Origin of the sequence: Nostoc sp. EspVER01 (assembly GCF_034530635.1) — a bacterium.
Classification (GTDB): Bacteria; Cyanobacteriota; Cyanobacteriia; order Cyanobacteriales; family Nostocaceae; genus Nostoc.
The window spans coordinates 1-57,671 of the sequence record NZ_JAVRCS010000033.1 but is presented as its reverse complement, the minus strand read 5'-3'; the positions used below and the strand labels follow the sequence as shown (position 1 = coordinate 57,671).

The 57,671-nt window shown below is 40.8% G+C and carries 47 protein-coding genes; 28 read left to right on the top strand and 19 right to left on the bottom strand.

Features of this window, described 5'->3' with window-relative positions; translation table 11 throughout:
* Positions 1-109: 109 nt before the first annotated feature.
* Complete coding sequence (thrS, locus tag RMX69_RS23055; protein ID WP_289800083.1) at positions 110-1,945, bottom strand: threonine--tRNA ligase; 1,836 nt, start codon at positions 1,943-1,945, stop codon at positions 110-112.
* 656 nt (positions 1,946-2,601) lie between these two features.
* Here thrS and RMX69_RS23050 point away from each other — a divergent pair.
* From RMX69_RS23050 to RMX69_RS23030, 5 genes are all read left to right on the top strand, one after another.
* Positions 2,602-2,919 (top strand): DUF2605 domain-containing protein, encoded by a 318-nt coding sequence (locus RMX69_RS23050; protein ID WP_289798602.1) that lies wholly within the window; start codon positions 2,602-2,604, stop codon positions 2,917-2,919.
* A gap of 297 nt (positions 2,920-3,216) precedes the next feature.
* Positions 3,217-3,546 carry a DUF2973 domain-containing protein gene (locus tag RMX69_RS23045; protein WP_289798603.1) on the top strand — a complete coding sequence of 110 codons (330 nt, stop codon included), beginning with the start codon at positions 3,217-3,219 and terminating at the stop codon, positions 3,544-3,546.
* 173 nt (positions 3,547-3,719) lie between these two features.
* A complete protein-coding gene (locus RMX69_RS23040) occupies positions 3,720-3,908 on the top strand; it encodes a hypothetical protein (RefSeq protein ID WP_289798604.1) in 189 nt (62 codons plus the stop codon).
* A 36-nt stretch (positions 3,909-3,944) separates the two neighbouring features.
* A complete protein-coding gene (locus tag RMX69_RS23035) occupies positions 3,945-4,358 on the top strand; it encodes a RusA family crossover junction endodeoxyribonuclease (protein WP_322638818.1) in 414 nt (137 codons plus the stop codon).
* On the top strand, positions 4,358-5,038 hold the full coding sequence (locus RMX69_RS23030) for a hypothetical protein (protein ID WP_289798606.1): 681 nt from the start codon (positions 4,358-4,360) through the stop codon (positions 5,036-5,038). Before RMX69_RS23035 ends, RMX69_RS23030 begins: the two co-directional genes overlap by 1 nt.
* A 71-nt stretch (positions 5,039-5,109) precedes the next feature.
* On the opposite strand, the gene RMX69_RS23025 is transcribed toward RMX69_RS23030, so the two are convergent.
* Positions 5,110-7,401 carry an amylo-alpha-1,6-glucosidase gene (locus tag RMX69_RS23025; protein WP_289798607.1) on the bottom strand — a complete coding sequence of 764 codons (2,292 nt, stop codon included), beginning with the start codon at positions 7,399-7,401 and terminating at the stop codon, positions 5,110-5,112.
* 811 nt (positions 7,402-8,212) lie between these two features.
* On the opposite strand from RMX69_RS23025, the gene RMX69_RS23020 reads away from it, so the two are divergent.
* The 3 genes from RMX69_RS23020 to trpE all read left to right on the top strand — a co-directional run bounded on the left by RMX69_RS23020 (position 8,213) and on the right by trpE (position 12,790).
* Positions 8,213-10,222: a DICT sensory domain-containing protein gene (locus RMX69_RS23020; RefSeq protein WP_289798608.1), complete on the top strand. Its 2,010-nt coding sequence runs from the start codon at positions 8,213-8,215 to the stop codon at positions 10,220-10,222.
* Between the two features lie 305 nt (positions 10,223-10,527).
* Positions 10,528-10,950: a photosystem I reaction center subunit II PsaD gene (locus tag RMX69_RS23015; protein WP_289798609.1), complete on the top strand. Its 423-nt coding sequence runs from the start codon at positions 10,528-10,530 to the stop codon at positions 10,948-10,950.
* A 286-nt stretch (positions 10,951-11,236) separates the two neighbouring features.
* On the top strand, positions 11,237-12,790 hold the full coding sequence (trpE, locus tag RMX69_RS23010; RefSeq protein WP_322638817.1) for an anthranilate synthase component I: 1,554 nt from the start codon (positions 11,237-11,239) through the stop codon (positions 12,788-12,790).
* Positions 12,791-13,266: 476 nt separating this feature from the next.
* On the opposite strand, the gene RMX69_RS23005 is transcribed toward trpE, so the two are convergent.
* The 3 genes from RMX69_RS23005 to RMX69_RS22995 all read right to left on the bottom strand — a co-directional run bounded on the left by RMX69_RS23005 (position 13,267) and on the right by RMX69_RS22995 (position 14,480).
* Positions 13,267-13,506 carry a hypothetical protein gene (locus RMX69_RS23005; protein ID WP_322638816.1) on the bottom strand — a complete coding sequence of 80 codons (240 nt, stop codon included), beginning with the start codon at positions 13,504-13,506 and terminating at the stop codon, positions 13,267-13,269.
* Between the two features lie 69 nt (positions 13,507-13,575).
* Positions 13,576-13,788, bottom strand: coding sequence for a chlorophyll a/b-binding protein (locus tag RMX69_RS23000; protein ID WP_289798611.1), 213 nt, complete (start codon positions 13,786-13,788; stop codon positions 13,576-13,578).
* A gap of 530 nt (positions 13,789-14,318) precedes the next feature.
* On the bottom strand, positions 14,319-14,480 hold the full coding sequence (locus RMX69_RS22995; RefSeq protein ID WP_322638815.1) for a hypothetical protein: 162 nt from the start codon (positions 14,478-14,480) through the stop codon (positions 14,319-14,321).
* Positions 14,481-14,563: 83 nt separating this feature from the next.
* On the opposite strand from RMX69_RS22995, the gene RMX69_RS22990 reads away from it, so the two are divergent.
* Both RMX69_RS22990 and RMX69_RS22985 read left to right on the top strand, forming a co-directional pair.
* Positions 14,564-15,526, top strand: coding sequence for an orange carotenoid protein N-terminal domain-containing protein (locus RMX69_RS22990; protein WP_289798613.1), 963 nt, complete (start codon positions 14,564-14,566; stop codon positions 15,524-15,526).
* A 351-nt stretch (positions 15,527-15,877) separates the two neighbouring features.
* A complete protein-coding gene (locus tag RMX69_RS22985) occupies positions 15,878-16,570 on the top strand; it encodes a hypothetical protein (protein WP_289798614.1) in 693 nt (230 codons plus the stop codon).
* Positions 16,571-16,987: 417 nt separating this feature from the next.
* Here RMX69_RS22985 and RMX69_RS22980 read toward each other — a convergent pair whose 3' ends face one another.
* From RMX69_RS22980 to RMX69_RS22970, 3 genes are all read right to left on the bottom strand, one after another.
* Complete coding sequence (locus RMX69_RS22980; RefSeq protein WP_322638814.1) at positions 16,988-17,443, bottom strand: nuclear transport factor 2 family protein; 456 nt, start codon at positions 17,441-17,443, stop codon at positions 16,988-16,990.
* A gap of 137 nt (positions 17,444-17,580) precedes the next feature.
* Entirely contained in the window at positions 17,581-19,794 is a 2,214-nt protein-coding gene (locus RMX69_RS22975) for a Piwi domain-containing protein (protein WP_322638813.1), read from the bottom strand.
* Positions 19,791-20,390, bottom strand: a complete 600-nt coding sequence (locus tag RMX69_RS22970) for a PD-(D/E)XK nuclease family protein (RefSeq protein WP_322638812.1) — start codon at positions 20,388-20,390, stop codon at positions 19,791-19,793. The genes RMX69_RS22975 and RMX69_RS22970 overlap by 4 nt, the downstream gene beginning before the upstream one ends.
* Before the next feature lie 138 nt (positions 20,391-20,528).
* On the opposite strand from RMX69_RS22970, the gene RMX69_RS22965 reads away from it, so the two are divergent.
* Positions 20,529-21,185 (top strand): ImmA/IrrE family metallo-endopeptidase, encoded by a 657-nt coding sequence (locus RMX69_RS22965; protein WP_289798619.1) that lies wholly within the window; start codon positions 20,529-20,531, stop codon positions 21,183-21,185.
* A gap of 112 nt (positions 21,186-21,297) precedes the next feature.
* Positions 21,298-21,885: a Uma2 family endonuclease gene (locus RMX69_RS22960; protein WP_322638811.1), complete on the top strand. Its 588-nt coding sequence runs from the start codon at positions 21,298-21,300 to the stop codon at positions 21,883-21,885.
* A gap of 2 nt (positions 21,886-21,887) precedes the next feature.
* On the opposite strand, the gene RMX69_RS22955 is transcribed toward RMX69_RS22960, so the two are convergent.
* The 3 genes from RMX69_RS22955 to RMX69_RS22945 form a co-directional block, all read right to left on the bottom strand.
* Complete coding sequence (locus tag RMX69_RS22955) at positions 21,888-23,822, bottom strand: hypothetical protein (RefSeq protein ID WP_322638810.1); 1,935 nt, start codon at positions 23,820-23,822, stop codon at positions 21,888-21,890.
* A gap of 475 nt (positions 23,823-24,297) precedes the next feature.
* A complete protein-coding gene (locus tag RMX69_RS22950) occupies positions 24,298-24,702 on the bottom strand; it encodes an ExbD/TolR family protein (RefSeq protein WP_289798622.1) in 405 nt (134 codons plus the stop codon).
* On the bottom strand, positions 24,686-25,339 hold the full coding sequence (locus RMX69_RS22945; RefSeq protein WP_289798623.1) for a MotA/TolQ/ExbB proton channel family protein: 654 nt from the start codon (positions 25,337-25,339) through the stop codon (positions 24,686-24,688). The genes RMX69_RS22950 and RMX69_RS22945 overlap by 17 nt, the downstream gene beginning before the upstream one ends.
* Positions 25,340-25,680: 341 nt before the next feature.
* Here RMX69_RS22945 and RMX69_RS22940 point away from each other — a divergent pair, with 341 nt between their 5' ends.
* Complete coding sequence (locus RMX69_RS22940; RefSeq protein WP_322638809.1) at positions 25,681-27,153, top strand: TonB family protein; 1,473 nt, start codon at positions 25,681-25,683, stop codon at positions 27,151-27,153.
* 190 nt (positions 27,154-27,343) lie between these two features.
* Here RMX69_RS22940 and RMX69_RS22935 read toward each other — a convergent pair whose 3' ends face one another.
* Positions 27,344-27,502: a hypothetical protein gene (locus tag RMX69_RS22935; RefSeq protein WP_322638808.1), complete on the bottom strand. Its 159-nt coding sequence runs from the start codon at positions 27,500-27,502 to the stop codon at positions 27,344-27,346.
* Between the two features lie 252 nt (positions 27,503-27,754).
* Here RMX69_RS22935 and RMX69_RS22930 point away from each other — a divergent pair, with 252 nt between their 5' ends.
* Positions 27,755-28,000 carry a hypothetical protein gene (locus RMX69_RS22930; RefSeq protein WP_099099597.1) on the top strand — a complete coding sequence of 82 codons (246 nt, stop codon included), beginning with the start codon at positions 27,755-27,757 and terminating at the stop codon, positions 27,998-28,000.
* Positions 28,001-28,010: 10 nt separating this feature from the next.
* A complete protein-coding gene (locus tag RMX69_RS22925; RefSeq protein ID WP_322638807.1) occupies positions 28,011-29,051 on the top strand; it encodes a hypothetical protein in 1,041 nt (346 codons plus the stop codon).
* 117 nt (positions 29,052-29,168) lie between these two features.
* Here RMX69_RS22925 and ilvA read toward each other — a convergent pair whose 3' ends face one another.
* Positions 29,169-30,680, bottom strand: a complete 1,512-nt coding sequence (gene ilvA, locus RMX69_RS22920) for a threonine ammonia-lyase, biosynthetic (RefSeq protein ID WP_322638806.1) — start codon at positions 30,678-30,680, stop codon at positions 29,169-29,171.
* Positions 30,681-31,084: 404 nt separating this feature from the next.
* Here ilvA and RMX69_RS22915 point away from each other — a divergent pair, with 404 nt between their 5' ends.
* The 5 genes from RMX69_RS22915 to RMX69_RS22895 all read left to right on the top strand — a co-directional run bounded on the left by RMX69_RS22915 (position 31,085) and on the right by RMX69_RS22895 (position 36,414).
* Positions 31,085-31,396, top strand: a complete 312-nt coding sequence (locus tag RMX69_RS22915; RefSeq protein WP_289798627.1) for an RNA recognition motif domain-containing protein — start codon at positions 31,085-31,087, stop codon at positions 31,394-31,396.
* A 360-nt stretch (positions 31,397-31,756) separates the two neighbouring features.
* Positions 31,757-32,281 carry a hypothetical protein gene (locus RMX69_RS22910; protein ID WP_322638805.1) on the top strand — a complete coding sequence of 175 codons (525 nt, stop codon included), beginning with the start codon at positions 31,757-31,759 and terminating at the stop codon, positions 32,279-32,281.
* An 89-nt stretch (positions 32,282-32,370) separates the two neighbouring features.
* The gene (locus tag RMX69_RS22905) at positions 32,371-33,378 is read left to right on the top strand and encodes an aldo/keto reductase (protein ID WP_322638804.1); all 1,008 of its coding nucleotides are present in this window, start codon (positions 32,371-32,373) and stop codon (positions 33,376-33,378) included.
* A 130-nt stretch (positions 33,379-33,508) separates the two neighbouring features.
* The gene (locus tag RMX69_RS22900; RefSeq protein ID WP_289798630.1) at positions 33,509-34,369 is read left to right on the top strand and encodes an alpha/beta fold hydrolase; all 861 of its coding nucleotides are present in this window, start codon (positions 33,509-33,511) and stop codon (positions 34,367-34,369) included.
* Between the two features lie 599 nt (positions 34,370-34,968).
* On the top strand, positions 34,969-36,414 hold the full coding sequence (locus tag RMX69_RS22895) for an MFS transporter (protein ID WP_322638803.1): 1,446 nt from the start codon (positions 34,969-34,971) through the stop codon (positions 36,412-36,414).
* A gap of 92 nt (positions 36,415-36,506) precedes the next feature.
* Here the strand turns inward: RMX69_RS22895 and RMX69_RS22890 are convergent, their stop codons facing one another.
* The 4 genes from RMX69_RS22890 to RMX69_RS22875 form a co-directional block, all read right to left on the bottom strand.
* Positions 36,507-37,547 (bottom strand): D-alanine--D-alanine ligase family protein, encoded by a 1,041-nt coding sequence (locus tag RMX69_RS22890; protein ID WP_289798631.1) that lies wholly within the window; start codon positions 37,545-37,547, stop codon positions 36,507-36,509.
* Between the two features lie 308 nt (positions 37,548-37,855).
* The gene (locus RMX69_RS22885) at positions 37,856-39,253 is read right to left on the bottom strand and encodes an ATP-grasp domain-containing protein (RefSeq protein WP_289798632.1); all 1,398 of its coding nucleotides are present in this window, start codon (positions 39,251-39,253) and stop codon (positions 37,856-37,858) included.
* Positions 39,254-39,312: 59 nt separating this feature from the next.
* Positions 39,313-40,146: an O-methyltransferase gene (locus tag RMX69_RS22880; protein WP_322638802.1), complete on the bottom strand. Its 834-nt coding sequence runs from the start codon at positions 40,144-40,146 to the stop codon at positions 39,313-39,315.
* A gap of 4 nt (positions 40,147-40,150) precedes the next feature.
* Entirely contained in the window at positions 40,151-41,380 is a 1,230-nt protein-coding gene (locus RMX69_RS22875) for a sedoheptulose 7-phosphate cyclase (protein ID WP_322638801.1), read from the bottom strand.
* A gap of 1,493 nt (positions 41,381-42,873) precedes the next feature.
* Here RMX69_RS22875 and RMX69_RS22870 point away from each other — a divergent pair.
* Positions 42,874-43,002, top strand: a complete 129-nt coding sequence (locus RMX69_RS22870; RefSeq protein ID WP_289798635.1) for a hypothetical protein — start codon at positions 42,874-42,876, stop codon at positions 43,000-43,002.
* A 230-nt stretch (positions 43,003-43,232) separates the two neighbouring features.
* On the opposite strand, the gene RMX69_RS22865 is transcribed toward RMX69_RS22870, so the two are convergent.
* The gene (locus tag RMX69_RS22865) at positions 43,233-43,883 is read right to left on the bottom strand and encodes a hypothetical protein (protein ID WP_322638800.1); all 651 of its coding nucleotides are present in this window, start codon (positions 43,881-43,883) and stop codon (positions 43,233-43,235) included.
* A gap of 421 nt (positions 43,884-44,304) precedes the next feature.
* Between RMX69_RS22865 and RMX69_RS22860 the strand changes: the two genes are divergently transcribed.
* The 3 genes from RMX69_RS22860 to RMX69_RS22850 all read left to right on the top strand — a co-directional run bounded on the left by RMX69_RS22860 (position 44,305) and on the right by RMX69_RS22850 (position 48,038).
* On the top strand, positions 44,305-44,688 hold the full coding sequence (locus RMX69_RS22860; RefSeq protein WP_322638799.1) for a pentapeptide repeat-containing protein: 384 nt from the start codon (positions 44,305-44,307) through the stop codon (positions 44,686-44,688).
* Positions 44,689-45,032: 344 nt separating this feature from the next.
* Positions 45,033-45,524, top strand: coding sequence for a hypothetical protein (locus RMX69_RS22855; protein WP_322638798.1), 492 nt, complete (start codon positions 45,033-45,035; stop codon positions 45,522-45,524).
* Positions 45,525-46,931: 1,407 nt separating this feature from the next.
* Positions 46,932-48,038 carry a response regulator gene (locus RMX69_RS22850; protein WP_289798639.1) on the top strand — a complete coding sequence of 369 codons (1,107 nt, stop codon included), beginning with the start codon at positions 46,932-46,934 and terminating at the stop codon, positions 48,036-48,038.
* Positions 48,039-48,747: 709 nt separating this feature from the next.
* Here the strand turns inward: RMX69_RS22850 and RMX69_RS22845 are convergent.
* The gene (locus tag RMX69_RS22845; protein WP_322638797.1) at positions 48,748-51,333 is read right to left on the bottom strand and encodes a GAF domain-containing protein; all 2,586 of its coding nucleotides are present in this window, start codon (positions 51,331-51,333) and stop codon (positions 48,748-48,750) included.
* 672 nt (positions 51,334-52,005) lie between these two features.
* On the opposite strand from RMX69_RS22845, the gene RMX69_RS22840 reads away from it, so the two are divergent.
* From RMX69_RS22840 to RMX69_RS22825, 4 genes are all read left to right on the top strand, one after another.
* Entirely contained in the window at positions 52,006-52,899 is an 894-nt protein-coding gene (locus RMX69_RS22840; RefSeq protein WP_322638796.1) for a hypothetical protein, read from the top strand.
* A gap of 12 nt (positions 52,900-52,911) precedes the next feature.
* Entirely contained in the window at positions 52,912-53,886 is a 975-nt protein-coding gene (locus RMX69_RS22835; protein ID WP_289798642.1) for an SDR family NAD(P)-dependent oxidoreductase, read from the top strand.
* Positions 53,887-53,989: 103 nt separating this feature from the next.
* Positions 53,990-56,329 carry a cation:proton antiporter gene (locus RMX69_RS22830; RefSeq protein WP_322638795.1) on the top strand — a complete coding sequence of 780 codons (2,340 nt, stop codon included), beginning with the start codon at positions 53,990-53,992 and terminating at the stop codon, positions 56,327-56,329.
* 896 nt (positions 56,330-57,225) lie between these two features.
* On the top strand, positions 57,226-57,636 hold the full coding sequence (locus RMX69_RS22825) for a GAF domain-containing protein (RefSeq protein WP_322638794.1): 411 nt from the start codon (positions 57,226-57,228) through the stop codon (positions 57,634-57,636).
* Positions 57,637-57,671: the final 35 nt, after the last annotated feature.

Below are 57,671 nucleotides of genomic sequence, written 5' to 3'. Positions count from 1 at the left end.
ATAGGTTACGATCGCACCTTCCCAAAACCTACCAGCTAGACAAAACGCACACCAATATATGATTAGTGTGCGTATGCGGTTAGATTTTAGAAATTCTCCCGGTTAGATTTTAGAAATTCTCGAACTTAGCGATCGCATCCTTCATTTTATCTACCACCTCATCTACAGCTATAACTCCCAATTCTCCAGAGGCGCGGGTACGGATACTCAAAGTGTTAGTTTCCACTTCCTTAGCTCCTACCACCGCCATTACGGGTATTTTTTCTTTCTCTGCATTGCGAATTTGTTTACCCAAGCGATCGCCACTGGTATCAACTTCTGCACGGATGCCTAACGCTCTCATTTTCGTTACCACATCTTTAGCAAAGTCTAGCTGTGTATCACCCACGGGTAGTAATCTAGCTTGCACTGGCGCTAACCACAAAGGGAAATCCCCTGCATATTCTTCAATTAAGATCCCAATCAACCTTTCCAGCGAACCAAAAGGCGCACGGTGAATCATCACTGGACGTTTGCGAACACCATCTTCGGCGACGTACTCCAAATCAAAGCGTTCTGGCAAATTGTAATCTACCTGCACAGTTCCTAATTGCCACTCCCTTTCTAGGGCATCACTGACAATAAAATCTAGTTTAGGCCCGTAGAAAGCTGCTTCCCCAATTCCCTCAAAATGTTCCATCCCCAAGGTTTCAACAGCCCGGCGAATTGCATTTTCAGCCTGGTTCCAAGCTTCATCGGAACCAATATACTTATCACTAGCTGGATCGCGGAAACTCAGTCGTGCTTTGAAATTCCCCAATTGCAAAGTCTTAATCACTGACAAGATCAAATCCACTACCTTGAGGAATTCGCTGTCTAACTGTTCTGGAGTGACAAATATATGGGCATCATCTTGAGTGAAACCCCGCACCCGTGTTAAACCGCCCAGTTCTCCTGATTGTTCGTAGCGGTAAACAGTACCAAATTCTGCTAACCGCATCGGTAGTTCCCGATAGGAACGCAACTCGCTCTTATATATTTGGATGTGAAAAGGGCAATTCATGGCTTTGAGAACAAAGCCTTGTTCCTGTGCAGCAGCTTCCTCATTTTCTGCCATCATTGGGAACAGATCGTCTTTATATTTCTGCCAGTGTCCAGAGGTTTTAAATAAATCCACTCTGCCAATGTGAGGGGTGACAACCTGCTGGTAGCCACGTTTGATCTGTTCTTGTTTGAGGAAGTCTTCTAAAGTACTCCTTAACAAAGTGCCTTTGGGTGTCCATAAAGGTAAACCCGGCCCCACTTGGTCAGAAAATATAAATAATCCCAGTTCCTTACCCAGTTTCCGGTGATCTCGCCGCAGTGCTTCTTCTTTACGTCGCTTATATTCAGTGAGTTGTTCTGGACTTTCCCAAGCGGTGGCGTAGATGCGTTGTAATTGGGCTTTGGTTTCATCCCCACGCCAATAAGCGCCAGCAACACTTTCTAGTTCAATTGCTTTCGGGTTTAATTCACTGAGATTTTCCAGATGAGGCCCCGCGCACAAATCCCACCATTCATTCCCCAGGTGGTAAATCGTGATTGGTTCGTTTTTGATATCTGCCAGAATTTCTAGCTTGTAAGGTTCCTTAATTTCCTGAATCCGGCGTTCGGCTTCTTCGCGGCTGACTTCTTCCCGAATTACTGCCAGTTTGCGATTGATAATCTTCGCCATCTCTTTCTTGATGGCTTTGAGATCGTTTTCACTAAATGGTTCTGGACTGTCGAAGTCGTAGTAAAAACCGTTTTCAATCCAAGGGCCGATTGTAACTTGTGCCTTGGGAAACAGCTTTTGTACTGCCATTGCCATTACATGGGAAGCAGTGTGGCGAATCTTTTTTAAGTTCTCCGATTCGCTGGTACGCGGTAAATAAATTTTTTCAACTTGTTCTGACTGTTGTGACTGATTTGATGAATTTGGCGACATTGGCTGCTGAACCGTTGGCGAGGTGATTACAAAAGGTGATTTATCTGAATCTGTAGGCTTATTCAACTATAACGACTTTGGTTTTTGTTTTTTTCAGCTATCAAGAAAGAATTCAGGAGTCAGAATTCAGAATTCAGAATGAATTGGAATCCGATGGTTACTGAGTTTGTCGAAGTACTGGCGTAATGAATAAAGGGGTTTAAGACTCTGCTAAATATGTTTTCTTTAATGGTGTTTCTAGGTGGCGGGTTTGAATCCCCCACTATTTTGATTCTCAGTCCTGAATTTTGACTCCTGAATTCTTCTTCAATCCAAAGATAAAGATAAATTTTTGATTTCTTACCTGAGTGTCAAATTCAGGATTGGCCGCGTAGGCGTAGCCCGCACTTCTCTACGAGACGCTGCGCGAACGGCTGCGCTCAGTGACCATCGTAGACATCGCTAAATTATCTGATGAATTGCAACTCGGTGTCATATATACCTATAGTTACCTCTCCAACAGCACTGTACAAACCAGATATCAAGACTATATAATAAATTCTGTGCCCTTTGTTACAAATTTTTACATCAACCAATTATGAGAGAAACCAAAAAAGTATTAAGAAACGTAAATAACGTTAATATTAGTAAGCAAGTTTGAAATATCTCTCTCATTTATGTCAGACTCAAATTTACCAGGGCCAGAGTTGCTGAAAACGGTTTTAGATCCGCTGCTGGAAGATTTTCAGCATTGGTTTACGCGATCGCGCCATTTACTCGAAACTGAGGAACTATCATTTATGAGTCACCAAGAGCAATCTGACTTGCTCTTGCGGGTTAAGCAAGCGCAGGATGAACTAAATACGGCGAAGATGCTATTTAATGCAACTGATAAACAAGTTGGAATTGATATGGCAACGTTAATGCCTTGGCATGAATTAGTAACAGAATGCTGGAATGTCGCAATGCGCTTTCGTCAAGGACGTGAAGTCTAAGCGCTAAATTTCGGCTGACAACTTAGCGATGTCTCAAGACTAGCCAAGGAAGCGTCTACGCATCAGTCGTTAAAAAGATAGTAAAAAACTCTTAATAATTTCTTAACATTATTTGGATTAACAAAATAATGTATCCTATGCTACCGTAAGTGGAATAACGGTTGACAAATAGCTCCATATAAATGTAAGCGCATGAAGAGTGCGTAGAATAATCGTCTTAACTGTGAGTCACAGTATCGGCGAAACAAAGCGTTACAAAATAAAGTTTAAAAAATTCCTGTTCTGGAGGAAAATCCAATGTTACACCTGCTTTACATTCTTGCTTTTACAATCCTTGCATTTATAGCTGTTGGCAACTTAATTCGTAACCTGATTATGTTCAGTTTTGATCGGGAGCGAACTTACCCGACAAATTCCTCGCCAATGAATAATCAAGGCAACTATGGTTATTATTCATCAAAGAGACAATTTGTACCCCATCCAGAGTTATTAGATAGCGCTGGAAACTTAATTAAAGAGCCACTTTTGATAATGCGTTCAATTAACGTTGAAGATGCACGTCAACATCTTGATGCACTTTACGAAGCATCCCCAGGAAATAAAAGAGATAATTCCGAAGAAGCATAAAAGCAGAGACGCGATTAATCGCGTCTGTTAGCAATTTGGGTGTAAATGATTGTTGTTTTTACATCCTTAATTTTTTAGTAGAAATTTATTACCATCTTTGAATTTGGGGCGATCGCGTCAGTAGGCTGGTAAGTTAACATTGTGTTGTCCACTGGGCGCAGGTTTAAGTTGCTATGAGTGACAAAGAAGCCGTTATTGAGTTGGTAAAACATTTACCCCAGGATGTAACCCTAAGAGAAATTGTTCAGAAAATTGAGTTTACTGCAGCTATACGGGAAGGGTTTGACCAGATTGACCAAAGGCAGGGGATTCCAATTGAGCAGGTTGAGCGGGAGTTATCTGCTTGTGTTCTAGGTTACTAGCATAGAATAACCTACAATCTATTATTTAAAAGTGCATTGACCAGATTTGAGTTCATAGTAGATGGGCCACCAGTATCACAACAGGCTCGTACTCGCGGTAAGGGCAATCGGCTTCAAGATTGGAAAAAGACAGTGCGACAAGAGGCTGAGAAATACTGGTCTTCGGAACAAAAAACAGCTACTGGGTTGGTTATGCTCCAAATAACCTATTTCTATGATTATGATCAAATAGATGTAGACAATATAGTGAAGCCTATTCAAGATGCAATTAAAGGATTAGCCTACGTCGATGATAATCAAGTAAGCGATCTCCTAGTTAGAAAGAGGAATTTGTCAGGTAACTTTACAATAGAAAACATGACCCCGACATTGGCGGAAGGCTTTGCTCGTGGCAATGAGTTCTTACATATTGTCGTAACTAATGCTCCTAATCAGGAGGTAATTATTTGATGGAAACTCCAACTGCAAACTTAGAAAGAGAGCGATTGCTGAAACTAGCAGAGGAGTATCGCCAGAAGGGTTACGAAGTTTTTTTTCATCCAAATCCAGAAGACTTGCCTGACTTCCTTAATCACTATCGCCCTGACATGATAGTACGTAGGGGAGAAGAAAATGTAGTTATTGAAGTCAAGTCACGCTCCTCACTGAACTCTTCTTCTAATCAATATTTAGGTAATTTAGCTCAAGCGGTAGAAAAACATCCTGGTTGGAGATTTGAATTAGTAATGACCAACCCGGAGGATACAACGTATTCTCTGAAAGCAGAGGCTTCTCTTCAAGAGCATGAAATAGAATTACAGTTGCAAGCAGCAAGGCAACTTACAACGCAACATCCAGAATTAGCTCTCCTATATTCCTGGTCTTTACTAGAAGCAACTATAAGACTTATTGTCCAAAAGGAAAAGCTAAGTTTACAAAGATTTGATCCACGCTACTTAGTCAAGCAATTAGCAACTGAAGGTGTAATTTCAAAATCTGAGTATGAATTACTAATGAATGCACTTCCATTACGTAATTCTATTGCTCATGGCTTCAAAACTACACAAATTACGCAAAATTATGTATCTGAATTAATCGAGCTTACAGAGCAGCTTTTAAGAACTCTACACACTGACAATGAAGCAGGCTAACACTGGATTTTTGGAGTGGATCGCACTAACCATAAAATAGGGAGTGGTAAATTTCCTACTCCCTACTCTCTCTAAGCTTCAATAACTACCCGTAAATTACCCCGTTTTTTCGCAACGCGACAAGCAGTCGTAGTCCCAGAACGCTCAAATTCTAAATCGAGGATGGTAGGGCCGACTCGCAAATTATGAAATGATAGGCGATTAATCGATTCTGGCAAAGCGGGGTCGATTATTCGCAAGCAGTTATTTTGAGCATCAGGCACCAAGTTGACCATCATTTGCAGTAGTTGGAAAACACTACCCGTAGCCCAAGCTTGAGGAGTGCAAGCAACCGGATACTGCACAGGAGCATTATCACCGTTCCGTTCGTAGCCGCAAAAAAGTTCTGGAGGACGTTGATAGGGTTGTTGCTCAGTCATGTCAAATAAACCTTGGAATATTTCTAAGGCTTGATCGATAAGACCGAGCGATCGCAATCCCATTGCAATTAGAGCGTTATCATGGGGCCAAACCGAACCAATGTGATAACCCATCGGATTATAAGCAGGTGACAAACTACTTAGAGTCCGAATGCCCCAACCATTAAACATGTCTGGTGCCCGTAAGCGTTCTGCTACACTATGAGCTTTTTCGTCTGTGAAGAGTCCCAATTGCAGACAATGGCCAGGATTTGAGGTAATGCTGTCTACTGGCTTGCCTTCTCCATCCAAAGCCAGAGCGCAGAAATCTTGGTCTTCCACCCAAAAATCTTGATTAAAACGAACCTTAAGATTTCTCGCCTCTTCTTGCCAACGATCTGCCAAATCAAGCCGCTTCTTCATTCTAGCTATTTCTGATAAGCGTATTTTTGCAGCATAGACGTAAGCTTGTACCTCACAAAGAGCAATTGGCCCGTTGGCTAATTCTCCCTTGCGGTCTACAATACAGTCGCCAGAGTCTTTCCAACCTTGGTTAGCAAGACCGCGTTTCGATGTACGGAAGTAGCTGAGATAACTGGTTTGTTTGATATTGCGATCGATCCAATCCATTGCCGCTAGAGCATTGGGCCAAAGTTGCTCTAGGAGTTCTCCATCGTGAGTCCAAGCATAATGTTCGGCATAGAGCATCAGCCACAAAGGAGTGGCATCAACAGTACCGTAGTAAGGTGTATGGGGAATTTCTTGACAACGAGCCATTTCTCCTAAACGTAACTCGTGCAAAATCTTACCCGGTTCTTCTTCGCGCCATTCGTCATCGATTTTACCTTGGTATGTCGCCAGTAATATCAGAGTTTCTTTGGCGATTTGCGAGTTTAACATCAGGGTTTGGGAAGCTGTAATCAACGAATCTCGCCCAAATAATGTCGAAAACCAAGGCACTCCGGCGGAAACAGTCTTATGCTTACCAAAAGATTGGCGCAACAAATACATATCTTGTTCAGCCTGCTCAATCACTCGATTGAAGCTACTCTTATCTGAGCTAATGCGGGTAATTTGTTGTACCCAGTTTTGCTCCTCCATCAATTCAGCAGCTTTTGCCTGTCCTAATGTCGTGGCGGCGCTCACAGTAGAACTAGACTGGTTGTTTCTCAACATATTCACTCGGTAGCCCAACTTTTGAGTTTCGTGAGAAGCCAACTCAAGCTGCCAAACCGCAGTGTAACCCTTGAAAGAGTCTGGTTGCCGATGCTGGAATAGAATCCGGGATTCCATCACTGAGCCATCCAGACCTTGATAGGCGAGGGTTAAGGATTCTTCTCTAGAGGCAGATGGCTCTTTAGGTACTGGTGCAACGCCATCGACGTGAGAAAATGTTCCTTCCTCAGTCGTCGGTTCTACTAGACGTAAAAGCCGACCTCGTTTTTCTCTGTCATAGCCCCGGACTTCAAATAAATCTACAAAATCCGCATCAAAGCTGATACTTAGTTCAAAATTGACAGTGGTTGTGCTGTAGTTAGATACTTCTATTTCTTCAAATAGTGCCCCATTCAGCACGATTTCTCGGCGAATTCCGATAGTCTCGGCTTTCAGGCGATCGTCGATTCTGGGGGTAGTACACAAAACTGAGAGTGAAAAACCTTTCTCAGCAGTACTACTTAGAAGTACAGGCGATCGCCCTTCAATTTGTAACTCCAAGCGATTCAGAAATCTCGTATCACAACAAAACAGTCCCATACTGGGATTGCCATCATTGAGGGAACAGCCAGAAATATTCCCGATAGTATCTGTCACGAAAAATAAATCATCATCTTTAACCGTTAGTGTCGGTTGCGATCTTTCAGCCACAACACAAGGCCACTCCGGGATCGGTAATTGTTCGGCAGGAATAAAAGTTTTTCCATCCAGAAAAATTTTTTCTGGGGTCATTAGCGTATCCGGTGTCATTAGACAAAATTCCGTGTACAGGTCTATATTTTTGTCGTCTTTTGAGTAGAAGTCTGTTGCCCAAGAGACAGAGGGAAAGAATAAATACCCTTTTGCTTTGAGACAGAGCAACTAAATTTATTTAGGTCGTATAAGTGTGAGGTCAAGACTGAAAACTGACGATTTTGAGATAATTTATTAGTCGTTGAACTTTCAAATACACAAGATATATACTATACTCAGCAAACACGTGGAACTTACAGTTTTTGTTGGGCATAGAGAACATTTATTTAGTATACGATTTTGTTTTAAATAATCTTTGATATTTGATTAGACTAAATTTATGATAATTAATTGATTAAGTTTAATCACTAATCATTGATTAAGTTATGTGAATATCGCAGTTCACGATTTTTGGCTAAGAAAATTTATTTAGCGAGCAAAAATCAACGTCGGCAAAGTAGGCGATGTCTACAACAAGCTATTTTGCCGACACATGGACTGTAAATCTATCATCCGTGGTTATTAGCGAACACAGTAGTTAAAACCATACAATAATTAATGTTTTAGTACTTATTCCTGAAAGATTTTACCTGTACAAGCAAAAGCATCAGTTGTAGAGAATGTATATTGGGCGTAATAGGTTGTCAATCAACAAATCAAGTTCCACACCCCTTAGTTGGTAACGAAGTGTTGCGACTGCTTTGGCGAAAAGCGCTTTTTAGCGTTCTTTACATATTGCAGCTGTCTATTTAACTTGAGAGTCCCTTGAAATTTGTACAATGCAGCTGTGACGTGGATCTGATCGAGGTTGAGCGTTTAACAATAATTCATGAGCATTTCGACTTCTGTGCTGAGTGATCTGCTAAAGTCCCTACCCCACTTGCGGCCCCAGCTATATTTTAAGGCTTCATTAACGGCGCTCTCCCACGCGATGGAAGATCAAGTTTTGGCTGCGACTTTAGCTAAACCCCTTGTAATTGCTAGTTTCCAGCGAGAGCGATTCTACCGCCAAGAAGCTCATCGCTACCAGCGACTTGCTTTGCGAAGTAATCAAATATACGTATTATCTGCTCCAGAAACGGATTTCATCAACAGTTCGGAACACTACGAAAAAGTGGCTTTTGAGCCAACGGATGGCTTAAGTCAGGAGTGGCATTTGGTAGTGATTGCTGACAATTATGCTACTTGTCTGGTTTGCCGAGAAAACCTTGGTTCTCTTGCCAAAAACAAGCAACTACCGGAACTAAGCCCGAATCTAGATATAGACACAGCCCGAAGATTTGAGGGAATTTGGACATCGGAAAGGGGAGTTAGCCTGAAAGCCGCCGAATTGCTGTTAGATAGGATTTTGGTTTACAGACCAGAACTGACAAGTAAAATTCAACAGGCACGTCAAAGGTTTGGCATCGGGGAGCCGCGAAACCAGTCTGGGACAGAACAGGTAAATGAGTATGCCTGTGACATCGATACAGATCCCTTTGTGCAGCGCTTAGTAACTTATTTGCAAGCTAGTCAGTACAAATTGCACAAAGCCTACCGTTCTATTGCTGCCCAAGCACGAAAAGAACGATTAGTCAACTCAATTAGTACTGCTATTCGGCGATCGCTCGATCCTCACGAAGTTCTCCAGGTGGCAGCACAAGAATTAGGGCAACACCTAGAAGCTTGTCGCTGTTTAATTTACCGCGCTCAAGCTACAGATAGCCAAGCCATAATTGAACACGAGTTTTTGAATCCCGGTGTTTTATCTGTTTGTGGGCAAACCTGGGAGTTAGAGAAAAATTCCCTATTTCGGGACATCGTAGAACAAGGCGAAGGTGTTTGTGTAAGCGATACGCTGAGTGACCCCCGCGTTACCAAATCGCCAGGACTTTCCACGATCGCTAAAAAGTTTGCCATTCGTTCTTGGCTGATGGAACCAGTTTTCTATCAAGGGCGATTATTAGGCATTGTGGAGTTACATTACTGCCGAATGCCACCGCACGAGTGCCAACCTGGGGAATTGGATTTGGTAGAAGCGATCGCTACCCAAGTAGGAGCAGCTCTCATCCAAGCGGAAGCTTACGCTAACCTAGAAGAACTTAACCAGCAGCTAGAAGCCCTAGACCGCACCCGCAGCAACCTCATAGCCATCACTGGACACGAACTGCGTACTCCCCTATCCACAATTCAAGTGTGCTTGGAAAGTCTTGCTACCGAACCAGATATGCCCTTGGAATTGCAGCAGGTGATGCTCAACACCGCTCTTTCCGACTCAGAGCGGATGCGAAAACTGGTACAAGATTTTCTTACACTTTCCAACTTGGAAAGCGGGCGGGTGGAATGGCATCCAGAATCCCTCACCTTACAAGAATGTGTCGATTTAGCACTCAGCCGAAATCGCACCCGTTCCTCAATGGAAAAGCAGCCCCAAATCAAGACTCAAATTGCCGAAAACCTACCTTTAGTCAGAGCAGATGGTGATTGGCTAGTCGAAGTGCTGGCAAAACTCATGGACAATGCTTTGAAATTTACGCCACCCCAAGGAGAAATCACGATTGAAGCTATTTACAACAGCCGTCAAATGGTCGAGGTGACTGTAGCTGATAGCGGACGCGGCATTGAACCAAATCGTTTAGAAGTAGTTTTTGACCGCTTCTATCAAGAAGAAGGAGCGCTGCGCCGCACCACTGGCGGGACTGGACTTGGTTTAGCAATTTGCCGTCAAATTGTTAATGGCTGGGGTGGGCAAATTTGGGCAGAGTCAATTGGCAAAGACCAGGGTAGTCAGTTTCACTTCACCATACCGATTGTTCGGAGTAGCCAAGAGGAAAAACGGACAAAAGTCAAGAGTAAATAGGTATTAGTACTTTGTCATTAGTCATTAATCATTAGACTTCTTGGCATTTGTCGGGGTAAAGGTGAAAGGGAAAAGGGTAAAGAAACTCAAACTTCTTTCCCTTTAACCTTTACCCTTTCCCCTCTTTTGCAAAAATATATTTTTGCAAGAGGTCTATTAGACATTGAGGATGGGGCATTGGTTTTTAACAAATGACAAAGAATAAAGGAAAAATGACTAAAAACTGTTACAGTCTATGACGCGATCGCAATATGATCGTGGTTGCGGTGTTAGGATTCCCTAAAAACGTTGAGAGAATCATCTTTATGGCAGAAACACTCTCTGGACAAACCCCGCTATTTGCTGGCAGCACTGGTGGCTTGCTAAACAAAGCAGTAGTTGAAGAAAAGTACGCTATCACTTGGACTAGCCCGAAAGAGCAAGTATTTGAATTGCCTACAGGTGGTGCTGCTGTTATGCGGAAAGGTGAAAACCTGCTGTATATAGCTCGTAAAGAATATGGCATCTTTTTGGGCGGTCAGCAACTTCGCAAACTCAAAATCACAGACTACAAAGTTTACCGGATTTTACCCAACGGAGAAACTACCTTACTTCACCCAGCTGATGGTGTCTTCCCCGAAAAAGTAAATGAAGGTCGTGAAAAAGTGCGTTATGTCCCACGCAGCATTGGGCAAAACCCCAATCCATCACAACTCAAGTTCAGTGGTAAAGCTACCCACGACGTATAGGGACTAGGCATTGGGGACGGAGAGCAGAGGAGCAGAGGAGCAGAGGAGCAGGGGGGGAAGTTACAGCAAATATTTCCCCTCTGCGCCCTATTACCTCTGCCCCTCTGCTTCTTGTACCCCATGCCCTTCAGGAGTGCTGAGTTAGGAGTTATTATTTCTCCTCTGCTCCTCGTTCACTGAGCGTAGTCGTTGGCGTTCGCGTTAGCGTCTCTGAAAGAGAAGCCTCTCGTAGAGAAGTGCTGCTCCTCTGCCCCTCTGCTTCTTATGCCCCATCCCTAAGCAATTTATGGTATTCCCCGATTTCTCCGAATTTTCTCAACTAGCTCTACAAGGCAACTTCGTCCCGGTATATCAAGAATGGGTGGCGGACTTAGATACGCCTGTATCCGCTTGGTATAAAGTTTGTGCGGGTCAGCCTTATAGCTTTTTGTTGGAATCGATAGAAGGTGGGGAAAAGCTGGGACGCTATAGTTTAGTGGGCTGCGATCCGGTGTGGGTTTTGGAAGCAAGAGGCGATCGCACGACTCAGAAAAACCGCGATGGTTCGCAGGTGGTTTTTGCTGGCGATCCTTTTACAGCTTTAGCCGAATGTTTAGCACCTTATCACCCAGTGAAATTACCACAGCTACCACCAGGAATTGGCGGTTTGTTTGGGTTTTGGGGCTATGAATTGATTCAGTGGATTGAGCCGCGTGTGCCAATTTATCCACCAGATGAGCGTAATATACCTGATGGATTGTGGATGCAGGTAGACCACTTATTGATTTTTGACCAGGTGAAGCGGAAAATTTGGGCGATCGCTTATGCTGATTTACGCGACCCGAATGTAGATTTAAAAGCAGCATATCAACAAGCTGGCGATCGCGTCACCCAAATGCTTGAAAAGCTATCTCTACCCCTATCGCCGGAAAAAACTCGATTGGAATGGAAGCCACCTGGAAGCAGAGGAGCAGAGGCGCAGGGGAGCAGCACTTCGACTACGCTCAGTGAACGAGGCGCAGAGGAGTATAAGAGTAATTTTACCCGCCCTGATTTTTGTGCCAGCGTTGAAAAGGCAAAAGATTACATTAAAGCGGGTGATATTTTTCAAGTAGTAATTTCTCAGCGACTATCAACAACATACACAGGCGACCCTTTTGCCCTTTACCGGTCGCTACGTCAGATAAATCCTTCGCCTTACATGGCTTACTTTAACTTCCAAGATTGGCAAATTATCGGTTCCAGTCCTGAAGTGATGGTGAAAGCTGAAACGGATTCAGATGGTGGAGTAGTAGCGACGGTACGCCCAATTGCTGGGACGCGTCCGCGAGGTAAAACCACTAAGGAAGATGCAGCCTTCGCTGAAGATTTACTCCAAGACCCCAAAGAAATTGCCGAACACGTAATGCTTGTGGATTTAGGGCGGAATGATTTGGGGCGTGTTTGTCAAAGTGGTAGCGTCAAAGTTGATGAGTTAATGGTGGTTGAGCGCTACTCCCATGTAATGCACATTGTTAGCAATGTTGTGGGTAAATTAGCAATTGGTAAAACAGCATGGGATTTACTGAAAGCTTCCTTCCCAGCAGGTACGGTAAGCGGCGCACCCAAGATTAGGGCGATGGAAATTATCCACGAGTTAGAGTCTAGCCGTCGGGGTGTTTATTCTGGTGTGTATGGATATTACGATTTTGAAGGGCAATTAAATACTGCGATCGCAATTCGCACAATGGTAGTGCATGATAATACCGTCAGCGTACAAGCCGGTGCAGGTTTGGTAGCTGATTCTGAGCCAGAAAAAGAATACGAAGAGACGCTGAATAAAGCTAGAGGTCTATTAGAGGCGATTCGTTGTTTGCGTTGAAGTAGTGAATAGCGCACAGGTTAGAGGCGACAGATATTTCCTGTAATCTGTCACCTCTCCTCTAACACCAATGCTTTTTTCTACCTGTTATAGTTCCTTTCGCATACAATTAATTGCACACTGATTTTTATTGCTTAATTGTAAAACCGGGCTTGATATAAGTACAGTAACAGTTCGATCTGCGGTATGAGCATCCAGACCAGACTTTAAAAGTTGATGTACCAATACCCTTCTATTTTGAATTACATAGGTTTTACTTTGAACAGCAAGATGTTTGGAAACGATTTGTGCTACTTCTAAACCCACGTATCCACAATATCGCGATAAATTGGGAAGCTTTATAAATCCAATCAACATCAAACTTTTTCCAAAGCTAAATAGAGTTTTTAAACTTATTGAAAATTTAAAAGAAGTCCTGGTATCCAAATCCAAGACCTCTGTTGAAGTTACTACACACTAGAAATGAACAAACTTACTTATCCTAATTGGCTGAAGTAAATAGCCCAAGTAATTCCAGTTACTCCAATTGCAATTAAAAGGTTAGTGAAAAATCTGCCGAACTCAATTTCTTGTCCCAGTCCTTTATCATCTTGACCGGCAGTAAAAAACAATGACCAGGCTTGATTTGCATTGATAGTCTCAAAGTTGTTGAAAGCAGGTCTAAAAACAACGGGTCCAATCAAATCCTTTTTGGGATAATCAAAATCGGTTTTCATAAGTAAGTTTGCCTCTAAATTGCTTTATTCGTCAAGTGAAGAAAATTAAGAAATCTCAAAGTGTCTTCTTTAAAGGCTGGTTAGCCATCCAATCAAACCGTGTCCGGTCATGACTTCTACAACTATGAGTGAAACAAAAGCAAGCATTGCCAAACGCCCATTGAGTTTTTCGGCATATTTGGTGAATCCTATCTGTGGGGTTTCATCAACATAAACTTTGGGTTCAATCGCAAATCTATTGATTTGACTGCGTTCGTTAATGGTAAAGCCTTTACTTGCCATTTTTGACTCTTTGTTTTGCTCTCTGTAAATAAATATTAACTATTGTAAATATTTTATGCAACTACTTGACATAGAAATAAAAGTAGTGAGAACCGTACTCAGTGAGTAGGGTATTTCGGATTTGTGCGAGAACTAGGCAATGTCTAGAAGTCGGCTCAATACAGTTCGGTTCAGGCAAGAGACGCGATGAATCGCCGTCAAGACGAAAGACTGATTATTGTAGAGTAGAGACGGCAATTTATCGCGTCTTTAGCGATCTGGAATTTTCATCAAAAAATTTTAACCGAACCATATTGACAGTAGGCTGTGACGCTTGTGATGTTTGATAGCGAATAGGTTCAGCTAAGGATTATGGAAATTTGATGCACACAAAAGTACCAATTGCATTAAATTAAACATCAGAAAAAATTATTATTTATATAATCAGAAGCTATCAATGTATAACTGAGAAGGTATTGCTAATTTGTAACGAACTTGTTATGTTTCTTTACATAAAGATATAAAAGCAACATCAATGCGTTAAACCACCGTTAATCAAGGCTTTCTAAATAACCATGCAGTTGAGGCTGCAATGTGCTTTGCCAAGTATCTAAACTCAACGGCAACAGCATCACTATGCCTTTATTAAAGCTATCGATGTCTACAACAGACTTTCTAGTGATGCCAAAACTACTGAGTGCCTTTATTAACAATTGAACGCATTTCTCCTCTGTCTTTGCACATTTAATTTTTCACATTTCGGTAGAACTGTAATTTTCTTTTTGGAATTTCTGCTATGTCTTTTACCATCCAGTCGGCTCAAAGTATTTTTCCCGGCACTCTAGTTGCTGACGTTGTTCCAACCGTCGTCGAATCATTCTCTAAGCTCAATGCTGAAGACCAACTAGCATTACTTTGGTTTGCTTATACAGAGATGGGTAGAAGTATTACAGTTGCGGCTCCTGGGGCAGCCAACATGATCCTTGCACAAGGCTTACTCGAACAAATTAAGCAGATGCCTTTTGAGGCTCAAACGCAAGTCATGTATGATTTGGCTAACCGTGCTGATACTCCTCTGTGCCGTTCTTATGCATCCTTCACCGTGAATATCAAGTTGGGCTTTTGGTATCAGTTAGGAGAATGGATGGCTCAGGGAATCGTTGCTCCAATCCCACCAGGTTACAAGCTTTCTTCTAAAGCTGCCGATGTGTTACAAGCCATCCGCAATGCAGATTCAGGTCAACAAATTACCATCCTACGCAATACCGTAATTAGCATGGGATTCGATCCGAATGCTCCTGGTAGTTACAAAAAAGTCTCAGAGCCAGTCGCTCCTCCCACTGCACCAGCATTTCGGACTAAAGTCACCATTGAGGGTATCAACAATCCTACGGTACTTGGCTATATCAACAACATGAATGCCAATGACTTTGATGCTGCGGTTTCTCTGTTTCGTTCCGAAGGTGCTTTGCAACCTCCCTTTGAAAGACCAATTGTTGGTCAAGACGCAATTCGCGCTTATATGCGTGAAGAATGCCAGGGATTGAAGATGCTCCCAGAGCGCGGCGTATCTGAGCCTGTGGAAGATGGCTATACCCAAGTTAAAGTTACAGGCAAAGTCCAAACCCCTTGGTTCGGAGCCAGCGTGGGCATGAATATTGCATGGCGCTTTTTGATAGATCCCCAAGGCAAAATCTTCTTTGTAGCGATTGACTTGTTGGCTTCTCCTAAAGAACTGCTGAACCTAGTACGTAAATAGAGGGCTAGATTAGTTGCTGCTTAAGCGTGGATGAGGCTTAGCCCGTCGTAGACATCGCCACGCTTAAGCAAAAGAAACTGATAGCAGCTTCTTTAGTATCTTAATGTTGCGATCGCTATTGAAAAAAACCGATTCATCAGCGATTTTTGAAAAAATTGTTAAATAGTTTTAAGGTGGATGCGGAGTTTTCTAACGTTGCAAAATATACTAATTTTCAACAAGTATACTGACTTCTAGAACCTTTCTTGCTTAAAAGTATCTCAACTATTTTTTACTTGTTTATATTTAAATAACAATATATCTTTGGATAGAGTAATAATTTATTCATCTACCAAGAGTAATAGATTATCAATGACTTTTTTCAATTCCTCTGAGCCACTCCTGCGTGACAAACAGCAAGAGCTAGATTTTCAAGATATTCAAGGTTTAGTCTGTCTCAACTACCAAATTGGAAATTTCATCCTCTTTTCAAAGTTTTATACTCGCGTCGACCAAGCATTTATTCTCTGGGGACTAATTTCATCTGGAATTTTCGTAACTGCTCAGTTTCTACCCATTAGCTGGAGTAGCCAAGCTATTTTGTGGTCAGTGCTTACCTTATTGGGTGCAGTTGGCATGGTAAGTTTAACTTGGTTTTGGGCAACTGTAGAACAGCTACGCTGGGTTGTTTATAGCTGGGCGATTTTAATCTTAATGGGTTTAATCTTGACCGATCTAAGTATTTTTTTGGGGTGGGGAGAGGTGTTGATCCGTTTGTGTCCACTGTGGTTAGGATTAAGTGCCATCGGCTACCTTTGCACCGGGATAGGAATGCGTTCACGCACATTTATTCTGATGGGGTTTATTCATTTGCTGGGAATTTTAGTTTTACCATACTGCGGTGTCATGCAATTTCTCTCAACGGGGCTAATTATGACCGTGAGTTTACTGTTACTAGCAGAATTACAATGGGATATGCAATCTTCAAGTGATTACAACCAATTAACACCACAACAAAAGCAGTTTAACCAAGTACAGTCCCAACGGCGTCAAATGAGCGGCTAGAGTTAATAAAGAATTAAAATCTTACTTTAGATACGCCTGTCTAGCCAATATAGCTCTCTCTCTTGGCTAGTTAGTATTCCTACCCTAGAGAGAGGGTTTTTTAGACAAGGGTTAGTTATTGTAGTTAGTGATAAGAAACAGCACTGTATGGGTGTTATGCCGCTGTGATCCATTATCAGACATCGAAGGAGAGCGACCGCAGATGTTTGAACAGTGTAAATCAATCAAAACCTTGACGGTGTGGAGTTTTTGTCGCTTCCTCCACTTTATTATCACTGAAGGGAAGGTTAAATTCTTTATCAGAGCGGTCTAAGGTGTTAAACGTCTGGTGTTTTTTATGTTACAAGTTAGTTTTGATACTCCAATATCCTTGATTCAAAATAAATTAAGGATATTAGAGTTTCACATCTAATGTAACTATCTGTTAGTTGGCGTTTGTGTGTCAAAATATTCACGCCAACGACTAATTTGACTATCCCGAAAATCTACAATAATTACGTCATCAGCTTTATTACGATGACCTGTCGCTTTTTCTGTATCTTCGTAGTACCACTCTACTGCTGCCTGATTTGCTCCAATGATAATCCGTTGGATGTCTATTTTAACATCTGAATACTCTTGTTTAAAATTGGCAAGTCCTTCTCGAATTCTTTCTTGCCCCCGCCAGCATTGACCAGGTATGATTAGTTCTCCATCAACTGTAAACAATTGTGTAAGAGCATCGATATCTTGAGCAACCCATGCATCTTTAGCTTTTTCTATTAATATCTGGATATCTTGTTGGTTCATAGACTGACTGGCAAATAAAGGTGTGCTAAAAGTTAAGCTAACAAATATAGTTCCTAACACTAGCCATTGAGATAGCCAAAGCATCTAGATTTTTCTACCCTCTAAAGTATCAAGCTTATAGAGCATTAGTAAAATTTAACCAGAAGTTGTGTGGTGCGATCGCACCTGCGAAAAGTCAGGTTTTGATTGGATGCAGAATATCTGTAATGTTGATGTTAATTCTACAGCCAAAACTGGCGATCGCCTTCCATCTGGCTAGGACGAATACCTTGCAAACGTAGATAAGCCATGCGATCAGATCCATATAATGGCATAGGTAAGCGAGGTTCTTTTAAAGCTCCATGATGCAATAACGTAAGTTTTAGAGTAGTTTCTAAAACACTTTCTATTGAGATTTGGTGTCCTTTCTCATGAATTGTTAAACGTATAGGACGAGCCAAACCAACTTTATCAGGAACTTTAGTTGTTACCAGAATTGCTTCACGAGATGATAAACGAAGTCCTAAGCCTTGTGAAGGTGCTATGACAACTTTTTGTTTTAAGTTATACAGTCGAGGAATACCAGACTTTTTACATTCCACCAAAATAAACTTAGCTCCTATTGCCTTAGCTCTATCTACTAAATAATCAGCTTCATTCCCAACAAAGGAACCATCACGATAAATTAAGACTGTTTTGTTTGCTAATTCAGCAGCAGGTAGTAATCGCTCCAATAGTTTAGGTGGTATTTCTTCACCATCAATTAAATCATCTTCTAGTTGATAACGAACAAACTCCCCTTGTTTGCCATAGAGACGTATACTAGCACAGGCATTTCTTGTACCTGCTTGCTTTTTTTTGGAAATTCTAGAAACATCCAAGCCAATAAAATAATCAGCATCTTTTAAGTTTTCGGCTAGAACGAAAGGCAAATTACCTAACTTTGCTAGAATTCCAGGAATTACCTGATTCAAGATATACTGATAATTTCCAGGCTTATTCAAAGTATCTTCATAAATCATTTGGCTAGCAATTTGACGGCGGAGTAATAAAGAGTATATTTGATGGTAAAAACTTCCCTCATTTGTATCATCATCAAGACGATCGCTTTGAGGTAAAAAAGTTACAATAATGTCGTGTGGTATCTCAATTAATTCATTAACTTTCTTCTCAACTTCTGCTCTTGCCTCAGTCTTAGTCAGGTTATCCAGTGACAAAGGTTGCTTAGTAATAACTTCACTTTTAAATCCATATAGTTCCAGACGCTGCTTAAGTAATTTCAGGAACGGATCTACTTTTAAATCACAAAGCTTGAGTGCTGCAATGTGAATCACTTTGGATTTATCTTTAAAATCAGGGTGTCGGCGATAAACTCCACCTTTTTTAAGACCATTTAGAACATCACTTCTTTTGGTTATAAAGTTATTACCAAAAAGTAGAGGAGTTTCCTCTATAGGAAATTCAGGTTTCCAGAATAAATTTGGATGTTGAATACTATTGATACTACGTTCTAGTTGAATTCCATAAGTAATTAAAGCGTCTGTTGCTATTTTTTTATAAGATGCCAAAAGACTTGTTCTGTCTTGATGCGAAATTTTAGTAGCCTTAAGTAGCTTTCCGTATTCAACTTCAAATTGATCGGCTGTGGCAGATGTAATACTGGGACGTAAAGCTGCCATAGCATAGTGAAACTGTTTTGTATCTTTACCGAACTGTACAGCAACAACAGGTTGATCTTTTGGGGCATCTCGTAGTGCTTGTTTACTGGTTGAGCCAGTAGCTTTTGCTAAGAGTTCATCTCTATGCTCTTCGATAGTTCCAATAATACCGACAATTGTTGCGTTACTACCTCGTTCAATTTCTTGAACTTTTAAACCAATTAAAAGCTGTTCTGAATTTTGTCGTTGAGGATGTTTTTCGTAGAAATCAGCCAAATTATCACGAAACACAATGCTACTGCACACTGTCAAACTAAGAGCAGGTTGAAACTCACCTTGTAATTCGATAATTTCTGACCAAAAATCTGGTTCTCTTTTGACCATAACTCCATTATCAGACAGAACAATTGGAGAATTAAATTTGGTTTTATTCAAAACTTGAATAGCTAACATAGAATAAATAAAAGATGTAGGCTGAGGCTGACGTACTGATTGAAAACCGAATAAGCGTTCCTTAAAATCTTCTACTTCATTTTGAATGCTTTTCAGTGCATCTTGTAATTCTTCTTTGCTAGGTAAATCTTTATGAGATCCTGCCAAAATCCAAAAGTAAGGCTTGTACCATATAACAACAGTCTCAGGTAATTTTCGACTAAAATGATAGCTCAATCGGTTGCCATCTTTTTTGTCAATTTCAGGTGTTAGCCGAAAACACATTAACTTAAGCTGTAAAATTTTGATTGGAAAAACTTCACTAAAAGAGGTATAAGTTTGGGTAGGTGCAATAGCAACAGTCATGCAGAAACCTCCAATAAATGGAATTTACAAATTGACGTGAATTGACAATTTCGACAGGGTATTCCAGGATTAGCAGGAAATATTTCAGCAAATGCAGATGGATTTTGCTTGTAACGGCCCAATTCTTTTTGATGTTCTTGAGCTATTTGAGCTAATTTAGATTGAATTGCCTTGAGTTGAGCATCAGTGGCGGTAATTGGCTCAGACCATTTACTAGTTTCCAAGTTATAAAATGAAGCAACAGCTTTTTGTCCAGGGAACATATAAGTAGCTGCCAGCAGGTAGACAAACGCTTGTCGCCTATCAAAATTAGATGTGCCTGTTTTGAAATCTAAAATGTGCAGTCTCTTGTCTGATTCAATAAAAATGCAGTCAAGAGCTACAAACAAGTTAAAAAAATAATTACCTTGCTGAATCAGAATTGGCTCTGGAATTCCTTCATCACCTCGACTAAGCTTGATGATTTTTTTTTCACAGAGAATTGGTTCCTGATAGTAGTTGGTCAAAATTTTAATAACTCGCTGCTTAACTTCTATAGGCTCTTGGTCTAATCTCAGCTTCTCTGCTACTATCTCTACACCATCTAATTGGTGCAATAGTTGAATATTTTGGTGAAATTCGTAAATGCCCTTCTAGGGAATGCCTGCTTTGTTCCGTCGAATGCAGGAAAATCCTGATTTTGCTAAAAGAGTCTTTCGAGAAGCTACACAACCAGAAAATGAGGAGAAGCAAGGTTGAGTATCATCAAGCGGTATCGCTATATTCCTGATAGCGAAATTGAGGCCAGGGCTAATAATATTCTCAAGCGTATGCAGGAAACACCCAAATATATTCCTAAGTGGCCTTTAGATGCAACTCGTGTGGCAGAGTTTTTAGGGTTGGATGTTGTTTGGGATAGGATACCGCCTGATGCTGAAGGACAAATAGCAGCAAGGATTCTGCCATTAGAGCATCTGATCGAAATCAATGAAGATATTTTAGAACTTCCCAAAGGGTTTGAAGAATCAACGCTAGCTCATGAACTGGGACACTGGGAACTACATATTGACCAAAAAACGGCTGGCCAGTTTGAAGAACTGATAAAGCAGGGTGGTAAAGCTGAAATAGATATGCAGCCTTTTTTGTGCCGTGCTGTTAGTGGTCAACTGCAAAAGATGGAATGGCAAGCTCAACGTTTCGCTAGTTATTTGCTAATGCCTCGTTATATTTTAGAACAGATGGCAGCAGAACATGATTTAACAAAATGGTCTCACCTTTACGCAATGCAAAAGGATTTGGGCGTAACAATAACTAATCTTAAAGTTCGTTTAAGACAACTAAATTGGATTATTCTTCCTCCAGGTGACAAGACAATTTACTTGGGTAAAGCTGCGCCTATTCGGAAAAAATAAAGATTTAAATAAAATGCGATCGCCATTATCTCATCATGCGATGTCTACGACGGGCTACGCCTACGCACTCCACACAGCACTACACTAGAAAGTAAGATGCTCAGAATAGCCTATGAACGCCACGACAACCAGTTTGCCTTCTACACTCAAATTGAAAATTGACTTGACTGATGAGCAATTTTTCCAGATGTGTCAGAAAAACCGCGATTATCGATTTGAGCGCACAGCATCAGGGGAATTATTAATTATGCCACCTACAGCTAGTGAGACTGGCAACCGTAACTTTGATATGGTTGTTGAATTAGGAATCTGGAATAAACAGACTAAATTAGGCAAAGGTTTTGACTCTTCAACTGGTTTCACCCTACCTAATGGCGCAGAACGTTCTCCTGATGTTTCTTGGGTGAAAATTGAGCGTTGGAATGCTTTAACCCCAGAACAACAAGAAAAATTTGCCCCAATTTGTCCTGATTTTGTAGTAGAGTTGCGTTATCGTACTGATTCCTTGAAAGAATTGCAAGAGAAAATGCAGGAGTATATCGAAAATGGTACTCAATTAGGCTGGTTAATTGATCGGAAAAACAAGCGAGTAGAAATTTATCGTCCAGGTAAAGATGTAGAAATATTAGACAATCCTGCTAGTTTATCTGGAGAAAATATACTTTCTGGATTTGTGTTGGATTTACAGCAAATTATGTAGTTTTATTGATTAGGATACATATAGCGCATTTCAAAACGACTTTGTTCCCAAAGTGGGATTAAAGCTTGTTTGGCAGCATTTAACTGAGCTTGTGAAAAAGATATTCGACCATTTTCTATAATCCAAATAAATATCCGAGTGATTAAATCTGCCTTGAAACTATTCTCGTATTCACTATTATTGATTCTTACTACTTGCCGATCTAAGCAATCTATAGCATATTTAAAAGTCAAGTTTTTCCAGTCTGTGGAATTACTATTATTTTCTTCTGCCAGATTTTTCCACCCAACTCTTTGCAAATTTCCGACAATATAGTCTATGCCTTTTATGGAAGAATCTGTGTTACGCACTAAATTTGTATAGGCTTGGTAATATGGCTTCAATTGCGAAGCTGCAATATTTTCCACATAGATATGTAGCCAAGATTGGATGTCGCGAAGATAAGGTACTAAATCTCTGATGTTATCAATTTCTTTTATTGGCGCACGTTCACTTCTGTAATTTATTATTTTTGCTAGCAATTCAGCTTCAGATAATTGAGATTTGTTTGAATAGTATTTAATCACCTTGGGAATATATTTATCTAATAACCATTGTTTGGTATATTTAGCTGTCCAAGTTCCTCGTACTCCAATATCTTGCTGCCACAAGCTAAATTTATCTGTTTTAATAGATCGTAAATTAATATCATTTAGCTCATAGATTATGTTAACTTGATTACTAGGCAATAAAGATAAATCTCTATCAAATTTTGGAAAGAAAAATGCATGATCGCGAATTCCTCTGCTTACTCGAATTGATAGATTTTTCCTATGAAATAGATGCCATTCTGATTTACCTTTCTTATAATCAAATTCCTTAGCAAACTGTTGCATTAACTTCCACAATTCTTGTCTAACAGAAAAGAGGATAAAACCACGAGCTTCTGAGAACTTTATAAATTTAAAATCCCATGTTTCTAGAGCATTCTCGAATTTAATTATTAAATTTTGATATTCTTGGCAAACTTCATCAACACATAAACATAAGTCTGTTGTTTCTTTTTTTGATAAAATAACTGTTATTTGACCCAAATTTACTGTAAAATTATCTTTATCTAGTTTTTTCAAAAAACGACGACAACCCCAATCTGGTTTAGTATGTAATCCAGTCATTAATTGACCTAAAATATCTTGATTATTTAAGTGAATTTTTAAACCTTTAAAAAGAATACTACTGAATTCTATTTGACAATTACCTTCACCAAAAGCTTGGGGTAAATTACAGGCGATCGCTACTTTTGGTTTAACAACAACTAAGTGGCAGCCTTCTCGCGTTGTAGAAGGCTCAAAATCACATTTTTCTAAACAATCCTGTAAATCTGGATGGCATATAATTAATTTTTCTATTAAGTTATATTTAGTATATGTTAAAATACTGGCTGTATTTTTATCGATGTTTTTAACTAAATCAAAATTGAGTTTATTATAAAAGTTTGAGGCGACATCGTTATTTTTTAAGGTATCTATATTTATATCAAATACTAATTCTTCTCTATTAGAATGTAGACGCTGAAAAACCTTGATTTCATATCCATTAGTGACAATAAAAAATAGTGTTTTAAAATGATTACTATAAAATCTAGCTTGATCAATAGCCTCATTTAACTTGATTTTTTGCGGTTCTATCGCTTTTACAAAAATAAGTGATGTATCTGTATTGTGTTTATTAACATCATCTGTTGCAAAATAAATCTGAGCAATTTCTGGATTCTTGGCGTAGGTTTCTGATTGATATGTTTTCAAAGAGTATTCACGATGACATATCTCTGGATAGCAGAGATAGTTAAACATGGGAAAAATCAACTTTTCTTTTACATCATCTTCATTTTGTAAAACACGATGGTCAAAACCTTGTATCCATGTAATGAATTTTTTAATTGACTCTGGAATAGTCATCAGATAATCTACCTGCTTGTATAAATTTGCTATGCCTTATTTTGTTCGTGTAATTAGCAATTTATCAAGTCAGTTTGGATTATGTCGTGATTGTAGATACTAGAATGGAAGCATTCGGCTGAAACTTAACCTTGGCAAAACCTACACCATTGAAGAAGTCAGAATTCAGAAGTCAGGAGTCAGAATGAAGACGCTCGTTCTGGCTCCTGACTTCTGTTTTGATAAAAGTTACTGCCTTAACCCCCTAACCCTTCCCGAAGCGGGAAGGGGGAACAATTCAAAGCCTCTCTCCTTTTAGGAGAGAGGTCAAAATTGTACTTCACGCATGTCGAGAACCGTTATGGGCAAAATTAATTAATTGTGCATAACAAAGATAATAGATTGCTGAAGATATCTATTAGACAAGAATGAGTTAGGAGCCAGAATATAGAATTTTCCTGACTCTCTGAACTTCGTTATGCCCAATAATATCTATTTATTCTCTTTGGGTAGCGATCGCTAATTTAGCTCCCGGAACCTGACGTACCCGATCCATCACCGCCACCACCCGACCATAATCAACTTTTTCATCAGCATTAATAATCACTAATACTTCTGGGTTAGAACCAACTAAGGTTCGCACTTGCGCTGTCAAATCATCAACTGCAATTGGTTGACGGTTTAGGCTTACCTGTTCTTTTTCATCTACCGTAATGGTAATTTTAGTGGGAACTTGCTGTTGTTTTGCTGTGGCGGCCTTCGGTAAATTTACTGGCAAACCTTCAGAACGTGTTAAAAACAGAGTTGACATAATGAAAAATGTCAAAATTGCAAAAATCACGTCAATCATCGGCACGATGTTGATCTGTAGCGGAAGCTCTGGTTCATCTGGTAGACGCATAGGTTTTTTCTCCTCGTTCATAGCGACGGCGGTAAAGTAATTCTAGCTGTCCCCCATACTCCTGAATTAATGCAATTTGCCGTTGGTACAGTCCCCGGAAGGTATTGGCAAACATGAGTATGAATATAGCAACGATCAATCCTGATGCAGTTGATACCAGGGCTTCACTAATGCCAGCCGTAACACTTGCCGTTTTGCTACCTCCCACGTCACCAAGATTTAGGGAAGCAAAGGAAGCTATCAATCCTAATACCGTGCCGAGAAGTCCTAACAGTGGTGCCAGACTAATAATTGTCTCGAAAATGTTTTGGAAACGTTTGAGTACAGGTATCTCAGCTTGCGATTCACTTTCTAAGGCTAAACGGAATTCCTCTGGATTTGGCTCTTCTAATTCTAAAGCCGCTAGAAAAATCCGAGCCAGTGGCAAATCTGCGTTTTTCTGAAGTTTATCCATTGCACCGACAATATTATCGAGGCGGTAGAGATTCAAAACATCTCGCACTACCCGGTTTTGACGCTGATTAATCCGTACCCAAAACCTGATCCGCTCGAAAATCAGTGCCACACCCAATACTGAAAACGCCAACAGGGGCCACATGACCACACCGCCTGCTGCAAACAAATTTTGAATTCCCATGTAGTGCCTCTATAACGTCATCCACAATACAAAATCAGACTACCAGAATCTAGAGAAAAGCTGAAACTTATTCTCAATAAAATATAAAATACAATGAGAATTTTTTCAAATGAAACGTTCATGATTTTTATTTACTCGTTCATTTGTTTTACATAAATTAATTTAATTTGATTGTAATAAAAGTTAACTTTGTCCAAAAAACATGATATTGGTGGTTCAAAAAAATGTTGATGTTAGTCCGGGGTTCGTAAAGCTATCCCAAATAATTTGAATTGTTTACTTGATATTTGTAACCTTGCATTCTAAGATAGCTAAATTAGTGAGAATAGGTAGCAATAGCTATGAGCTTTTCCGGCACTACTGTCGAGCAACGTTCCAAAGAAGTTGAGGCTCTCAAGTCTTTTCTGACTTACAGTCTAATAGGTTCACTGGCGCTGCATATCGGCGTACTGTCTTCTGGTATAAGTAATTATTTAACGAGAGTACCCACAGGAGAAGAAGAACCTATAGAGGTCGCGATCGTGGATTCTCCGACTGCGGAACCAGAAAAACCAATTGCAGAGATTCCAGAAGAAATAAAAAAAGAACCAGAGATTGTTCAAAAACAGCCTATAGAAACTCCACCAGTAGAAAAATTTGAACAGATTACAGCAGTCCCTCAGAAGCCACAGCCGATAAGTACGCCCCCAAAAGCAATTCCGATTGAGCCAAAAGTTGCTGTGAAATCTGCACCTATTCCACGAGCGGTACCAGAAGTACCTGTGAAATCTGCATCATCCATTCCCCAATCAGCTCCGTCTGAAGATTCCAAAGCAAGTTCACCAGGTGGTGGTGGTGGCGGTGGCGGCGGATCTGGTGTTGGTTTAGGCTCAGGTAGTGGTATTGCTGTAGGTACAAGTAGCGGTACTGGTCCTGGTGGAGGAACTGGCACTGGCACTGGTGGTGGCATTGGCAGTGGAACTGGAACTGGCATCGGTAGTGGCACTGGCAGTGGCATCGGCAGTGGAATTGGTAGCGGCACTGGTAGTGGCATCGGTAGTGGCACTGGTAGTGGAATTGGTAGTGGAACAGGAAACCGTCCCACAGTAGCAACAGCGCCTACAACTCCAAAAATTAACAGTTCAGGTAATGGTAATGGTCGTGCAGCCTGCCGCGAATGTAATGCCAAATATCCAGAGGCAGCAAGACGGCGAGGAGTTGAAGGCAGAGTAGAAGTAGCTGTAGATACTGATGCACAAGGTAATGTTACGAATGTGCGGATTGCTCGCTCTAGTGGAAACCGCGACTTGGATGAAGAAACCAAGAGACAAGCACGTGACTGGAAATTAAAACCCGCAGAAGGTGGTAGACAAGGGGTATCGATCGCCACTGAATATGCCATCAAAGGTTCACGGCGATCGCGCCAAGTTCAAGAACGGCGAATACAAAGAGAAGCACAAGAGAGAGAGAGAACCCAGCAAACAACGGCCGCTAACTCCACAGAGGCAGCTCCAAGACGTAGGCGCAGAGAGTTGGCACCCCCATCAAGACCAGCAATATCTGGATTTAGTCGGCGACTGGAACCTCAAAGAGCAGAAAGTCCTGCTAGAAACTCATCATCTGAAGCTAGAACAACTCGTACTCAAGGAACTGCAAGAGAGTCCTTACGCCGCATCCGGCGCGAGCAAACGACTACCGATTCATCACAAAAGCCACAAGTAACCACAAATCGGCGGCGGCGAAGAGATAATACTACCCAGAATAAATTGCGGGACTCTTTGCGCCGTTTGCGCCAACAACCTCAATCACAACCTGCTGCTCCCAGTCAGCAGTAGTCTGTCAAGTTAAAATTGATGGATTAGTAATAAGTGCTTGAGCGCTTAACAAAGGACTAAAGTTCTGACTACGAACTTATTGACCTCGTGAAGTTGACTTGACATACTACTAGTAGAGGGATAAAGATTATTGGAATCATACTTTGATTAACAACGATCGCCGCCTCCTGTTTTAGGAGGCGGTTGTTCTTTAGATAGAAATGGCTCCATTAAGCATTACCCACTTAGCATGAGGAAGAGGGGCTAGGAGTGCGGTAATTTTATGATGGGCTATTAGAGACACTGGCGATCGCTTGATTTGCCAATCAATAGTAGTGGAAGTAAATAATCCTGCACTTTCTCCTACCAACTTTTATCAGCGGGGCAATGTAAATCGCCTGCGCCTAAAGAATGGTAGTAGTGTTTGCTCATCACCAATTATATGCTGAGAGATATAGTCAACGGCTAACTCTCAAATTGCTCATCTGCACTTTATGTCTAGATGTCAAATTCACTGATTTGAATAAAACTTCTACATAAACACACACTGATGCGGTTTGATTTGCTTGAATAGCTATATTGATAGGACATTGATAACGTCGGCAATTCACAATTCCTAATTATGGCAAGTAAATTCATTGATGTTAGGGAATATACTGTCAGGGCGCACAAAAGACAGATTCATACTCGTGTTTTCCAGTTTGTCTGTAAAGAGTGTAACGATCTGACAAAACGTGAGACTTTCGGACCTCGACCTTTATATTGTGAGAGATGTCGCCCTCCCCAACCGCCTAAGAAATCCCAGCCAGCATCTCACAAGGCAAAACCCAGAGCAATGTCTTATAAAAGTGACATCGATTTAAATTGATTAAAGCCCTATGACTCAAAACGGACAATTAGAACCGCCTCCGGGCACTTTTCTCTCACCATTGTTGGAATTACGAGACTATTATGCTCGCCTTACAGAAGAGTATGAACGCCTCTTTGTGCAGGCGCGATCGCAGCTGGATCATGTAGAAGCGTTGTTGTCTAACTGGTCTTTTTCTGATACCAACAAGCAGATATCAAGATTAACAGCGACTGATGAAACCTCAAATCTTTCTGGGGAAAGTTCTCTGCGGTTTTTATCACCCCTTGATGACATCGGCGAAATCAACTTGGTGGAATCTTTAGAGTCAGTACAAAAAGACTTAGAGCGAGTTGAGATAAATAATTCTTTTTCTGCTGCTGTTGATACAAAAGAGAGTCAACCTCAAACGACATCAACAGATCCAAAGATCGCCCTAGAGAACAACGATAGTTCAACGAAGGTAGTGGAAATCCCGATGCTACCTCAGTATCAGCACGCTATCTCGCGAATGGAAGCCATAAAACAGCTATTGCAAGAACAGATAGGTACTGTTTGTCATATCGATTTTATCGTGCGATCGCTTTATGGAGAGTTAGATTCCAATCTATTCAAAGTAGTCAAAGGTAGAGTGCAATCTTCCCTCACCCAAGGCAGAGAAAGGAATTACTGGGTAACTATTCCCGATGAGCCAGGTTGCTATACTCTGGATTTAAGTTTGGTAGCCCCAAATAATCGCAATGGTGCTTCTAGGAATATCAAGAACAAAAATAAGAAGCCTTTCGTTCCCCCGACAAAAACAGTACCGATGCTCAACGCCTTTGAGGGTCAATTTTTAATTGATGCCCTCACCTCTCTGTTAAAACAAAATCCAGGTAAAGTTTTCAGCGTGGCTGAAGTCATCGCCGGGATTTATGGAGAACTAGATTCTCAGCAAATTAGAGAGATCAAAAATAAGGTGCTGAATGAACTATCTAGAGGCTATCGCACAGGTAGATTCGCTAGGGTTCCTAATCAAATTGGCTTTTACACTTGGGACTCAAATCTGATATCGAAAGGGAGTTCTCGTTAAATTGAGCATTGGGAAAGGGAAAGGGAAAGGGGTAAGGGGAAAGATTAAATTTATTCCTTTTCCCTTTAACCTTTAACCTTTTCCCCTGCTTCCTCTGCCCCTCTGCCTCTTCCCCTACTATCCCAAAAACAGCTTGTATGCCGGATTCTTATTTTCATCCCAATAGCGATAGCCCAGGCGATCGAGAAAAGCTTGCCAATCTTCCATCTCGTGGGGGGGAACCTGGATACCGACAACGATTCGTCCGTAGTCTGCGCCATTGTTGCGGTAGTGAAAAAGACTAATATTCCAGTCGGGACTCATGGAAGTTACAAATTTCATCAATGCGCCGGGACGTTCGGGAAACTCAAAACGGTAGAGTAATTCATTGTGAGCCAGGGGAGAATGCCCACCCACCATGTGCCGCAGATGTAGTTTAGTGAGTTCGTCGTCCGTTAAATCAAGGGTTTCAAATCCTTGAGCTTCAAAGGTTTCTACCATCTTGACAGCATCGGCACGGTTTTGAATTTGCACGCCGACAAAAATATGGGCTGTTTTTTCATCGGCAATCCGATAATTAAACTCGGTCAGGTTACGGTTGCCAATACATTCACAAAACTGGCGAATACTTCCTCGTGCCTCTGGAATTGTGACTGCAAAGATTGCTTCGCGCCGTTCGCCAAACTCTGCTCGTTCTGCCACAAAGCGGAGGCGATCAAAATTCATGTTTGCACCACAGGCGACAGCAATTAAGGTTTGTCCCTCGATTTGTTCTCGTTCGGCGTAGGCTTTGGCTGCTGCGATCGCTAATGCACCGGCTGGTTCTAAAATGGATCGCGTATCCTCAAACACGTCTTTAATTGCAGCACAAGTATCGTCTGTATCCACCAAAATAATTTCATCTACATACTGCTGACATAAACGGAAGGTTTCTTCACCTACTTCCCGCACCGCTACGCCATCAGCAAATAACCCCACTTGAGACAAGCGCACTCGATGTCCGGCTTTGAGTGATTGAGACATGGCATCAGCATCTACTGGTTCAACACCAATAATCTTGATTTCGGGACGTAACCGTTTTACATAAGCCCCAATCCCAGAAATTAATCCGCCGCCTCCAATTGCGACAAAAATTGCATGGATGGGTTGCTGATGTTGCCGTAAAATTTCCATCCCGATTGTTCCCTGTCCAGCAATTACATGGGGATCGTCAAAAGGATGAATAAAAGTCAATCCTTTTTCTACTTCTAATTCACGGGCATAGCTATAAGCATCGTCGTAAGTGTTTCCATGTAACACCACTGCTCCGCCCCTCATTCTCACCGCATCCACCTTGACTTGGGGTGTGGTTACTGGCATGACGATAATCGCTTTGGTTCCCAAGCGATTGGCTGCTAGGGCGACTCCCTGAGCATGGTTCCCCGCAGACGCGGCAATTACACCCTGCGCCAATATATCTGGCGGCAGTTGCACCATCTTGTTATAAGCACCCCGCAGTTTAAAGGAAAATACTGACTGCATATCCTCACGTTTCAACAGGAGTTGATTATTCAACCGCGCAGACAAATTTGGAGCATACTCCAGTGGTGTTTCCTGGGCAACATCATATACACGGGCAGTCAGAATTTGGATGAGGTAGTCGCAAAACATGGGCGTCAAGGTGTTAGCAAATGCTGGATGGAAACTAATTTTACGTTACAAGCGATCGCACTGGTTTTATTGATTTATTCTCTCTCGAAATTTTGATTGAACAAAATCTAAAAATTACCAATTAATATTCTTTGAAGATAAATTAAGTTCAGTTCTGAAAATTTTTTGATCGCTGCAAATTTAATGCGATCGTTGGTAGGTTGATTTGAAACTAGTTTTGCCAACTATCTGAGTACTTAGATCGACAGATTAAGTATAGTGTTACTTACGAACATAACTTCTCCATTTATGTTAAAGTATGCGTGGAAGATGAAATTCGGCTGTACAGTTTGTTTTTATATATACTTGTATTACAGACCTCTCCGGATCTAAATCTCTACACCCTCTGATTCTGGAGACATTCTATGTCAATTTACGTCGGCAATCTATCTTATGAGGTTAAAGAAGATGACCTCCGGCAAGTCTTTGCAGAATATGGAACTGTAAAAAATGTTCAATTGCCTGTCGACCGAGAAACAGGTCGGATGAGAGGTTTCGGGTTTGTGGAATTGGAATCAGACGCACAAGAACAAGCGGCGATTGATGCCCTTGATAACGCTGAATGGATGGGTCGAAGCTTAAAAGTTAATAAAGCCAAGCCCAAAACAGATGGCGGTTCCTCTGGTGGTAGACGAGGAGGCTATGGTGGCGGTGGCGGTGGTGGTGGCCGCTATTAAGGTCTAAAACCAAAAATTTAACTCTCAGGTCTTAAGGGCAGACAAGGAGTCTGCCTTTTTTGCGTTTTGGGACTTGTATTTTGACTCAGCACTCAGCACTGGCTCAACCTTAGCTATCCGCTAACAGCACTCAGCACTTTCAAGTCAGAGAGCAGGTGGTCACTGAGCCTGTCCTGAGCGTAGCCGTTGGCGCAGCCTCTCGTAGAGAAGGGCGTAGTCGTAAAGCCTGCGGCATAGCTTCGCTTCGGGCGCAGCCTCTCGTAGAGAAGTGATGCAGGAGGTTTTAGGAAATAATTCTTATGAAGCCATGCGTTAGGGTAGCTTACCGCAGGTATCGTTTTTGTAATAGGTGTAGCAACCATGAATCCAGAAGCTAAACATATTGTTAACGAACTAAGGCATAAGTTCTACTCTAACTTTGCTACTGCGATGAGTATGCCGGTACTTATAACTGGTACATCTTATAGTAGTAATTCACCGATCGCATCTTGGATGGATCGTAGGCAGAGACTCAACTATATAAATGTATACGCTTATACAGCACCCGATGAATTTGTCCCATTCCGCCCATTTATTCTGCGACTGGCTATTAACAAGAGTGCTGGTAGAGTGACAGTGACCAGAAAAGGACAAGTCTGCCGAGGTCTGAATTTGTTGTGGGATTTCGAGTTAACTGTATTACCAAAAGAAATCTTAGACTTTCTTCCCTGGATAGTTAACTTAGTTGAGGCCCATGATAAAGGTTCGCCTTTGTTGCTAGAATCACCACCCCATTCATTTGAATTAAACGTGTCAGAGGTGGGGTTATTTAATAACGCTTGGACTGAAAAAGCTTGGCTTTTGGCAAATCCGACCATATTCCCTAATAGTAGTCTGTCAAGTTGAAATTATTCTAACTATCTCAAATTTTCACGAATGATTTCGGACTGCTATATATGCCTGATAATTAATAAGGCAATCTACAAATAGCAAAGATGCAGACTCTCCAAAAACTCTCACTTCCAAGCATGGGCTGTGGTACTTGGGCTTGGGGCAACCAACTGCTTTGGGGATATGACGAAAGTATGGATGAGCAGTTGCAAGCCGTATTTAACCTTTGCGTAAGCAATGGTGTAACTTTATTTGATACAGGCGATTCTTACGGAACGGGGAGATTGAATGGTCGGAGTGAGTTGCTTCTGGGACGATTCAACCGAGAATATGTAGGTTCAGCCAAAGAAAATATTTGTATTGCAACTAAGCTTGCTGCTTACCCCTGGAGATGGACGCGTCAATCAATGGTAAAGGCTTGCCAGTCATCTGCCCAACGCTTGGGAAGAAATGTCGATTTGGTACAAATGCATTGGTCAACAGCAAACTATGCGCCTTGGCAAGAGGAAGGACTTTTAGATGGTCTTGCCGATTTGTATGAACAAAGACTGGTCAAGGGCGTGGGATTATCCAATTATGGGCCGAAACGGCTGATGAGAGTGCAGAAAAAATTCGCCGAACGAGGCGTTCCGATTACAACTCTGCAAGTTCAATATTCTCTGTTGTCTACATATCCTGTCACTCAACTCAAGCTCAAAGACCTTTGTGATGAGTTAGACATTAAATTGATTGCCTACAGCCCTCTAGCTTTGGGACTACTGACAGGAAAATACTCTGAGCAAGGCCCTTTGCCTAAAGGCATTCGAGGTCTGTTATTTAAGCAAATATTATCAGGAATGCGTAGAGGCAAAGCGGCTTCTGCTGGTAAATCGCTTTTGGGATGTTTGCGAGAGGTAGCACAGTTCAGAAACAAAACTATGTCACAGGTAGCAATTAATTGGTGCATCTGTAAAGGAACTATTCCTATCCCTGGAGCAAAGAGCGTCGAACAAGCAAAGGAGAATCTTGGCGCGTTGGGTTGGCAATTAGACGCCGGTGAGATTGCAGAGTTAGATAAGGCGGCGGCAAATTCAGACAAAAAAATGGTACAAAATATCTTCCAAACTAAGTGAAATTTCAACGTTGCTGAATTTGAATATGAATCATTGCAAAATAATTACTAATTCATAATGGACTACGTCTTACTGCGCTAACCTCATTCATAATTAGGCGTAAATCACGTAATTTTATACAATCCCGAAAATGCGAGCGAAAATAAGAGATACAGAGATTTTCTTTGATGTGGAAGGTTCTGCATTAGTGGTGGATGGCGCGAGCATCTGCTCTAAACCTGTCGCCTTTCTAATTCACGGGGGGCCTGGTGCGGATCATACTTCCTTCAAACCAACCTTCTCGACTTTAAGCCAAAAACTTCAACTAGTCTATTTTGACCATCGCGGTCAAGGAAGGTCTGCACGTGGGCCTAAAGAAACCTATACTTTAGACAATAATGTTGAAGATATGGAAGCGTTGCGCCAACACCTTGGTCTGGACAAAATCGTTGTGATTGGTGGTTCTTACGGTGGTATGGTGGCTCTGACTTATGCAGTCCGCTATCCTCAGAATGTCTCTCATCTGATTGTGATTGCCACGGCAGCCCATAGTGGATTTTTAGAACGGGCTAAGGAAATCCTCGCATCGAAGGGAACTGAAGAACAAAAAACAAGCGCTCAACGACTTTGGGATGGAAATTTTGAAAATGAGGAACAGCTAAGACAGTATTTTCAAGTGTTGGGATCAATGTATTCGCTAAAATATAATCCCACCACCTCAGCCATTGCTTGGCAGCGAAATATTCTCTCAGTTGATGCGATTAATGTTGCTTTTGGCGGTTTCCTCCGCAACTACAATATTCTTGACCAGTTACACAAAATTACCGCACCTACTTTAGTGATTGCAGGTCGGCATGACTGGATTTGCGCCCCAGAATTTTCTGAGGAAATTGCTCAGGCAATTCCTAATGCAGATTTGAGAATTTTTGAGAATAGCAGTCATTTAATCCGCGCAGATGAGCCTGAAGCACTTTTGGATGCGATCGCGGGTTTCTTGGTTTACAAACGTTAGATCAATTCGTAATACCCTTACTCTGGATTTATCACAAAGCCTGAGAAAAAAGGAGTCAAAAACTGCCAAAATAACTATTAAATGATTAAGTCAAACCTTTATACAACTTGGAATATGAAGCGCGTTTCGTTTTTAATAAGAAATGCAGATACTAAGTATCATCAAGTTTATGAAGTATATTCTCAATAGGGCCTAAAACAATCTTATTAAGTCTTATTTATTGACAAATAGTTAAGCGTAGGCGTAGCCCGCACTTCTCTACGAGACGCTGCGCGAACGGCTGCGCCCTTCTCTACGAGAGGCTGCGCCAACGGCTACGCTCAGGACAGGCTCAGTGACCATCGTAGACATCGCTTGGAGTCTTGGAAACTAAACCAAACGAGAAATGCTGATTTTTTCGTTGGTTATTAACGTTGGTTGCGATCAAAAGTAATTTAGATACGTTTGCCCTGGTAAATCGGGTATATCAACTCTTGAAATGAAAAACACAATACCTGATGATCGTACAGACTATCCCTGCGGTTGATCAAAAGCCCAAAGTCAGTATAGTACATATGTATGATGCGTAAATCCTAATTATTTTCTTAAATACTAGATTTATGGATTCGTCTCAAATTGAAACAGGTGCATCTCTTTCTATAGAAATTGCTCAGATTGCTTCACCATCAACAACACTCTCTCCTACCTCAACATTCAGCCCTCGTATTTCTAAAGATGGTATTCGCAGGAGTTTGAGGGCTTCTACTGTCGATGGTGTTTTCGCAGCAGTTTTCTCTATTGGTACTGGCGGAATTTTGCTAGGTAATTTCTTGGTGGGGTTGGATGCCAGTCCAGTAGTATTTGGCATGGTGAGTTCTATCCCCATGTTGGTGAATCTCTTTCAGCCGATGGGTGCTTATTTGTCTGAACGCAGCACTAGCCGCTTTCAGTATTCCCTTCGCACTCATGGGATTGGTCGGCTACTATGGCTGATTTTAGTAATTGGCATTGTTAGCTTTAGTTGGGGAGGGCTGAATTCCAATCAATTAGTGATATTGTCGCTTTTGATTCTCGTATGCAGCCATTTGTTAGGAGGACTAGGAGCCGCATCTTGGTTGAGTTGGATAGCAATGTTAGTCCCACGGCAATTACGAGGTAGATATTTCGGGCTACGCAATAGCCTTGCTAAGTTAACCGAGTTGGTCGGTTTGCCAATAGCCGGTCTAGCTGTATCACATTGGTACGGGGGGCCTATCCAAGGTTATGGGGTGATTTTGCTCTTAGGCATTATCTTTGGAATTGTAAGCTTGGGGTGTCAGTATTTTCAGGTTGATATAAATCCTCAATTAAAAAATACTTATTATGCTAACTCATCTCAAACCAGTGAGATTCAGTCAGACTCCGCACCAAATGAACCTAGTGAGATATCTGAACCAATCTCTCTGCCGCAAATGCCAACTCCTCAAAACCAGATAGATAGCAGCATTTGGAAAAACTCTAATTTTTTCGTGTTTCTGCTTTATTTCGGCTCATGGACGTTTGCTGTTAATCTGAGTGCCCCGTTTTTTAATCTCTACTTGCTAGATACGCTGAACCTGGATGTGAGTTGGGTAACTTTCTACAATAGCCTGCGAGCAGGGGCACACATGCTAATGCTCATCGTGTGGGGTAGATTAGCAGATAAAATAGGCAATCGTCCAATTCTAATTTCTACTGGAATTCTAATTGCAGTCATACCTTGGCTGTGGCTGAAGATGGGTTCTAGCCCTATCGATCTCTGGCTATGGTTGCCGCTGTTACACATTTTTATTGGAGCTAATTGGGGAGGAGTTGACTTGTGTAACAACAATCTTCAGATAGAAATTGCACCAGTCAAAAATCAGTCTATCTATTTTGCAACAGCAGCAGCTGTCGCTGGAGCAAGTGGTGCTTTAGGAGCAACTATCGGTGGCTTCATCGCTCAATTTGCTGGGTCTTTTGGCATAGCAGAAGTATTTATTGTATCTGGTGTATTACGATTAGCTTCACTTGTGCCACTCATTTCTAAAAAAGATTTGGGTAGTTAGGATGAAATTTCTTTGTTACGGATATGAAAAAATAATTTTGTATTCAACCTGGAGATTTATCCACCTATAGGAAGAACTGCTAACTTACATCTTTATTTTACAGTTTTATTACTCCCCAAGGTTTCATTGATAGCCGTCATTAATAACTCATTTACAGAGATTCCCGCTGCCTTTGCCATACAGGAAATTACGCTTTTGGGGGCAAAAGAACAATACAACCCGGCTTCTAAAAACCAAGGTTGCCCCTTTGGGTCGATGCGGAAGTCAAATAAACTGTAGTGGCGACAACCCAAAGCTTGATGACACTTCTTAGCCACTTGCTGAACCTTTTGGGTAATCGGGTCGTTAGGGTCTACCATCCAAGCTTTGATATTATCTTTAGCGGCACAATCCAAGTTGCCATCGTCCGTTTGTTTGAGTTTATCAGCAAAGTTGCGGATGGGTTTATCGTGGGGGTCTACCTGATACTCTTCAAGGGGTAAACCCACTAGCTCGCCGTCTTTGACAATAATGCCACATCTGACTTCTCGACCGAGCTCGATAAATTCTTCTACAATGACCTCCGAAGCATATTCAAATGCTTGCTTGAGAGCAGCGTCATATTCAGTAGCCTCTTTGACTAAGGCTATCCCTAAAGAGTTATCGGAACTTACGGGTTTAACGATCGCTGGAGGTGTAATTGTTGGAACGTCTCCTTGGCGAAGCAGTTCTCCACGAGGCACTTTTACCCCTGCGGCTTCAACAATTGCTTTAGCTCTGCCTTTATGCGCTGCGATCGCCATGATATCTGGAGTATTGCCTACATAAGGGATCTTCAGCAGGTCAAATAGGGCGCGGTAGTGAGTCATTCCAGGAATACAAAACATTTGTGGTAACACGAGGTCAATGTTTTGCGCTGTTATAAACTCTATGGCATCAAACAGAGTCATCGGTTTGGTGTCAGCAATATCTTCAGGGCTGAGTGAGGGAGGAAATCGCCACTGGCGATCGGGTGTGATGTATGCGATCTGAAAGTCATAGTGCGATCGATCTGCCGTTGCCGCGAGACAGTCTTGGGCATAAAGGCGTGACAAATCACAGTAAAAATCATTATATGCAGACCCAACTAAATGAAGGATACGAAGTACTGGCATAATTTATCTTCCTATGTAGTATTAGAATTTATATGGACGTTCTCAGCTGAGTGGGCTATGAGAACCCTACCCCGCAAGCGAGGAGGGGCTATGATCTACTGAATTCTTCTTCAATTACGAATTACGAACTTGTACTGAGCGTCTTGCCCTGAGCGTATCGCTAAAGCGAAAGCTCCGCTAACGCGTAGCGTCTCGTAGAGAAGCCGTTGGCGTGGTCACTGAGCCTGTCCTGAGCGTAGCCGAAGGGCGTAGTCGAAGTGCAGCCTCTCATAGAGAAGGGAGCCGAAGTATTACGAATTACGAATTATTTAATCGCCACCTAATTCCACCAGTTTGCCAATATTGAAGTCTATTTTTACCCATCCTTTGAGTTGTTGGAGATTCTTCAGCAAAAGCAAGGGAATCTGCCAATGATGCAAAGTCAAAAATGGTATGGGGTCATCAAGACTGTAAATAGCATCAGTGCCCCGCACTAGAGTATTAACCGATGTTTGCAATTGTTTCCAAGAACGAATACCAGTTAGTCGCCAGATTTCGTGATATAGGAAGTAAGTGGGCTTGCTACTTGCTAGGGGTTCCAGAGGTGCAGCTAGGGGAGTTTTACCAAGATAAGCGTCTGCAACACCGGGGTGATTGTAGAACATTGTAATTGCCGAATGGGTACGGGGATTGCATTCAATGGCGTAAACTGTACCGTCTTCAGCTTGGATAAAGTCGAAAGAAACTTGCCCAGTTAAAGCCAAACTCTTGACGAAGTGTTGCACCCATTGACGGATTTGGGGATTTTCGACGTTTTCATAGTTGATTTGAAACGCAGAAGAGTTTGAACAACAATGCAATCTTAATTCCCCATCCCGCACTGTACTATGTGTGCATAATTCCTTACCAGGAATAAACTCTTGCATAATCCAAGGTTTTTCTGGACTGATAGGTAAACTGTTGACAAAGGCTGCTGTCTCTTCTGGGGTGTCGCAGGGAAGTTTGGTTAAATTTAAACGGCGAACGGAGTCGTAATCAATACTTTTAAGAATATATTTGCGGGTTTCTTGACTAAAATCGAAATTGATAACTTGTTGAGGATCTGTGATTTTAAACGATTTGGGGACAGATAAACCAAGCGATCGCGCCCGATCGGTAAAGGCAAATTTATCATCCAACATCTTGGTTATATCTGGATCGAAGTGGAAAACTTCGCAGTATTCTGATAATACAGGCTTTGCTAAAGAGTCATAATAGCTAGCTACAGGACTGCATACAGGAACATAAACGTCAACCTTTTCTTGCTTGACAATTTCTACTAGCGCCTGGATATAGCCTTCTGGATCTTCTTGTGGAGCCGGAACCGTATAAAAACGACTTACCGCCTTTGAAAATCTATGACCAGACAACCAGTATTTGTTACCTTCAATCAAAATAACTCTGTGTCCTGCGGCATGGAAAGAGCGAGCAAGTTGCAATGCTTTAGTCATCTTGGCTCCACTTACCAAGATAGTCTGAGGATGAGCAGCTACGACAGCTTTTTTCGTAAACGGCGAACTCACAATGCCCCACAGCAAAGATATCAATACTATCAAAGCATTGAACGGCAAGGCTATTAGTAATAATGTCAGAGTACCGAGAGTCTTGAATAGAGCTACTACCTTTACCTTAACACCCGTTGATGAGGTTGGGGATTGAGGCAGAGATAAAGAAATTGATTGTGCCATAAGTTTTTCCTTTGTGTTTATTGTAGAGACGTTGCATTGTAACGTCTCTACAAACTTTGTTACGCCACGCGTCTAATTAGCGTTACACCATCTCGGATGGGTAACAGAACTTGCTCTACACGAGGATCGGCGGCGACAACGCGGTTGAATTGAGCGATCGCTTCACCGTTGGCGGTGCGTTGTTCGGGTGGTAGGTAAACTTGTCCCTGCAACAAAGTGTTATCCACACAGATTAACCCGTCGGGAGTCAGTAAGTTACCATCCAAAATGGTCTGGAAGTATTCTACATACTCTTTTTTATCGGCATCAATGAAGATCAGATCGAATACTTCTTTTCTGGCAGCCAGCTTGTGGAGTGTCTCTAAAGCAGGTGCTACTTCCACAACGATTTTGTCGCCGTGGGGAGACTCACTAAAACAAGCTTGAGCAAATTCAGCAACATAAGGATCTACTTCGCAACCGATAAGTTGCCCATCACTTGGTAATGCTTCTGCCATTGCTAAGGCTGAATACCCTGTGAACATTCCTACTTCTAGAATGCGCTTTGCTTTAGTGATATGAACAAACATTTTCAATGTCTGTCCTTCCAGATGCCCTGAGAGCATTTCCTGCTCTAGTTGACGCACTGTTTCACCATCGCTGAAGCGTTTGCTCCAGTCTTCTTTACTAGTTTTTTGCGCCAATGCTGTCAATGCGCTCGATTCTGGCGTGGTGTAATCATCCAAGTAGGGATCTAAACCCGCCGCTAATTGAACTCCCTGCCGCAAAGAATCTAATATCTCTACGGGAATATTGTTCTCTTCTGCTAATTTGAGGGTTTGCTGTAACTGGGCTACTAAAATACTGTGTGGCGTTATCGGTCTAGCTGTTTCTCGTCCTAAAACACTCGTCATATTTTCACACCCCCACTAGCTTGGCTTCTTGACTTTCAATGTATGCGTCAACACCTTTTCCGCCACGAGGGTATTTAGCACAAAGACGTTTGTGTTCAGCCAGAGCAACATCAAGTTCTTCACGAGTTAGATCGTTGGCAAAGAAGCACTCACCAATCGGACAAGGCATAGCTGCACGTAGTTTGCCATCTCGTGTCAAGCTTATCGATTGGGTAGCATCCCAGAGTAAATCTCCATCTAGTAGAGGATGATCGAGTGATAAACCGATACGACTCATCAAGTCTAGGATGCGATCGCGCTCTCCTGTGGGAATATAGCCGCGTTGTGCTGCAATGGTTGCAGACAAAGCCATATCTATATTGACCGCATGACCATGATATAGGGGTATCTGAGGTGCTAATTCTAGGGTAGGACTCCAAGTATGACCGTAAGCGATGACGCGATCGAGGTCTAGTTCATGCAAGTTAGGAGTCTCTAACTCCAACATAGTTTTGATTGCCTCGTAGTTGACTTTATGAGCAATCTCTTTAATTTCCGGTGTCGCGTTCACATGTCCAAAGTGAGTCGAAAGCAGTTCTTCGCCATATTCGTATAGCAGTTCAAAGACTTCCGAGTTAGAAACTACCGCAATTTTCACTAACTCTGCCATCCCATTACGAACTTGAGCCGTTGGCAAGGTTTTCAAGAATGAGAAGTCCAGGATCACTTTCAAGGGTGCATGATATGCTCCCAAGCGATTTTTTAACTTGCGATGATTAACTGCTACCTTAATCGCTACACCTGCATCGATTAAACCAATCAATGTGGTAGGAATGCGAATATAGTTGCTCTTGCGACGGTAAGAAGCACAAGCAAATCCAGCCACATCAGTAACTAGACCACCACCAACAACTAAGACTGGTTCTTTACGAACTAAGCCAAAATCTGAAAAAGCGTCAACGATTTTTTCAAAGGTTGCCAGGGTTTTAGCTGGCTCTGTAATGATGATCGGAAATACTGTCAGTTCAATGTCATAGTGTCTAAAATATGACCTGATCTGATCGCCATACAGTTCATGAACATTGGCATCAATTACAGTCAGACAGCGACCAAATTTTGCGTAGCTATCTGCAATTTCTCTGTTTTCAATATTAAATGCACCGTTCACATAGACAAGGCTAAAATCGATTTTTTCGTAACCTTGCACGTGAAACGCAGTTTCGGTAGCTTCAAATGATGCTTGAACCTTATTCATTGTGTTGCCCTTATTCCAATTATAAAGATTGTGAGATTTCGGTAATAATCGCGATTTACCCTAATGAATGCCAGCAAGCAATCATGTTTTTCACCCTTTCAGATAAAAGACAGGACAAAATTAGCTTTCAATCAAAAGCTAACGCTTATTACTGACTGGCAATGTTTTTAAACAACACCATTCATTTGAGTAAATTCTGTAGATGGGTTAACCTTTAATTCGGCATAACCTCAAACAAGTCAAGTATACACACTAGCAATATATTGGAATAATACTTGCCTTCTTATTCTGTGGATTATTGACTTTTGTTTTGGGAAACTCATCTGAATTCAGATTGATTCCACTATATCTAAATATAGTGGCTTTCCAACTGTAAGATTCCGCAAAAATTCTAACCGAGATAAATGATTGTATCGTTGATCTCCCAGCTTCAATTTTAGATTAGAACCTTGATTAACCGTTAGTTCGCTGTTTATGAGCATTAGTGTCAAACCTTATATTACTAAACTCGTTACACTCTCTTTGCTTCAGAATAACAGTGGACTTTTAGGAAGTTTATCTGAATTTTTATTAACTCCACTATATTTGTCTCTAACAACTTTCCAATCGTTAGACCTTGCAAAACTCATATCTAAGTAAACTACTGATATTGTTTATCATTGTCTATCTCCAGGCTGACATTTGATATTACAGTCATGATTAATCCTCATCTCGCCGTTTTTTGCATTAGTCTCAAACCATAAAATGGCTCAAAACAAAGATGACTCACTGCATTCTGTTCATAACATCAGTAAAATACCTCCTTTTCCAGTCAATTTAATGCTCAGTATTTAATATACATACTTCAGCAACCCCTGAAAATTCAGAATTTAAATATCTGAGTTACTGGCAACAAAAATTTAACTTTTTTAAGGAACGGTTGTGTGTGTTAAAGGTTTCTAAGTTTGCTTAAATTGCTTTCTTAGTCCTAAATAAAGGCTTTTCAAGCTGAACCAGCAAAGATTTTACTAGTAGGTTACTGAAAAGTTCAACACAAATCATAACATTACAGTAATACAAATCATAACATTTGTAAATATATTTCAGTCAATCCACCATGCGAAGTGTACTGAATAACCACATATCTACAATAAAATATGTCTAAAGATAGATATTTTATACAACAAGATATTTTGGGCAGTAGCTATATCTAAGAGACATCTGGCGAATTTAATTATGCGTTGCGTTGCCCGAAATCCATCGCTTTGTTGGTTCTAGATGCACATACATACAATAGATATAGCAGTTGCCAAAGCCGTTAGGACAGTTTGCGGTAAACGCGTCTTCAACAGCGTACTTTATGATTTTATTGCTGTCCTAAGCTCCCTGTCCGTTGCCATATCTTGCAAAAGTAACAAATGCCAAGATTTTGGGGGAAGATTAAAGGGTAAGAGAAAATTCTATACCTTTACCCTTTACCCCTTATCCTTTTCCCCACTTCTGCAAGAAGTCTAATGTTTCACTTTTGCGTGTATGGTTCACGGGTAAAAGATCGCGATTTACCGGATGAACTCAACAGTACACTAATTCACATATATAGCAAAATATTGCCACTATATGCGATCGCAACTGGTGTAGTCTAAGAAATTATGGAACACACGCTGTTTTTATATCATATCTGCGTTAAAAAATTACAACGCTACTGTTGTGCTAGATAGCTGTCAAACGAAGGAATTTGCCAGTGCGATCGCTTAGTTACTTTACAATATAAAAAGTTGAGTATTTCTAACAGGCAAAATTTATTTAAAAAGTAATTTAAACAATCTTAATATTTATAAATTCCAAAAGCTAACATACAATTGGTGAAAAAAAATTAGCGTGATAAACTTATAAGTCTGCTTACCCGTTGTAGGCATATCCTTGTAAAATATGTAAACCAAGTACTAATTCCTAGTAGCTTAAACGTGTCTTCTATGGCAATATGGATGTCAGGAAATATATTGTCACAAACAATTGATAATCCAAAAAAGAAAATAGCAGATAACAAAATTAGAAATTCAGTTTTCTTCAATATTGTTTTGAATTTAAGGAAAAAGATTGAGGTGATTGCAATGTAGATTAAGTAAAATGCGCTTTCATTAATATTTAAATAATCAGGAAAAACACTATCATGAATTAAGAAAAAGTCATCAAAGAGTAACAAACAGGTTATTAGCCCAGAAAACAAAAAGAATGATGAATATTCTTTAGCTCTAATATCTTTTTTCAGTAGCATGTAACTAAAGAGACATATTGATGCCGAAGAACACCAAAGCAATATACCAATATTTGAGAAAAATCCCAGATAAAAAGGCATACTCATGATGGCAGATGGATCTCTTGTCAAATCTTCTGTAGGTACTTTAGCTTTTAATTGCAGGAATATTGAAATTAAAGAAAATGGAATGATTGTTATTAAAAATGTTAATAATAAAATTTTGATTTGATTAATATAGCTTGATTTTTGAAGAACTAAGTTTGTCATGGGTTTCTACCTTGATTATCTAAGACCCTTCTTGCAGATTTTTAAGTATTGTTGTTGGATAACTGAATATCTGCTATGAAAGTATGATTTTGCTGCTCGTGTAAAAATTACTAGTAAGGACAAATGGGGTGTGTGACTGATAGGCATACATTTAGGCATCAACCAGATATTTACTAAACATATTTCAGTATTCGTTGGGCAGTAAAGAGTATCATTTTTAACTTTGATGATGATTTGGTTAAGAAGTTAAATGTCAAACACTTGATTTGCAAGAGTATAGAATTAAGATAAGGTTAACAAAACAAAAGCAACAGGTTTAGATTATTTCATACAGCAAAAAAATATTCAAGTTATTTGTGTCTTGAATTTTTTAAGTTTTGATGAAGCTTACTATCTTAAATGTGCATAATCTAGGTTAGCTATGGATGCTAAAGAGTTGCTCAAGCTTTATGCTGCTGGAGAGAGAGATTTTAGTGGGATTAATTTGGAAGAGGCTGACTTGAGTGGAGCTAATCTGAGCGGGGCTAACTTAAGTCGAGCTAATCTATTGGCAGCTAATTTGAGTGATGCTAATTTAAGTGGGGCTAATCTCAGTTATGCCAGATTGAGCCTGGCTAGGTTCATTGGTACTAATTTAGAGGGTGCTAATGTGACTGATGCTGACATAATTGGTGCCACATTTGAAAATGCCAATCTCAAAGGGTCTTACCTTAGTGATTTCGGTTACATTAACAATGCCTTGTTCCAAAATACGATTGTTGGTGATGGTAGGATTATCCTTGGACCAGAGATAATTCATGGATGAATATTCTGGGTTACTCTATCAGCCAATATGAAGTTAATCAAATAAGAATTTTCATACAGCAGTTTTCAAGTAGATGAGGTACAAAATAACTCAAGTGTCTGCTTCAACATCGGATATTGCTTGACAAGTTAATTTCGATAGAAAAAAATTGAATATTTCTAAGCAGACAAAATCTATTTAAATTACTTTTTATAAAAACTTAAGATTTCTTAACTTAGTTTAAAAAATCTTGGTATTGACTTCAGAATATAAGAGCGATCGCTTTGTAAAGGTTAGTTGATATTAGTTGTCAAACTGCTGGTGAAGTTAGAAACTAAAGAAATACAACACACGCAATTATTTATATGACTGCTATTTCTAACCTAGAATTCAAACGACCAATTTGGCAAACCGCGATCGTATTGACCTTGGGCTTTTGGCTCAGTGCTAGTCTAGTTTTAGACTGGGTAATTATGCCTAGCCTTTATCTTTCTGGGATGATGAGTCAAGCTGGTTTTACGACAGCAGGCTATACGATTTTTTGGAACTTTAATCGGATGGAATTATTATCAGCTGCTGTAGTCCTGACTGGGGCACTAGCTTTGAGCAAAACCCGATATCACTGGAGTATTGGTAGTATTGTTTTATCTGTGCTGCTGCTAACTATAGCTGTACTTGACACCTATTTCTTAACTCCGCAGATGTGTGCTATAGGAGTTCAACTCAACCTATTTGAAGCTGCTACTGCTATTCCGTCGACAATGAATTTATTACACGCTAGCTATTGGGTACTGGAAGTAGTGAAGCTGGTAGCTGGTGGTACACTTCTAAGCTGGTGCTGGCGGGAGCAGTTTTAAGTAGATGGAGAAGTATAACGGTGAGAATTTCCACTTATAAATCTCACGCCAAAGACGCAAAGAATTTCTTTGCGTCTTTTCGCTACATATAATCTTATGGGTTAATAAATGTAATGTTTACGACGGGCTACGCCTAAGCGTACAATTTTGTATTTATATTTGTGATTTTTAAAACTTGGGATTTTTCGGATCAATTGCTACTATAAAATGATTCAGTTTTTTATAAGTGTGATTCAATCAGTAGACATATAATTATCTTTTACTGTACATTTTCAGCTTTCCCGGACATCTAAAAAAATAAATATTTCTAACAATTTTCTGGAAGATGATATTAATTAGTTTTCATGTTTACTTTACTGATTTATCATGAAGTTTATATATTCCTGCTATTTTTTTTTGAAAATTATAGTAACCTAAGTTTTAGTGAGTATGTTACTTGTTATCTACCATCTAGCTGAAAACAGCTATTTTGCAAGGTATCTACTACTAATCAAGAATTTTCCTGTAAGTTCTTGAATTTGTCACTCCAATTTGTGCAGGGTGACTATTTAGGCCCACACAACATTAGAACCCGTTTCCAGTACTTATGAAGAGATTCCCTTCTGCTGATTTAGTCGCCTCTGCATCTCACCACACACCATCATGGCGGCAATTATCAGCAAACTCATTCTTGGCCGGAGGTTTACCATTATTGTTGTGCAAGTGATAATTTTGCCGAATCCCAAGACTAAGAGTTGCTCTACAATCACAAACTTAAGTAAGATATTGAACTTTTGGAATGCTTAGTTTTGAATAATACTTTTTCTCTTGTGAAGTTACCCTCAAGAATAAACTTCTTGAAAAAGTACCCGACGACTTTTGTCACGGATATAAAAACATACTTCCTCCGCGCGGACTTAATGCCTATAAACCTTGATGGAGAAACATTTACATTTACATTAAAGTAGATTTTGGTCGCTCCAGAATTCAGGATTAGGGACAAAAAACTTTTGCAAGAGAACTAAAGTATCTATAATTTTAGGCTACAAAATACGGATAACAATGATACTTTTGTGACTGATGGGCGAGAGCCAATGGTCTTTGTGTGGCACTTGAGTTACTGTTAGATTGGCTAGATTAGCTAAAGATACAGAAAACCAATCTAATTTTTGAAATACTATATCCTGACAACTAGTCGGGCAATTTTGCTATTGGTCAGTAGCATTAATTGGTTTAGTTGTAAGTTGTGGATTATAGCTTAACAGAGATTGGTGAATTAAGAGTTGGGGGGTGTGGAATCTCTGTACTAACTCAAATATGACCGCTATATTTATCTAAAAAGTGCTTCCAACAAAGTCACGGTGAATTCCGAAAAGGTAATTCACTAATTTTGCCTGCAAATGTTAATTTTATTTCAGAGCGATCGCAATGAAGACACTTCCGATTAGTAGATACAGATTTTTCCAAAAGCTCCAGCCCCTACCTTTGTTGAAAAAAATCACTGGTAAGTCGGTTACTGGTTGTTTACAAGTGTTTAGCACATCAGGCTCTTGGTCAATATATGTAGATGAGGGGAAACTAATTTATGCCAGCTACTCAGAGAAAATGTTTGAGCCGCTTTACAGAAATTTGCAACGCTTGAGCGAGCAAATTTCTACTCTCCCTGACGGAATCAAAGATCAGGTGCGGGCGATATTTGAAACTGGTATTGAAAATCAGGCAATACCGAACCCAGATTATCTGGCTATTTGTTGGTTAGTCAATCAGAAATATATCAGTTCTTCTCAAGCAGCAATGCTAATAGAGCAATTGGCGCTAGAAGTTCTAGAGTCATTTCTGAATTTAGAGGAGGGAAGCTATGAATTTATTCCTGAGAGTTTTCTGGATGATATGCCAAAATTTTGTCATCTAAATGTTCGTTTATTAGTTGAACGATGTTTAACGCCCCAAAATGTTCGCGTTAGCGTCTCTGAAAGAGAAGCGGGTTATCGTCAAACATCGCCAAATTATCAATCGCATACCTCACAATTTTTCCAAATAAATGAGCTACAATCTAAAGCCAAAACTACGCCAAAGTTACCTAAAATAAACGGCTATAAGCCAGCAACCTACTCGATTAATACTAATGAACACAGAGGTCAGCAAATCATCCAACCGCCTGCTGACAGAAAAATCTACACAATCTTGTGTATTGATGACAGTCCTACAGTATTGAATGCTATTAAAAGTTATTTAGATGAGCAAACCTTTTCCGTTATCGGAGTCACTGATTCTTTAAAAGCTTTAATGCAGATTATCCGTATAAAACCCGACATAATTTTGTTGGATATATCAATGCCTAATCTCGATGGATATGAACTCTGCTCTTTGCTGCGTAAACACTCATATTTTAAAAATACACCTGTGATTATGGTGTCAGAAAAAGTAGGATTCCTAGATAGAGCTAAAGCTAAGATGGTGAGAGCATCAGGCTATTTAACTAAGCCTTTTAAACAAGGAGATTTACTAAAAGTCATTTTTCAACATATTGTTTAATTTCCTAATATAGCAAGTCACTCCATTTAAACAGCCTATTATTTTAGATATTTAAGGTTGAATATTATCTGCGTCACTATCATTATAGTTATAGAATATTGTCTGAGTGAGTGAGAATTAATCATTCTCTTATAAAGGCAGATTAATACAGCATAATTCTGAATTCAGGAGAAAAATACGCTTTATACCTGGGTAAAAGATTTAGCTTGTGTACCTCACAAACTTGAAATCTGCTACACAAGTTGTTAACAGTGACAAATAATCAGTTAAGGGATTCCCAAATAAAAAAATATACAACTATTTATTGTGGGGTGGGCGACACGATAGCCCATAGTCAAAGGCGGGCAAGATGCCCACCCCACAAGATTGGATAATTTATACCAATTTGAAAAAAGAATGCGACAAATAGACCATTTGTAGAGACGCGATGAATCGCATCTTTAGCCAAGCATGTATTGCAATAATTAATTGAATTGCTATTATTTCTTGTAATATCATGTCCGCTTGATTGCTTATTAAACCCGAAGAACCCCACCCCCGCCAAAGCTACGCTTTGTCTCCCCTCCCCGCTTGCGGGGAGGGGATTAAGGGGTGGGGTGCAATGACTGTGGTTAGCATAACTAATTATGCGGACATGATATAAGTCCCTAATGTACATCTTTTTTAAAATTGGTATTAGTTACAAGCCCTAACCTAAAAGTCAGTAGGGTTATTTTTCCTGAAATGTCCAGACTCCTTCATCCCAATCTGATTCTGTTGGGGGTGATTGTAACCAATGCTGACAACGCAACAGATGCAACATAGCAGCTTTGTCCTGGCTGTCTGCTGCCAAAACATTAGCAAATTCAGCCCTGGCACGAGAAAACTGCCGCTGGAGGTAATACTCACGCCCTTTATGATAGTGTTCAATCACTTGCAATTTTTCGCTTTCAATCGGATTTGAACGCAAACCCAGTAATTCGTATATGGCTACTGGTTCGTTTCTACCCTTGACACGAATGTAATCTAGTTCCCTAGCCCAAATGTTTTCTTGGCATGGTTTAAAAGTGTTATGGCTAATAATAATATCGCAACCATACTGTTTACTAACACTTTCTAATCGGGAGCCAAGATTAACGCCATCGCCAATGGCCGTAAATTCCATCCGTTTACTAGAGCCAATATTCCCGCTAATCACGGTATCTGAGTTGATGCCAATGCCAATTTTAATTCTGGGCTTATCATCTGTATGGCGACGTTGATTAAATTCGTGTAGGCGATGGCGCATTTCTAAGGATGTTTGTACTGCCATCCAAGCGTGTTCTTCTAATGGTAGAGGAGAACCAAACACAGCCATGATGGCGTCGCCGATGTATTTATCAAGAGTGCCTTTATGTTTAAAGACTGCCTCCACCATTGATTCAAAATATTCATTGAGCATACTCACCACTTCTTCTGCTTCCAAGTTTTCTGTTAATGTGGTGTAGCCGCGAATATCGGAAAATAATATTGAAACTTCTTTGCGATCGCCTCCTAGTTTAGCATCATCTAATTTCAGCAATTCTTCGGCTAATTCCTGGGTCATGTAGCGGTACATTGTACTCTTGAGCCGCTTTTCATCACTGATGTCTTCCATCACCACCAGCGCCCCCCGGACTTGCTCTTGGTCGCTAGCATCGGCTATTGTATTAATCGATAAATTAATACTATGCTGTTCTGTACCAGTGCTTAAAAGTGTGCGATCTGGGTAATATTGCTGCCGGCCTTTTAAGTCAACTGCATGTAAAGCATCCTGATACCACTTGCTAAAGTCGCCTTCTTTGATGCCGATCGCGTCAGTAACTAATTTACCTTCTAAACGGTCATCTACTCCCAGCCCTAGCAAACGTTGGGCGCTTTCATTGGCGGCGATAATTAAGCCAGTTTTATCAGTGGAAACCACGCCATTGGAAAGACTACGCAGAATATCCCGTTGCATTTGTTCTTGTTGCTTGACTGTGGCAAATAACTGAGCATTTTGCAGCGCGACTCCCGCTTGAATATTAAAAGCTTCCATGAACTCTTCATCGTTGCGGTCAAAGCTAGCTTGGAAGCAGTCGGGAGCTTTGGGCCAATCAGCTGGATTATAAGGTGGAAAATCCCCGGATTTCTTTTTATTTACGAGTTGGGTAACGCCAATCAGTTGTTGATCGGCATTAAATACTGGCATACAAAGTAAGCTACAGGTGCGATAGCCATTTTGCTGATCTAGTTTTTGGGCTGTCTCTGAGTCAGGATCGTAGTACAAATCAAAGCCAATATTTAACTTTTTGCCAGAAGCCGCGACTATGCCAGCAAAACCTTTACCTACGGGGACTCGCAACTCTTTCGTTGAACCATCATCTTGAGTAATTTTCGTCCACAATTCATGACGATCGCGGTCTATCAACCATAGTGTACTGCGATCGGCATTCATCAGTTCTTTGGCTTCATCCATCACCCGTTTCAGGGTATCTTCTAAGTCGAGACTACTTTGAGAGAGAGACTTAATCGCCTTCATCAGCGCCGCCACTGCTCTTTGTTTTTGGGTAGCTACATAAAAAGAGCGCGAGGACTCTAAAATCAGGCAAATCGAAGGGGCAAATTCTTGAAATAATTGTTCGTCAGCACTGGTGAAACCTTTAGTATCAATGCGCTCTGCAAGTGGAGCATCGTGATTATTTTTAGATTTTAATTTATTCAGTAATTGTACTACTGCAACTAATTGCCCATGTTCATTTAAGAGTGGCAAAGCTAGCATGGTGTAGGTGCGATAGCCAGTTCTCTTTTCTTGTTCTTGGGCAAAATGCGATCGCGGATCGTTATAGAAATCAAAGGGGATATTAATAACTTCTTTAAAAGTGGCAACTTCACCACCAATGCCTTTATTAGCCGGGATGCGAATTTCTAAAGAGCGACCGCCCTCACCCTCAGCTAAAATTGACCAAAGTTCTTGCTTTTCTTCATCCAATAAAAATATCGTCGTCCGGTCTGCCCCCAGTAATTCCCCGGTTTTCAAGGTAATCGAATGCAACATTTCTTGCAGAATGGTTTCAAACCCCTGAGAATCGAGCATTGATAGGGTTTGATGAACAATCTGTAATTTTTGCTCAACATCCTGAACCACCTGTTTAAAAGTATCCTGAGTCAGGGGAGCAAGAAACGTAGAAAAAGTTCCTTGTCTTGTGGCAAGAGCACCCACAGGAGCAGATTTTGCTGGTAATTCGAGGTTTTCTTGGTTGTGAACACTAATAATCACATCAGTGGTCTCCCCACAACTTCCTTGATACGCTGACATAACTGGTATTTTATATAACAGAATGAGGTTTTAGATTTAACAATGAGATTAAATTTATGTAAGTGGTGTTAAAAGCAACAATTGCTCGACATTATCCATAGTTTAATCGCTTGTTTAGCCAGCGTCATCCTGTGAATAAACGCTCAAGCTGATTACCAACAAGCATGGCTTGACCAAAACCCCTTCCCAGTGGTGAATACAGATGATAAATAGAGGGTTAGACCCCTCATGTAAACGAGAAAACAATGTTTTCTGCAGGAGATTGATTGTTAGTGTTGCGTTGTAAGATTTTGCAAGGTAACACTAATGAGCATTGGTGTATCCGTAGAGTATAGTCGATTTCTTTGAAAATGGCTGTGTTTCGTAAGTAATTATACGTAATCTTATATTCAACTGCGATCGCTTCCTGTCGCAGATATGTCAGCCTGAAAAAAAAGTGCTGAGTAACAAATACTGAACCCGCAGATCCCCGACTTCTTTGAGAAGTCGGGGATCTTGTTGATCGCAAATGATTTAGGATTCCTATAGATATTAATTTTATACAGATAAAGTTAATTAAAAATATTAAGCACAATAGCATTTCAGCCAAACATAAATATAAAATCAGATTCAATCTTTGGGTTTAACCCAGGATGTAATATTCACCCGATTGAAATCCACAGGATTATTTTAATGAGAAAATTAAAGACTCAAGTATTTTTAGGCTTGACAGGCGCATTTTTGGCAGTCGGATATTCCAGTTTGCTAGCTACAGAAATTCCCATACAGAGTACATCAAACCTCAGAAATGATTTATTAGCGCAATTAGAAACTAATCCAAATGTCAATGAGTATCTGGAGAAAAATAAACCAGAAAGTTATCAAGCTCTAAAAAGGCAGTTAGATACAGCTATTGAGGATGCAAAAAGACCCAGTGAAGAGAAAGTAATAAAAAATCTTTGGTCATTGTCAAAAACTAATCCTCAAATAAAGTGGAGAGCAAATAACGGCAAAATTGAATATCTGATGGCGAGTTGGAAATATGTCAAAAACCCAACCGAGGATTGGAAAGTAGGTACAAAAAAAAGTATAGAAGCACGGACTTGGTTAACAGCCGTTCCTCAAGTTAAGGAATTTTGTCAAAATTGTAAGGGGATCGGTATAGATATTCCCGGTAATATTATGCTTTCTCTGAGGTTACAGCAGTATTTAGGCTTAATTTTAAATAGAAATTCAAATAAGACGCATTTTGTCGAAATGTGGGTGAAAGCTGAGGATTTAAGTAGACCATGTGTCGATCCAGAAATTAATGATTCTAGTTGTAATGTTTTTAATATACCGATTCCTGCTAGTTATCCGATTTTGCAAGAGATATACACAAGTTCTTATGCCGTTGCTAGTCAAGAAAATTATCCTTGGACAGGTTTAGGTTACACCTATGATTGGGGAAATCCGAAAAAACCTCGTGAAGGGGCTAGTGAGTTTCTGATCGACGGAACTAAAGAAAAACCGATAGAAATAGAAGTTGTTTCAGTCACAGCTACGAAAGAATATTGTAATAATCAATATTTAACGCTAAAAGATTAGAAATGAGCGCTCATGAAACATCTTGAAGGTAAAGTGGCTTTAGTAACAGGTGCTACGCGGGGAATTGGTAGGGGAATTGCCATTGGCCTTGGTGAAGCAGGTGCAACTGTATACATCACTGGTCGCAGCCTCAACTCCTCTAATGATGGGGTTTCAGGAAGTCTTAGTGAAACGAAATCAGCCATTGAGGAAGTCGGTGGTGTATGCATTCCCGTCCAAGTCGACCACAGCGAGGATGAGCAGGTGCGTTTGCTTTTCGATCGCATTCAAGATGAGCAAAATGGCCAACTCGACCTACTGGTAAATAATGCTTACTCAGGAGTTCAGGCATTAAAAGACGCTCAGGGACAGCCCTTTTGGGATTCTGAACCAAGTCTTTGGGATGCTAGCAACAACGTTGGGCTTCGCAGCCACTATGTTGCGAGTGTTTTTGCGGCTCGGATGATGACTAAGCGTAACTCTGGACTCATTTGCACCATTTCCTCATGGGGTGGGATGTCTTATATCTTTGATACAGCTTATGGTGTTGGTAAAGCAGCTTGCGATCGCCTAGCTGCTAATATGGCTGTTGAGTTAAAGCCCTATAATGTCACTTCTGTTTCAATTTGGCCAGGTATTGTTGGTACTGAGCTTTTTTCCCGTTTTGCTTCGGAAATGAATCAAACCAATGCTACTGAAAATAATTTCTCATTTTTAAGCGATCGCTACAACTGGGAAACTCCCTTATTTACTGGACGAGCGATCGCTGCACTTGCTGGTGAGCCAAATATAATCCGCCGTACAGGGCGTGTACAGATTGTTGCTGAACTGGCTAAGAAATATAATCTTGTAGATGAAAATGGCTATCAGCCCGCATCCCTACGCTCTCTGCGTTTTGTGCTGCCGGCTGCATTGCCTCTACTGAGAAAGTACTCATGGCTCATACCTGATATTAAACTGCCGTGGTCGCTGCTATTATTGAATGCCCTCGGTTCGCCTAAAATTTAATGCCCAATATGCAAATTTTGTCACCCCTTTAGCAAACAAGCTGTTTGAGATCGTAAAACTTTGTATCCTGAATTAATAGGTCTTAATAGTTCTTTTAAAACTGGTGCAAGAAGATTTTCGGTTAATTGTTGATTTAGTTTTAGTTCTAGGCGTTGCAGCCTGTGGCGGACTATTGGCGGCACTTTTGCAACAACCCGTGCTGCTGGGGTATCTTATTGGCGGGATAGTCATTGGGCCAACGGGACTGGGATTGATTAAAGAACTGATTCAAGTAGAGACTCTGGCACAGTTCGGGGTAGCCTTTTTGTTATTCGCCTTGGGTGTGGAATTTTCCTTTGCGGAACTCAAGAAGGTAAAAGCGATCGCTCTTGGTGGAGGTGGACTCCAGATTGCTTTGACGATTTTAGTGACAGTTTTAGTCTGCGGGTTAAGCGGAGCCTGGGGAGCCTTACCTGCGAAGGGGATGTTTTTGGGGTGTATTCTGTCCCTGTCTTCCACAGCAGTTGTCCTCAAGTGCTTGATGGAGCGCAATGAAACAGAAACGCCCCACGGGCAAGTGATGCTCGGAATTTTAGTTGTCCAGGACTTGGCACTGGGACTAATGTTAGCAGTCTTACCAGCCCTCAACCAACCAGCAGAAACTATTGGCATTGCTGTCCTAACAGCGTTGGGTTCGATTGCTTTATTTGCTGCTGGGGCTGTAGCTGTGGGGATTTGGCTGATACCGCCTTTGTTACAACTGCTAGCCCGTACCGAAAGTAAAGAACTATTTTTATTAGGGGTTGTAGCCCTGTGTTTGGGCATTGCCCTGTTGACAGAGCATTTGGGACTGTCCATTGAAATGGGGGCATTTGTCGCGGGTTTGATGATTTCTGAGGTAGAGTACGCCGACCAAACCCTGACTTATGTCGAACCACTGCGAGATATCTTTGCCAGTTTGTTTTTTGCCGCCATTGGGATGTTAATTGACCCAGTGTTTTTGTGGAACAACCTGGAATTAATTTTGGGATTGGTGACACTAGTTTTCTTGGGTAAATTTTTGATTATCACGCCCTTAGTGAAACTGTTCCGCTATCCTTTGAAAACAGCCATAATTGCCGGTTTAGGATTGGCGCAAATTGGGGAATTTTCCTTTGTTCTCGCTAGTGAAGGGCAGTCTTTGGGGCTGGTGTCTCGACAAATATACTTATTAATTTTGGGAACCACCGCAGTTACTCTGATGCTTACTCCCTTTGTATTGCGGTTAGTGCCATTTTTATTTAACTTTGCCGAATCAATGCCCTGGTTGAAACCGTACTTAGAAGAAGATGAGGCGCGGGATGTATCGGAAGATTTGCCCTTCAAAGACCATGTAGTTGTTTGTGGCTATGGGCGAGTCGGCAAGAATTTGGTGAAGTTGTTGCAGCAACATGACCTACCTGTGGTAGTTATCGACCAATCAGAGAGTAGAATTCAGCAGTTGCGTGAGGCTGGGGTATCTTATGTTTATGGCAATTGCGTCAGTTTACACGTTCTGGAAACCGCCGGGGTGAATCACGCCAAAGGAATGGCGATCGCACTTCCTGACCCTATGAGTACCCGTCTTTGTTTGAAACGCGCTTTGGAATTGTGCCCAGAATTAGATTTGGTTGTCCGTGCTACCCAGGATAAAAATATTGAGGTGCTGTATCAATTGGGAGCCAGGGAAGTTGTGCAACCAGAGTTTGAAGCCAGCTTAGAAATGGCAACCTATTTATTAACTGGCTTAGGCTTGTTGTCGCCACCTGTCGTACAACGAGAAATGCAGCAAATCCGCAACGATCATTACTTAGATTTGCGCCCAGAGCGCTCTGCAACTGAAGTTGCTCGTGATTTGCGCCAAGCTACGCGCGATTTAAATCAGCGCTGGTATCCTTTACCATCCAATTCGCCCTTAATTGGTATGAGCATAGAAGAAGCGGATATGCGCTATTTAACAGGAGTGAGTTTGATGGCGATTCGCCGCGCTAACGGCGAAGAAATTGATTATCCCAACAATCAAACCAAATTGGCAGAAGGCGATCGCTTGTTAGTAGTAGGGGCTGATGAAGAACTAGCAGCTTTGGCAGAATTTGCCAAGGGACAAGCGGCTGTTCCCGGAGAAAATAGTGCTTGTCAGTGGGTTACAGTCAATGCAGATGCACCAACACTAGGTAAAACCCTTGCAGATTTAGATATCGCCAAGCAATTTGGAGTACAGGTACAGGCGATCCGGCGAGATGGTAAATTTATCCGCTATCCTGATGGCGGCATGGATTTGCGAGTCGGCGACCAAGTATTATTATGTGGTGGCTTGACAGGTTTGAGTCAACTAGAACAGTTATTTGCGATCGCTAGTTCAGTACCCCTTTCGATCCCAGTGCTGAAAGCTGGTGAGGCAGAAACGCTCAAAGACTTTCTACCTGCGGATAGTGTGACTGATTAAGCTTTAAGACTCTGCAAGCTAAGTGGCTCAATATAGCGATCGCGCCTTTGGGATGGTAGTGATTTGGCTATTTGGGGTGCTTTTTCATATTCTTTTAGGATAATAAGCTAAAAAACATCTCATTTGCATAATCGAATTAAATATATAGCAACGGACAGGGAGCTTAGGACAGCAATAAAATCACAAAGTACGCTGTTGAAGACGCATTTCCCGCAAACTGTCCTAACGGCTTTGGCAACTGCTATAACTCTTGTGGGGTGGGCATCTTGCCCGCCCAGTTTATGCAATTTAAATGTGGAACAGCTTACCAGATCCAAGATGTTCTCTCTGATGCGGACATCATCATGGATTGAGTAATTTGCAGCTCAGTTTTGGTAACAGTCCATCCGTAAGAGCTTAAAAGGATGTTTGAAAAGTGGTTGCGGGGTAAGGCGACAAATCAAGCTTGAGGACTGGCGATCTTTTGCCCTTGACTACTCTAAATTTTGATTATCTTTTGCAGAAAAATATTTAATTGGGTCATCTGCTTGATCTTTGTCAATCGCAGAATTTTTCGGTCTACTGAATTTGATTATCTTGTTTGATAACTGAATTTATCTAAGAATTGAGCTTTACTTTTTACAAATTTCTTCTATCTTTACAATACTTTTTTATCTCATATTTTCAGTTATCAGATACTTTGGCGATAATGATAATTACTGTACTGTATTTACAGTACTTTATCCAAAATTATTTGTGAGAACGCTTTTTAAGACTTAATGGCAAAAGTCAGATGAAGAGAAGCGATCGCGTAACAAAGTTTCGCGATAATGGTTATAAACTAAGAAAAACTACGTTTTTATATCGTTGTAGCTGTATCTTTTCATCTTGAAAATATTACTGAAATTATACTTATAATGTTGTACACAAGTTTACGTATTATTACGAGAGCATCTGCTAATCTACTCTGTAAGCTTTTAGGACAGCCTAGTGTTAGTAATTTAGAAACTCAACTCTATGATAAACAAGTTCAGATTCAGCAGCTAGAAGAGCAAGAAAGGGCGCTTTACCGAGTTATTAGCAAAATTCGAGCTTCTCTTGAATTAGAAACAATTTTTCGTACAGCCACTAAAGAAACTTGCAAGTTACTCCGAGTCGAACGGATTGCCGTTTATCGTTTCTATGAAAACTGGGGTGGAGAATTTGTCAGTGACTTTGAGTTTGCAGAGACTGGATGGGATGATGTAGAGACATTAGGAAAAAATACAGTTTGGAATGACTCTTATCTAAAAGAACATCAAGGTGGACGCAGAAATGTTGAATCCTAATACAAAACTTTACATATCTAGTTACACTAACTCTA

Excerpts from the sequence above, each read along its gene's own strand:
- thrS (WP_289800083.1), bottom strand. The coding sequence starts at position 1,945 with ATGTCGCCAAATTCATCAAATCAGTCACAACAGTCAGAACAAGTTGAA.
- RMX69_RS23050 (WP_289798602.1), top strand. The coding sequence starts at position 2,602 with ATGTCAGACTCAAATTTACCAGGGCCAGAGTTGCTGAAAACGGTTTTA.
- RMX69_RS23045 (WP_289798603.1), top strand. The coding sequence starts at position 3,217 with ATGTTACACCTGCTTTACATTCTTGCTTTTACAATCCTTGCATTTATA.
- RMX69_RS23040 (WP_289798604.1), top strand. The coding sequence starts at position 3,720 with ATGAGTGACAAAGAAGCCGTTATTGAGTTGGTAAAACATTTACCCCAG.
- RMX69_RS23030 (WP_289798606.1), top strand. The coding sequence starts at position 4,358 with ATGGAAACTCCAACTGCAAACTTAGAAAGAGAGCGATTGCTGAAACTA.
- RMX69_RS23025 (WP_289798607.1), bottom strand. The coding sequence starts at position 7,401 with ATGACACCGGATACGCTAATGACCCCAGAAAAAATTTTTCTGGATGGA.
- RMX69_RS23020 (WP_289798608.1), top strand. The coding sequence starts at position 8,213 with ATGAGCATTTCGACTTCTGTGCTGAGTGATCTGCTAAAGTCCCTACCC.
- RMX69_RS23015 (WP_289798609.1), top strand. The coding sequence starts at position 10,528 with ATGGCAGAAACACTCTCTGGACAAACCCCGCTATTTGCTGGCAGCACT.
- trpE (WP_322638817.1), top strand. The coding sequence starts at position 11,237 with ATGGTATTCCCCGATTTCTCCGAATTTTCTCAACTAGCTCTACAAGGC.
- RMX69_RS23005 (WP_322638816.1), bottom strand. The coding sequence starts at position 13,506 with ATGAAAACCGATTTTGATTATCCCAAAAAGGATTTGATTGGACCCGTT.
- RMX69_RS23000 (WP_289798611.1), bottom strand. The coding sequence starts at position 13,788 with ATGGCAAGTAAAGGCTTTACCATTAACGAACGCAGTCAAATCAATAGA.
- RMX69_RS22990 (WP_289798613.1), top strand. The coding sequence starts at position 14,564 with ATGTCTTTTACCATCCAGTCGGCTCAAAGTATTTTTCCCGGCACTCTA.
- RMX69_RS22985 (WP_289798614.1), top strand. The coding sequence starts at position 15,878 with ATGACTTTTTTCAATTCCTCTGAGCCACTCCTGCGTGACAAACAGCAA.
- RMX69_RS22980 (WP_322638814.1), bottom strand. The coding sequence starts at position 17,443 with ATGCTTTGGCTATCTCAATGGCTAGTGTTAGGAACTATATTTGTTAGC.
- RMX69_RS22975 (WP_322638813.1), bottom strand. The coding sequence starts at position 19,794 with ATGACTGTTGCTATTGCACCTACCCAAACTTATACCTCTTTTAGTGAA.
- RMX69_RS22960 (WP_322638811.1), top strand. The coding sequence starts at position 21,298 with ATGAACGCCACGACAACCAGTTTGCCTTCTACACTCAAATTGAAAATT.
- RMX69_RS22955 (WP_322638810.1), bottom strand. The coding sequence starts at position 23,822 with ATGACTATTCCAGAGTCAATTAAAAAATTCATTACATGGATACAAGGT.
- RMX69_RS22950 (WP_289798622.1), bottom strand. The coding sequence starts at position 24,702 with ATGCGTCTACCAGATGAACCAGAGCTTCCGCTACAGATCAACATCGTG.
- RMX69_RS22945 (WP_289798623.1), bottom strand. The coding sequence starts at position 25,339 with ATGGGAATTCAAAATTTGTTTGCAGCAGGCGGTGTGGTCATGTGGCCC.
- RMX69_RS22940 (WP_322638809.1), top strand. The coding sequence starts at position 25,681 with ATGAGCTTTTCCGGCACTACTGTCGAGCAACGTTCCAAAGAAGTTGAG.
- RMX69_RS22930 (WP_099099597.1), top strand. The coding sequence starts at position 27,755 with ATGGCAAGTAAATTCATTGATGTTAGGGAATATACTGTCAGGGCGCAC.
- RMX69_RS22925 (WP_322638807.1), top strand. The coding sequence starts at position 28,011 with ATGACTCAAAACGGACAATTAGAACCGCCTCCGGGCACTTTTCTCTCA.
- ilvA (WP_322638806.1), bottom strand. The coding sequence starts at position 30,680 with ATGTTTTGCGACTACCTCATCCAAATTCTGACTGCCCGTGTATATGAT.
- RMX69_RS22915 (WP_289798627.1), top strand. The coding sequence starts at position 31,085 with ATGTCAATTTACGTCGGCAATCTATCTTATGAGGTTAAAGAAGATGAC.
- RMX69_RS22910 (WP_322638805.1), top strand. The coding sequence starts at position 31,757 with ATGAATCCAGAAGCTAAACATATTGTTAACGAACTAAGGCATAAGTTC.
- RMX69_RS22905 (WP_322638804.1), top strand. The coding sequence starts at position 32,371 with ATGCAGACTCTCCAAAAACTCTCACTTCCAAGCATGGGCTGTGGTACT.
- RMX69_RS22900 (WP_289798630.1), top strand. The coding sequence starts at position 33,509 with ATGCGAGCGAAAATAAGAGATACAGAGATTTTCTTTGATGTGGAAGGT.
- RMX69_RS22895 (WP_322638803.1), top strand. The coding sequence starts at position 34,969 with ATGGATTCGTCTCAAATTGAAACAGGTGCATCTCTTTCTATAGAAATT.
- RMX69_RS22890 (WP_289798631.1), bottom strand. The coding sequence starts at position 37,547 with ATGCCAGTACTTCGTATCCTTCATTTAGTTGGGTCTGCATATAATGAT.
- RMX69_RS22885 (WP_289798632.1), bottom strand. The coding sequence starts at position 39,253 with ATGGCACAATCAATTTCTTTATCTCTGCCTCAATCCCCAACCTCATCA.
- RMX69_RS22880 (WP_322638802.1), bottom strand. The coding sequence starts at position 40,146 with ATGACGAGTGTTTTAGGACGAGAAACAGCTAGACCGATAACGCCACAC.
- RMX69_RS22875 (WP_322638801.1), bottom strand. The coding sequence starts at position 41,380 with ATGAATAAGGTTCAAGCATCATTTGAAGCTACCGAAACTGCGTTTCAC.
- RMX69_RS22870 (WP_289798635.1), top strand. The coding sequence starts at position 42,874 with ATGTTTCACTTTTGCGTGTATGGTTCACGGGTAAAAGATCGCGATTTA.
- RMX69_RS22865 (WP_322638800.1), bottom strand. The coding sequence starts at position 43,883 with ATGACAAACTTAGTTCTTCAAAAATCAAGCTATATTAATCAAATCAAA.
- RMX69_RS22860 (WP_322638799.1), top strand. The coding sequence starts at position 44,305 with ATGGATGCTAAAGAGTTGCTCAAGCTTTATGCTGCTGGAGAGAGAGAT.
- RMX69_RS22855 (WP_322638798.1), top strand. The coding sequence starts at position 45,033 with ATGACTGCTATTTCTAACCTAGAATTCAAACGACCAATTTGGCAAACC.
- RMX69_RS22850 (WP_289798639.1), top strand. The coding sequence starts at position 46,932 with ATGAAGACACTTCCGATTAGTAGATACAGATTTTTCCAAAAGCTCCAG.
- RMX69_RS22845 (WP_322638797.1), bottom strand. The coding sequence starts at position 51,333 with ATGTCAGCGTATCAAGGAAGTTGTGGGGAGACCACTGATGTGATTATT.
- RMX69_RS22840 (WP_322638796.1), top strand. The coding sequence starts at position 52,006 with ATGAGAAAATTAAAGACTCAAGTATTTTTAGGCTTGACAGGCGCATTT.
- RMX69_RS22835 (WP_289798642.1), top strand. The coding sequence starts at position 52,912 with ATGAAACATCTTGAAGGTAAAGTGGCTTTAGTAACAGGTGCTACGCGG.
- RMX69_RS22825 (WP_322638794.1), top strand. The coding sequence starts at position 57,226 with ATGTTGTACACAAGTTTACGTATTATTACGAGAGCATCTGCTAATCTA.